This is a genomic window from Azonexus caeni (assembly GCF_048146105.1).
In the GTDB taxonomy this organism is placed as follows: Bacteria; Pseudomonadota; Gammaproteobacteria; order Burkholderiales; family Rhodocyclaceae; genus Azonexus; species Azonexus aromaticus_B.
Genome location: NZ_JBKJAD010000003.1, coordinates 1 through 55,815, shown reverse-complemented (window position 1 = coordinate 55,815; position 55,815 = coordinate 1). Strand labels below are relative to the sequence as shown.

55 protein-coding genes (1 of these 55 only partly in view) are annotated in these 55,815 nt (G+C 64.1%); 36 read left to right on the top strand and 19 right to left on the bottom strand.

The features are described from left to right. A protein-coding gene (locus tag ACLIIZ_RS05225) for an ATP-dependent helicase (RefSeq protein ID WP_023656982.1) crosses the window boundary here: on the bottom strand, positions 1–1,491 show its 5' portion. It extends 327 nt beyond the left edge of the window; 1,491 of the gene's 1,818 nt are visible here — the first part of the coding sequence; the start codon lies at positions 1,489–1,491; its stop codon lies off the left edge, out of view. Further along, on the bottom strand, positions 1,475–3,241 hold the full coding sequence (locus ACLIIZ_RS05220; protein ID WP_228480065.1) for an ATP-dependent nuclease: 1,767 nt from the start codon (positions 3,239–3,241) through the stop codon (positions 1,475–1,477). The genes ACLIIZ_RS05225 and ACLIIZ_RS05220 overlap by 17 nt, the downstream gene beginning before the upstream one ends. Positions 3,242–3,463: 222 nt before the next feature. On the opposite strand from ACLIIZ_RS05220, the gene pilL2 reads away from it, so the two are divergent. From pilL2 to ACLIIZ_RS05185, 7 genes are read left to right on the top strand one after another with little or no spacing between them, the layout of a single operon-like run. Further along, entirely contained in the window at positions 3,464–4,084 is a 621-nt protein-coding gene (gene pilL2, locus ACLIIZ_RS05215) for a PFGI-1 class ICE element type IV pilus protein PilL2 (RefSeq protein WP_003050297.1), read from the top strand. Then, positions 4,081–4,725 (top strand): hypothetical protein, encoded by a 645-nt coding sequence (locus ACLIIZ_RS05210; RefSeq protein WP_003050295.1) that lies wholly within the window; start codon positions 4,081–4,083, stop codon positions 4,723–4,725. The genes pilL2 and ACLIIZ_RS05210 overlap by 4 nt, the downstream gene beginning before the upstream one ends. Before the next feature lie 12 nt (positions 4,726–4,737). Beyond that, complete coding sequence (locus tag ACLIIZ_RS05205; protein WP_003050292.1) at positions 4,738–5,475, top strand: TIGR03759 family integrating conjugative element protein; 738 nt, start codon at positions 4,738–4,740, stop codon at positions 5,473–5,475. Between the two features lie 2 nt (positions 5,476–5,477). Further along, positions 5,478–6,047 carry a transglycosylase SLT domain-containing protein gene (locus ACLIIZ_RS05200; protein WP_003050289.1) on the top strand — a complete coding sequence of 190 codons (570 nt, stop codon included), beginning with the start codon at positions 5,478–5,480 and terminating at the stop codon, positions 6,045–6,047. Continuing rightward, positions 6,044–6,592, top strand: coding sequence for an integrating conjugative element protein (locus ACLIIZ_RS05195; RefSeq protein ID WP_003050285.1), 549 nt, complete (start codon positions 6,044–6,046; stop codon positions 6,590–6,592). Before ACLIIZ_RS05200 ends, ACLIIZ_RS05195 begins: the two co-directional genes overlap by 4 nt. Before the next feature lie 4 nt (positions 6,593–6,596). After that, the gene (gene traD / locus ACLIIZ_RS05190) at positions 6,597–8,789 is read left to right on the top strand and encodes a type IV conjugative transfer system coupling protein TraD (RefSeq protein WP_003050282.1); all 2,193 of its coding nucleotides are present in this window, start codon (positions 6,597–6,599) and stop codon (positions 8,787–8,789) included. Then, complete coding sequence (locus tag ACLIIZ_RS05185) at positions 8,786–9,535, top strand: TIGR03747 family integrating conjugative element membrane protein (RefSeq protein WP_003050279.1); 750 nt, start codon at positions 8,786–8,788, stop codon at positions 9,533–9,535. The genes traD and ACLIIZ_RS05185 overlap by 4 nt, the downstream gene beginning before the upstream one ends. Before the next feature lie 40 nt (positions 9,536–9,575). On the opposite strand, the gene ACLIIZ_RS05180 is transcribed toward ACLIIZ_RS05185, so the two are convergent. From ACLIIZ_RS05180 to ACLIIZ_RS05145, 8 genes are all read right to left on the bottom strand, one after another. Next, entirely contained in the window at positions 9,576–12,143 is a 2,568-nt protein-coding gene (locus ACLIIZ_RS05180) for an AAA family ATPase (RefSeq protein ID WP_425505367.1), read from the bottom strand. 66 nt (positions 12,144–12,209) lie between these two features. Continuing rightward, positions 12,210–12,935, bottom strand: a complete 726-nt coding sequence (gene nucC, locus ACLIIZ_RS05175; RefSeq protein WP_003050273.1) for a CBASS effector endonuclease NucC — start codon at positions 12,933–12,935, stop codon at positions 12,210–12,212. 36 nt (positions 12,936–12,971) lie between these two features. Further along, complete coding sequence (locus ACLIIZ_RS05170; protein WP_003050264.1) at positions 12,972–13,874, bottom strand: CBASS oligonucleotide cyclase; 903 nt, start codon at positions 13,872–13,874, stop codon at positions 12,972–12,974. Beyond that, entirely contained in the window at positions 13,874–14,374 is a 501-nt protein-coding gene (gene cap7, locus ACLIIZ_RS05165; RefSeq protein WP_003050262.1) for a type III CBASS phage resistance system CD-NTase-associated protein Cap7, read from the bottom strand. Before cap7 ends, ACLIIZ_RS05170 begins: the two co-directional genes overlap by 1 nt. Next, positions 14,371–14,841 carry a type III CBASS phage resistance system CD-NTase-associated protein Cap8 gene (gene cap8, locus ACLIIZ_RS05160; protein ID WP_003050260.1) on the bottom strand — a complete coding sequence of 157 codons (471 nt, stop codon included), beginning with the start codon at positions 14,839–14,841 and terminating at the stop codon, positions 14,371–14,373. Before cap8 ends, cap7 begins: the two co-directional genes overlap by 4 nt. Further along, on the bottom strand, positions 14,838–15,752 hold the full coding sequence (gene cap6, locus ACLIIZ_RS05155; RefSeq protein WP_003050256.1) for a CBASS system CD-NTase-associated protein Cap6: 915 nt from the start codon (positions 15,750–15,752) through the stop codon (positions 14,838–14,840). The genes cap8 and cap6 overlap by 4 nt, the downstream gene beginning before the upstream one ends. Before the next feature lie 17 nt (positions 15,753–15,769). Further along, on the bottom strand, positions 15,770–16,345 hold the full coding sequence (locus tag ACLIIZ_RS05150; RefSeq protein ID WP_003050248.1) for a PIN domain-containing protein: 576 nt from the start codon (positions 16,343–16,345) through the stop codon (positions 15,770–15,772). Further along, positions 16,342–16,812 (bottom strand): helix-turn-helix domain-containing protein, encoded by a 471-nt coding sequence (locus ACLIIZ_RS05145; protein WP_003050245.1) that lies wholly within the window; start codon positions 16,810–16,812, stop codon positions 16,342–16,344. Before ACLIIZ_RS05145 ends, ACLIIZ_RS05150 begins: the two co-directional genes overlap by 4 nt. A 287-nt stretch (positions 16,813–17,099) precedes the next feature. Between ACLIIZ_RS05145 and ACLIIZ_RS05140 the strand changes: the two genes are divergently transcribed. From ACLIIZ_RS05140 to ACLIIZ_RS05065, 16 genes are all read left to right on the top strand, one after another. Then, a complete protein-coding gene (locus tag ACLIIZ_RS05140) occupies positions 17,100–17,399 on the top strand; it encodes an integrative conjugative element protein, RAQPRD family (RefSeq protein ID WP_465221437.1) in 300 nt (99 codons plus the stop codon). Next, positions 17,396–17,629: a TIGR03758 family integrating conjugative element protein gene (locus ACLIIZ_RS05135; protein WP_003050225.1), complete on the top strand. Its 234-nt coding sequence runs from the start codon at positions 17,396–17,398 to the stop codon at positions 17,627–17,629. Before ACLIIZ_RS05140 ends, ACLIIZ_RS05135 begins: the two co-directional genes overlap by 4 nt. Before the next feature lie 16 nt (positions 17,630–17,645). Continuing rightward, entirely contained in the window at positions 17,646–18,005 is a 360-nt protein-coding gene (locus tag ACLIIZ_RS05130; protein ID WP_020307818.1) for a TIGR03745 family integrating conjugative element membrane protein, read from the top strand. Between the two features lie 11 nt (positions 18,006–18,016). After that, positions 18,017–18,415 (top strand): TIGR03750 family conjugal transfer protein, encoded by a 399-nt coding sequence (locus ACLIIZ_RS05125; RefSeq protein WP_003050133.1) that lies wholly within the window; start codon positions 18,017–18,019, stop codon positions 18,413–18,415. Continuing rightward, positions 18,412–19,104: a PFL_4703 family integrating conjugative element protein gene (locus ACLIIZ_RS05120; RefSeq protein WP_003050116.1), complete on the top strand. Its 693-nt coding sequence runs from the start codon at positions 18,412–18,414 to the stop codon at positions 19,102–19,104. The genes ACLIIZ_RS05125 and ACLIIZ_RS05120 overlap by 4 nt, the downstream gene beginning before the upstream one ends. After that, positions 19,101–20,012 (top strand): TIGR03749 family integrating conjugative element protein, encoded by a 912-nt coding sequence (locus tag ACLIIZ_RS05115; protein WP_003050114.1) that lies wholly within the window; start codon positions 19,101–19,103, stop codon positions 20,010–20,012. The genes ACLIIZ_RS05120 and ACLIIZ_RS05115 overlap by 4 nt, the downstream gene beginning before the upstream one ends. Beyond that, a complete protein-coding gene (locus ACLIIZ_RS05110; protein ID WP_003050111.1) occupies positions 20,002–21,420 on the top strand; it encodes a TIGR03752 family integrating conjugative element protein in 1,419 nt (472 codons plus the stop codon). Before ACLIIZ_RS05115 ends, ACLIIZ_RS05110 begins: the two co-directional genes overlap by 11 nt. Continuing rightward, positions 21,413–21,850: a TIGR03751 family conjugal transfer lipoprotein gene (locus ACLIIZ_RS05105; RefSeq protein WP_465221435.1), complete on the top strand. Its 438-nt coding sequence runs from the start codon at positions 21,413–21,415 to the stop codon at positions 21,848–21,850. Before ACLIIZ_RS05110 ends, ACLIIZ_RS05105 begins: the two co-directional genes overlap by 8 nt. Then, positions 21,850–24,732, top strand: coding sequence for a conjugative transfer ATPase (locus ACLIIZ_RS05100; protein WP_003050106.1), 2,883 nt, complete (start codon positions 21,850–21,852; stop codon positions 24,730–24,732). The genes ACLIIZ_RS05105 and ACLIIZ_RS05100 overlap by 1 nt, the downstream gene beginning before the upstream one ends. 24 nt (positions 24,733–24,756) lie before the next feature. Further along, positions 24,757–25,521 (top strand): DsbA family protein, encoded by a 765-nt coding sequence (locus ACLIIZ_RS05095; RefSeq protein ID WP_003050104.1) that lies wholly within the window; start codon positions 24,757–24,759, stop codon positions 25,519–25,521. A 176-nt stretch (positions 25,522–25,697) separates the two neighbouring features. Continuing rightward, positions 25,698–26,192, top strand: a complete 495-nt coding sequence (locus tag ACLIIZ_RS05090) for a JAB domain-containing protein (protein WP_003050103.1) — start codon at positions 25,698–25,700, stop codon at positions 26,190–26,192. 163 nt (positions 26,193–26,355) lie between these two features. After that, the gene (locus ACLIIZ_RS05085; RefSeq protein ID WP_003050101.1) at positions 26,356–26,802 is read left to right on the top strand and encodes a TIGR03757 family integrating conjugative element protein; all 447 of its coding nucleotides are present in this window, start codon (positions 26,356–26,358) and stop codon (positions 26,800–26,802) included. A 26-nt stretch (positions 26,803–26,828) separates the two neighbouring features. Next, on the top strand, positions 26,829–27,746 hold the full coding sequence (locus tag ACLIIZ_RS05080; protein WP_199917180.1) for a TIGR03756 family integrating conjugative element protein: 918 nt from the start codon (positions 26,829–26,831) through the stop codon (positions 27,744–27,746). Between the two features lie 10 nt (positions 27,747–27,756). Further along, entirely contained in the window at positions 27,757–29,151 is a 1,395-nt protein-coding gene (locus ACLIIZ_RS05075; protein ID WP_003050095.1) for an integrating conjugative element protein, read from the top strand. Further along, the gene (locus ACLIIZ_RS05070) at positions 29,148–29,495 is read left to right on the top strand and encodes a hypothetical protein (RefSeq protein ID WP_003050094.1); all 348 of its coding nucleotides are present in this window, start codon (positions 29,148–29,150) and stop codon (positions 29,493–29,495) included. Before ACLIIZ_RS05075 ends, ACLIIZ_RS05070 begins: the two co-directional genes overlap by 4 nt. A 15-nt stretch (positions 29,496–29,510) precedes the next feature. Then, entirely contained in the window at positions 29,511–31,034 is a 1,524-nt protein-coding gene (locus ACLIIZ_RS05065) for a conjugal transfer protein TraG N-terminal domain-containing protein (RefSeq protein WP_003050092.1), read from the top strand. A 6-nt stretch (positions 31,035–31,040) separates the two neighbouring features. Here ACLIIZ_RS05065 and ACLIIZ_RS05060 read toward each other — a convergent pair whose 3' ends face one another. The 3 genes from ACLIIZ_RS05060 to ACLIIZ_RS05050 form a co-directional block, all read right to left on the bottom strand. After that, a complete protein-coding gene (locus tag ACLIIZ_RS05060; RefSeq protein WP_003050090.1) occupies positions 31,041–31,400 on the bottom strand; it encodes a DUF3742 family protein in 360 nt (119 codons plus the stop codon). A gap of 84 nt (positions 31,401–31,484) precedes the next feature. Continuing rightward, positions 31,485–32,117, bottom strand: coding sequence for an RES family NAD+ phosphorylase (locus ACLIIZ_RS05055; protein WP_003050087.1), 633 nt, complete (start codon positions 32,115–32,117; stop codon positions 31,485–31,487). A gap of 12 nt (positions 32,118–32,129) precedes the next feature. Then, entirely contained in the window at positions 32,130–32,756 is a 627-nt protein-coding gene (locus ACLIIZ_RS05050; RefSeq protein ID WP_003050085.1) for a hypothetical protein, read from the bottom strand. Positions 32,757–33,071: 315 nt separating this feature from the next. Here ACLIIZ_RS05050 and mobH point away from each other — a divergent pair, with 315 nt between their 5' ends. Beyond that, a complete protein-coding gene (gene mobH, locus ACLIIZ_RS05045) occupies positions 33,072–34,934 on the top strand; it encodes a MobH family relaxase (RefSeq protein ID WP_003050081.1) in 1,863 nt (620 codons plus the stop codon). A 50-nt stretch (positions 34,935–34,984) separates the two neighbouring features. Here the strand turns inward: mobH and ACLIIZ_RS05040 are convergent, their stop codons facing one another. From ACLIIZ_RS05040 to ACLIIZ_RS05015, 6 genes are read right to left on the bottom strand one after another with little or no spacing between them, the layout of a single operon-like run. Further along, positions 34,985–35,467, bottom strand: coding sequence for an AAA family ATPase (locus tag ACLIIZ_RS05040; RefSeq protein ID WP_013520789.1), 483 nt, complete (start codon positions 35,465–35,467; stop codon positions 34,985–34,987). A 47-nt stretch (positions 35,468–35,514) separates the two neighbouring features. Further along, positions 35,515–35,754, bottom strand: a complete 240-nt coding sequence (locus ACLIIZ_RS05035) for a hypothetical protein (RefSeq protein ID WP_202626418.1) — start codon at positions 35,752–35,754, stop codon at positions 35,515–35,517. 26 nt (positions 35,755–35,780) lie between these two features. Continuing rightward, positions 35,781–35,996, bottom strand: coding sequence for an IS66 family transposase (locus ACLIIZ_RS05030; RefSeq protein ID WP_003050067.1), 216 nt, complete (start codon positions 35,994–35,996; stop codon positions 35,781–35,783). Positions 35,997–36,042: 46 nt separating this feature from the next. Beyond that, complete coding sequence (locus ACLIIZ_RS05025) at positions 36,043–37,983, bottom strand: esterase/lipase family protein (RefSeq protein WP_003050063.1); 1,941 nt, start codon at positions 37,981–37,983, stop codon at positions 36,043–36,045. Continuing rightward, positions 37,980–39,014: an Lnb N-terminal periplasmic domain-containing protein gene (locus tag ACLIIZ_RS05020; RefSeq protein WP_003050060.1), complete on the bottom strand. Its 1,035-nt coding sequence runs from the start codon at positions 39,012–39,014 to the stop codon at positions 37,980–37,982. The genes ACLIIZ_RS05025 and ACLIIZ_RS05020 overlap by 4 nt, the downstream gene beginning before the upstream one ends. An 8-nt stretch (positions 39,015–39,022) precedes the next feature. Next, positions 39,023–39,661: a TetR/AcrR family transcriptional regulator gene (locus tag ACLIIZ_RS05015; protein WP_003050058.1), complete on the bottom strand. Its 639-nt coding sequence runs from the start codon at positions 39,659–39,661 to the stop codon at positions 39,023–39,025. Positions 39,662–40,112: 451 nt separating this feature from the next. Between ACLIIZ_RS05015 and ACLIIZ_RS05010 the strand changes: the two genes are divergently transcribed. From ACLIIZ_RS05010 to ACLIIZ_RS04955, 12 genes are all read left to right on the top strand, one after another. Beyond that, positions 40,113–41,600, top strand: coding sequence for an efflux transporter outer membrane subunit (locus tag ACLIIZ_RS05010; protein ID WP_003050056.1), 1,488 nt, complete (start codon positions 40,113–40,115; stop codon positions 41,598–41,600). Between the two features lie 14 nt (positions 41,601–41,614). Beyond that, positions 41,615–42,694: an HlyD family secretion protein gene (locus tag ACLIIZ_RS05005; RefSeq protein ID WP_003050054.1), complete on the top strand. Its 1,080-nt coding sequence runs from the start codon at positions 41,615–41,617 to the stop codon at positions 42,692–42,694. A gap of 3 nt (positions 42,695–42,697) precedes the next feature. Beyond that, positions 42,698–45,463 (top strand): ribosome-associated ATPase/putative transporter RbbA, encoded by a 2,766-nt coding sequence (rbbA, locus tag ACLIIZ_RS05000; protein ID WP_003050052.1) that lies wholly within the window; start codon positions 42,698–42,700, stop codon positions 45,461–45,463. A 1-nt stretch (position 45,464) separates the two neighbouring features. Beyond that, positions 45,465–46,595, top strand: a complete 1,131-nt coding sequence (locus tag ACLIIZ_RS04995) for an ABC transporter permease (RefSeq protein WP_003050050.1) — start codon at positions 45,465–45,467, stop codon at positions 46,593–46,595. 47 nt (positions 46,596–46,642) lie between these two features. Continuing rightward, positions 46,643–47,104, top strand: a complete 462-nt coding sequence (locus ACLIIZ_RS04990) for a phasin family protein (protein ID WP_003050047.1) — start codon at positions 46,643–46,645, stop codon at positions 47,102–47,104. Further along, entirely contained in the window at positions 47,094–47,840 is a 747-nt protein-coding gene (phbB, locus tag ACLIIZ_RS04985) for an acetoacetyl-CoA reductase (protein WP_003050045.1), read from the top strand. Before ACLIIZ_RS04990 ends, phbB begins: the two co-directional genes overlap by 11 nt. An 85-nt stretch (positions 47,841–47,925) precedes the next feature. Next, positions 47,926–50,292, top strand: coding sequence for a DUF3141 domain-containing protein (locus ACLIIZ_RS04980; protein WP_023656967.1), 2,367 nt, complete (start codon positions 47,926–47,928; stop codon positions 50,290–50,292). Beyond that, positions 50,289–51,710, top strand: coding sequence for a bifunctional enoyl-CoA hydratase/phosphate acetyltransferase (locus ACLIIZ_RS04975; protein WP_003050041.1), 1,422 nt, complete (start codon positions 50,289–50,291; stop codon positions 51,708–51,710). Before ACLIIZ_RS04980 ends, ACLIIZ_RS04975 begins: the two co-directional genes overlap by 4 nt. Positions 51,711–51,753: 43 nt before the next feature. After that, positions 51,754–52,506 (top strand): SDR family NAD(P)-dependent oxidoreductase, encoded by a 753-nt coding sequence (locus tag ACLIIZ_RS04970; RefSeq protein ID WP_003050039.1) that lies wholly within the window; start codon positions 51,754–51,756, stop codon positions 52,504–52,506. Positions 52,507–52,585: 79 nt separating this feature from the next. Continuing rightward, entirely contained in the window at positions 52,586–53,824 is a 1,239-nt protein-coding gene (locus ACLIIZ_RS04965) for an acetate/propionate family kinase (protein WP_003050037.1), read from the top strand. Then, positions 53,821–55,026 carry a sodium/glutamate symporter gene (gene gltS, locus ACLIIZ_RS04960; RefSeq protein ID WP_003050035.1) on the top strand — a complete coding sequence of 402 codons (1,206 nt, stop codon included), beginning with the start codon at positions 53,821–53,823 and terminating at the stop codon, positions 55,024–55,026. The genes ACLIIZ_RS04965 and gltS overlap by 4 nt, the downstream gene beginning before the upstream one ends. A gap of 143 nt (positions 55,027–55,169) precedes the next feature. Further along, the gene (locus ACLIIZ_RS04955; protein WP_416691096.1) at positions 55,170–55,709 is read left to right on the top strand and encodes a poly-beta-hydroxybutyrate polymerase N-terminal domain-containing protein; all 540 of its coding nucleotides are present in this window, start codon (positions 55,170–55,172) and stop codon (positions 55,707–55,709) included. The last annotated feature ends 106 nt before the right edge of the window (positions 55,710–55,815 follow it).

The window sequence follows — 55,815 nt, the reverse complement described above, 5'->3', positions numbered from 1 at the left end:
TGCACCGCCTTCGGCGAGCGCTGCCGTCATGCGATCCAGTTGCTCTTTCTGATCAGCGAGCGCCAATTCAGCCGCCAGCAGATGATCCACTACACCGTTGCGCAACGAAGCAACAAATTCTCGCGCAGGTTGCTGGTCAGCGCGCAGCTCCCATAGCAAGGCGGTTAGCTCTTGCTCTTCGCGCTTGGCCTGTGAATCGTCCAAGCTCGCCCGATGAAATGCGCGATAGCGGTCGAGTAGTCCACGCAATTGTGGGCGTCCAACACGCCAGCCACCCGCGCACCACGCCGCACAATCTTCTACCCAACTTGTTAGGGCAACCTTGCGGTAAGGTGCTGCGGTATCCACACGGATGTAATCGAGACCGCCGGTTGCCACAGCTTTAGCCACGATATCGCCTGCGCGATAGTCTTTGTATAGGATCGCGATATCGCCCAGTGTTCGTCCCGGCTTGGAGGCTAAGGCCGCCGGAATGATCTGCGCGACGGCGTGCGCAGCCTGGTCCGCCGTACCACCCGGGCGCAGGACAAATTCGATGGTCGTTTGTCGCGCAGGATCGCTCGCTTGATAGCCTCGGGCTTCTCCAAGCGCCATCTCTGACGCAGTCACGATCCCTGCACCAGAACGGTAATTTAATTGAAGCTGGACAGGCTCAATGTCTCTGCGAGCCGCCAATTCCATGAGCAACGCGCCATCAGCCCCCGTAAATCCATATATCGACTGATCCGCATCCCCGACAGCGAAAAGTCGGACACCCCCGTCGAAGGCAAGGCGTTTGACGATGCGATGCAGTGCTACACCTAAATCCTGGTACTCATCCACCGCGAGCACGGGGAATTTTGCCTGAACCAGAGGTAGTACCCAGTCGTGCTCGGCGATCAAACGTTGGCCGAAGACAACCATGTCATCGTAGTCAATCAGCCCCTCGTCGCGCAGAGCGGCCTCGTAGGTCTCGGCCCAGGCAGCGAGTTCCTCCTCGCTACGCCAAGCGACGCTATTTCGATTGAGCACGGAACGGCGATGCCGTCCGAGGTCAATAACTTTGTACGGATGGTTCTGGCCGAAAAGCGCATCTCCAGTTTGCTTCAACAACCGATCACTGACTCGTTGAGTGGCCACCGAAAGTGGGAAAGATATGGGCAGGCCGGCCAGGCGTCCATACGGCATCAAGAGATGACGCAGACAGAACCCATGGACCGTACCAATGAAAAGATTAGGTGCCTGCTGAAGTCCCAAGCTTTCAATTCGGCGAGCGAGTTCGCGAGCGCACTCCTGACTATAAGTGATGCACGCAACGCCACGAGGGGCCTCGACGTCTTCGGCTAGGATGCGGGCGAGCTTTAGGACGAGTGTCTTGGTCTTACCGCTCCCGGGACCGGCGAGTACCACACAATGTCCTTGAGAGTTGTAGGCTGCCAACTGACCCGGATTCCCAGCCAGTTCGGCAGCCTGAGCCAAGTAGGCTGTGCTGACACTACGCGATGGCGTCACGGATATGCTCCAGAGCGGAACGAATGTAAGCCGGACAAACGTCCTGTGACACCGACGGTGCAAGTGCCTGCGCAAACCTCCCCTTTCCGATCCTCTCGATCAATCTGAGCAGCCAGTCTTCATCAACCTGATCAGGATCGTCCACCCACTGCTGCAAGGCATTCAGAGTTTCTCTCCTTAATCGCGGCAGTTCCTCCCGAATTACCTCCTGCATGTCCTGCGCCAGTCCACCTGCAAATAGTTCGGGCTCCAACGTGTTCTCGTTGACGAAGTATCCGTACTGCTCGGCAAGCTCGATCACTTCATCCGCATCCAAGTTTTCGTGATCGACACCGCCCTCAATCACGTCAAGGACATTGATAAGCCGCCTGCGAACCAATGGATGATTACCATTGGTTGGATCCCGGTCCGTCAGGATCACATGGGGAATGTTGAGTCCTTCAGGGCCCAGTAGCTTCACATACGGGGTGAAGTTAGTCCCCCCCACCGAGCACACAGTGATTCCAAGCATATCGAGGGGAATATCGAGTACCTCGGCAAACGCGGGAACGATGAAGCGCTCGGCGTCGCCTTCGACCAGAATCACCCCCCGAGAAAAGAAAATCTCGCCGCGAGTGACGTCAATGTAACGTTGAAGATCCTCTTCATCCCGCTGCGTGAAAGGTGCGTTTGCTGTCGAGACCGCGACAGTCTTGCCTTCCGCTGTGTCATGGCGCAGCAGAACAATAGATCTGATCGGCGCAACGCTTGCGATATGTGGCGAGTGGGTTGTGAGGATTGTCGTAAGCGGTGGCTGTTCCTCACCATCTTCCGCCCCCGTGCCAAGGAAGTAACGATAGATTAGACGCTGCACGTGCGGGTGCAGGTGCGCTTCGGGCTCCTCGACTACGAAGAAGGTGTGGTCGCGCTCTCCATCGGAAACGAGGCGGTCCAGTTCGAGACTCTTCAGCGCCAGGAAGATCAGGTTCGCGGTTCCCAAACTGGCATCGCCGACTCCGCGTACGCCGTTGTCGATCAGCAGCCGCAGGCTGCGCAGCAACGCGTCGACTCTAGTTGGTGCAAGTCCGAGCGATACCGGAACGGCATGTTGCCCCCCAGCGATGGCGATCAGCCGTTCGCTGATCCGTTCTGCTGTCGCTACCACTTCCTCGTGTCCAGCCAGCTCTCGCTGTGCTTGGTCGACCTGATCCTGAATCTCCTCACGGGCGTCATCATCCAACGACGCGGCAAGATCCTCAATGAGCGGCCTCAATGGCGAATTGCGCCAGCTCGCAAGGTCCTTCTCAGCGTCACGCAGGGCTACCTGAACATCTATTGGCAACATCCGGCGGAGTGCGCCGCCGATACGCATGTCGGGATCGTCGCCACCGAAGATCACATACTCATAGTCCTTCAACGATTCCGGAGCGCGCCCCAGGCCCGCCTTAGGCTGGAAGCGGTAGGTGAGTCGGGCCACCATGGGTGGGCCAGGATCAATCACGCAATCGTTGAGGTGAGCCATCAGTCGGGGATCGTTTGTGAAGTCCGTTAGATCCACAGAGACCTCAATGGTCGCACCAACCTTGTCTTCGCCAAGTCCGTCCCAGAAATGTTCAAGCCCCAGTTGTCGATCGCGCTCAGACAAGCCCGGATCAAGGATCAACTGCAGGCCGCGAATGAAATTGCTCTTGCCAACCTTGTTCTCTCCCACGATGACGATACTTTCCCCCGTCTCGACATCAACATCCGAGAAATTGGCGAAATTGATCAACCTGACCCGAGAAACCCTCATTTACGCCCCCGTCCACTGGTGTTTTAACAAATAGTAGCAGTCAAGCGGCCGGCCTCCATCCGCCGACCGCGACCGAGCTTTTCCGTTACGGCCCCCTCAAGGCCGCTTTTGTTCGACTAGACCGCTGCCGGTAAATCGGACGCAGCGTGGTTCGCATTGTTTGCTGCTGCCCCGGGTCTTAGCGGCGATGGTGAGGGCTCGATGTTTCAGGACGCCGAGCTTATGTGCCCCTCTCCACCTTGGTTTCACCATCCCGAACGCCGCCTGCTGGCTGGAGTCCTCGGCCTGCTCTGGTCGGTGCTGGCTGGCGGCTGCGCTACGACGACTGCGCCGCCCGCACCTGATGCCATCGAGGAAGTCTCGGCCGCGCCCGAACCCGAGGCGCCCGAGTACATCCCCGTCGTGCGCTACGGTCGCTACACGCTGGTCGAGCTGGCACCCAGAGCGGCGCAGCGCGACCTGCTGTTGCAGACCATCGACGTGTCCATGCCCGAAGATGCCCGTGCCACCGTCGGCGATGGGCTGCGGCATGTGCTCAAGCGTAGCGGTTACAGCCTGTGCCAGACGGCACACGCGGTAATCGAGCTGTACGCGCTGCCGCTGCCGGCGGCGCACCTGCACCTCGGCCCCATGACCTTGCGCGATGCGCTGCTCACGCTGGCTGGCCCGGCCTGGGAACTGCACGCGGATGACCGCGCACGGCAAATCTGCTTCGAACGGCCCGCCGACAGCGCGGTCATCGAACCCGCATCCGAGCCACCCGCCGCCGAGGCGGTGCAGACGTTCCCGCTGGAGCCTTCGGTTTCGGGAGGCCAGCCATGAGCTCCCCACAGTCTGCCCGGCGCCCGGGCGCCGTCGTGGTGGTGCAGAGCCTTCTGTGGCTCTGGTTGGTCTTCCTCAGCGTCTTGGTGGCCCTGGGCTACCAGGCCCTCAGCGACCAGGCCGACCAGGAGCGGCTGGATTCCCGCCTGCAACGCCTGGAAGTGCAGGCAACTGGCTTGGCCGAGACGATCGAGGCCATCCAGCAGCGCCCGGCCGTCGCGACGGACGCTGACCTCAAAGACACCCGCCAGATCCTGGAAGCACGCGCGGCCCAGGTCGAGAAATCTCTCAGTGGCTACGCAGCGGCCGACGACCTCCAGGCGCTTCGCGCGGAGGTCGAGCAGATCAAGGCGCGCCAAGCCGCCGCACGTGCCACCGCACCCGCCCAGCGGCGCGCATCGCGCACGTCCGCCGCCTCCAAGACCGAGCTGTCGCCGCTGTCATTCCGCGTCGTCGGCGCCGAACTGCGCGCCGGCCAGCGCAGCGTGTCCGTCGCGCCGAGCACCGGGGACTTCACGCCCGCCCAACTTCAGGTGCTGCTGCCCGGGGATGCGGTCGGCCCGTGGCGCCTGCAGGCGATCGAGGGCAACACCGCAGTGTTCCAGGCCGGCAACCACACCCGCCGCGTGGCGATTCCCTGACCGGAGCACCCCATGAAGCCGTCGATCCTCCTTTTCGCGGTCCTGGTGGCGTCGTCGCAATGGCCCGCCTGGGCGCAGCAGCCCGCAACGACCCCGGCGCGCAACGCACAGAGCCAGGAGCGCCCGCTGGCCGCCCGCGTGCTGGACGACCGGGTGGCAACCGAATGGGGCTTGCAGCCACAAGAATGGGCACGCTACCGCGAGCTGATGGATGGGCCGCTGGGTATCTACTCGCCCAACCTGGACCCGCTGTCCGCCCTGGGCATCGAAGCTCGCACGGACGAAGAACGGCGCCGCTATGCGGAACTGCAGGTGCAGGTGGAAGCGCGCCGCGTCGAGAAGCTGCTCGCCTACCAGCGCGCCTACGACGAGGCCTGGCAGCGCCTGAATCCGGGGATGCAGCGCGTGAACCTGCCCGACGACAAGCCGGGCGCCGGCACATCCAGCAGTCCCTTGCGCGGCAGCGGCCGCATGGCGGTGTTCGTCAAGGACGGCTGCGCAGCCTGCGGACAGCTCGTGCAGCGCCTGCAATCCTCGGGCGCGGAGTTCGACCTGTACATGGTGGGCAGCCGCCAGGATGACGCGCGCATCCGCGACTGGGCCAAGCGCGCGCAGATCGACCCGGCGCGCGTGCGCGCCGGCAGCATCACGCTCAACCACGACGGCGGCCGCTGGCTGTCGCTGGGCCTGCCCGGCGATCTGCCCGCCGCCGTGCGCGAAGTGAACGGCCAATGGCAGCGCCAGCCGTAGCCATGCCCCTGCGCGCACTGGTGCTCACTGCCGGCCTGTATGCCGTTGCCGCCCTGGCCCAGGAGGTTCCGCCACCGGCTTACCAGCTTGCCGCCCAGCGCGCAGGCATCCCCTCGACCGTGCTCTACGCCGTGGCCTTGCAGGAGAGCGGCATCCGGCGCAACGGGCGCCTGGTGCCGTGGCCGTGGTCCCTCAACGTCGCCGGCCAGTCGCGCCGCTTCGCCACGCGCGCCGACGCCTGCGCTGGCCTGCAGCAGGCGATGCGCGCCACGCCGCACACGCGCATTGATGCGGGCCTGGGCCAGATCAACCTCGGTTACCACAAGCACCGCTTTACCGGCGCGTGCGACCTGCTGGATCCGTATCGCAACCTGGCCGTTGCCGCCGAGATCCTGAAGGAGCAGCACACCCCCGGCGAGGACTGGCTGCTGGCGATCGGCCGCTACCACCGCCCCGCAGGCGGCGAGCCCGCCGCCCGCTATCGGCGCAGCGTGTCGCGCCACCTTGCCCGCGTGCAGGGCACGCGACCAGCCGCCGCGGTCCTCGCGGCGCGCCAGGAGACCTCCCCATGACGAAACCCCATCCCGCCCATCTCGCGTTCACGGGCCTACTCATGCTGCTGTCAGGCCTGCCGCTGGCCTCGCGTGCCGGCGAGCCACTGATCGTTGTCGAGGACCGTGGCGGCACGTCGGCATTGCCGTACTACGAAGCCCTGAATCTCCAGCCGCGCGCCAACGCACCGGCGCGGCCGTCCATCCCGACGCCCCAGCTTCCTGCCACACCGGCGGACGAAGCCGCGATGCTGCCGGTGCGCAGCGCCAAGCTCACGCCTGGCACCGTCGCGCGGCGTGTGATTGAAGCGCCCGGCCTGCGGCCGTTCGTGGTCATCGGCGACGACGAGGCTTCCCGGGCCTGGTTGCAGCGCCGCGCCGCCGCTTTGCGCGAACGTGGCGCGGTCGGCCTGGTGGTCAACGTCGAGACCGCGCAGGGCCTGGCGCGGCTGCGCGCGCTGGCGCCAGGCTTGCCGCTCGCCCCCGTTGCCAGCGACGACCTGGCCGATCGCCTGGGCCTGCGGCACTACCCGGCGCTGATCACGGCCACTGGCATCGAGCAATGAAGCCATGTCGGGGAAACAGCCGGTCGAGGTTCTGCTACGCCCAGCGGTGGAGCTATACACCATCGCGGCGTGTGCAGGCGCCGCGTTTCTGTGCCTGGTGGCCCCATGGTCGCTCGCGCTGAGCCCTTCGATGGGCGTCGGCAGCGCCTTGGCATTCGGTGCCTACGGCGCGATCCGCTACCGCGATGCCCGCGTCATTCTGCGCTACCGGCACAACATCCGCCGCCTGCCGCGGTACGTGATGACGAGCAAGGACGTGCCGGTCAGCCAGCAGCGCTTGTTCGTGGGGCGCGGGTTTCTCTGGGAGCAGAAGCACACCCATAGGCTGATGCAGACGTACCGGCCGGAGTTTCGCCGCTACGTCGAGCCGACGCCGGCCTACCGGCTGGCCAGGCGCCTGGAGGAACGGCTGGAGTTCGCGCCGTTCCCGCTGTCCCGGCTGCCCGCGCTCACGGGCTGGGACGTGCCTTTCAACCCCGTGCGCCCGTTGCCGCCTGTCGGCGGCCTGCCGCGCCTGCATGGCATCGAGCCCGACGAGGTGGACGTCAGCCTGCCGCTGGGGGAGCGCGTCGGACACTCGCTGGTGTTGGGCACCACGCGGGTGGGCAAGACGCGGCTGGCCGAGTTGTTCGTCACGCAGGACATCCGCCGCAAGAACGCCGCAGGCGAGCACGAGGTCGTGATCGTCATCGACCCCAAGGGGGACGCGGACCTGCTCAAGCGGATGTATGCCGAGGCCCAGCGCGCGGGCCGTGAAGGCGAGTTTTACGTCTTCCACTTGGGCTGGCCGGACATTTCGGCGCGCTACAACGCGGTGGGCCGCTTCGGCCGCATCAGCGAAGTGGCGACCCGGGTGGCGGGGCAGCTCTCCGGCGAAGGCAACAGCGCGGCGTTCCGCGAGTTCGCATGGCGCTTCGTGAACATCATTGCCCGCGCCCTGGTGGAGCTGGGGCAGCGCCCGGACTACATGCTGATCCAGCGGCACGTCATCAACATCGACGCGCTGTTCATCGAGTACGCCCAGCACTACTTCGCCAAGACTGAGCCCAAAGCCTGGGAGGTGATCGTCCAGATCGAGGCCAAGCTCAACGAGAAGAACATCCCGCGCAACATGATCGGGCGCGAGAAGCGCGTGGTGGCGCTGGAACAGTACCTCTCCCAGGCCCGCAACTACGACCCGGTTCTCGACGGCCTGCGCTCGGCGGTTCGCTACGACAAGACGTATTTCGACAAGATCGTCGCGTCGTTGCTGCCGCTGCTGGAGAAGCTCACCAGCGGGAAGATTTCCCAGCTTTTGGCCCCAAATTATTCCGACCTGGCCGACCCGCGCCCGATCTTCGATTGGATGCAGGTCATCCGAAAGCGCGCAGTCGTCTATGTGGGTCTGGACGCGCTATCCGACGCCGAGGTTGCCGCAGCGGTCGGCAATTCGATGTTCAGCGATCTCGTGTCGGTCGCCGGGCACATCTACAAGCACGGGATCGACGATGGCCTCCCGGGCGCAACGGCCGGTGCGCGCGTGCCCATCAACGTTCATGCCGATGAATTCAATGAATTGATGGGCGATGAATTCATCCCGCTAATCAACAAGGGCGGCGGTGCCGGCCTGCAAGTCACGGCGTACACGCAGACGCTCTCGGACATCGAGGCCCGCATCGGCAACCGCGCGAAGGCCGGTCAGGTGATCGGTAACTTCAACAACCTGTTCATGCTCAGGGTCAGGGAGACGGCCACGGCCGAACTGCTGACGAGGCAGTTGCCGAAGGTCGAGGTCTATACCACCACCATCGTCTCCGGCGCGACCGATAGCTCGGACATCCGTGGGGCGACGGATTTCACCAGCAACACGCAGGACCGCATCAGCATGTCCAGCGTGCCGATGATCGAGCCGTCGCACGTCGTTGGACTGCCCAAAGGCCAATGCTTCGCGCTGCTGCAGGGCGGCCAGCTTTGGAAGGTACGCATGCCGCTGCCGGCGCCGGACCCGGATGAAGTGATGCCGGCGGACCTGCAGCAACTGGCCGGGTACATGCGCCAGAGCTACAGCGAGGCCACGCAGTGGTGGGAGTTCACCAGCTCGCCGGCCTTGCAGGATGCGGCCTTGCCCGACGACCTGCTGGACGATGCCGCTGCGGCCGAGCCCGACGCGGTGGCCACCGGCGCCGACGATGGCGCGGGCAACGAGGCCGTGCCATGAAGGATGCCGCCTCGACCGCGCAGCGGGAGCAGAACCAACGCCAAGGCTTGATCGTCGGCACCCTCACCTTACCGTTCCGGTTACTCGGGGTGCTGATCGGCTCGCTGCTGTTCTCGATCGTGGTGGAGTGCGTCGGCATGCACCTGTTCTGGAAGGACCAGGGCTGGCGCCACTCCCAGCAGATGCTGCAGTACGAACTCGGGCACCTGTCCAGCCACTTCACGCGCAGCGTGGTCGTACAGGAGCCGGGACGGACGGCGCACGAGCTGGTGGACACCGGATACGAATGGGTGTTCGTGCGCTCGGGGCTGCTGGAGCACATGAGCCAGACCGCCGAGCGCGCCCGAGCGCCCAGCCACGGGCAGACCCACAACTTCCGCTACTGGATCAGCCAGGTCTATGTCTGGACCGAGAGCTACCTGATCGCTGCGGCCTTCACGACGCTCACCTTCCTGGTGCGCCTGCTGGTCTTGGTGCTCACGCTGCCGCTGATCCTCACGGCGGCATTCGTCGGCCTGATTGACGGCCTGGTGCGACGGGATGTGCGCCGGTTCGGCGCGGGCCGCGAATCCGGCTTCATCTACCACCGCGCGAAGGCCAGCCTGATGCCGTTGGCCGTGCTGCCTTGGGTCACCTATCTCGCTCTGCCCATATCGGTGCATCCTCTGGTCATCCTGCTGCCCAGCGCGGCGTTGCTGGGGATGGCAGTTAGCCTGACCGCAGGCAGCTTCAAGAAGTACTTATGAGGTGACACGGGCGGCACTGCTCTGCAAAGCCGTGTGCCGTTCATCGGTTCTGCAGGGTATCAAGAGCAGCATCCAACGCCGTAACCGCCTCGACGACCGTTCTTACCGTCGCCCGATCGAACTCATGATCGCGCTGAGCGTCGTGCACACCGCTATTGAGGTAACCCCATTCAATACTCGTACCGCTGACATTGAGCAGCCTGACCAACGCCCCCACGGCATCCGGCGCACCCGCGTGTTGCGCCGCGATACGCTCGACGGCCGACCGCAACTTGGTGCATTTATTGTTCAGCTCCCAAGGCGCGCGGGGCCCGCTCAGCTTGATGTCGATCCGGCCGTCCGTCCGCCGACCCAGCCACGTCCACAGGCGGTCCGTCAGACTCTCCAGCGCCGGCCGGGCCTGACGCAGTGCCTCGCGTTTCTCGTCAGCCGCCAACGCCTGCTGGGCCAGAAGAACATAGTTCTTCGCTGGCGGGTCGCTGTCGACCCGCAGTTCGTGCTCTCCCTGATGCGGGAGAAACTTGTAGCGCTTGATGGCGCCAGCGCGCCGGGCGCCCAGCTCCTGCTGGATGCGATGCAGGAATTCCTCGGCGTGCGAGGTGAGGATGACCTGCTTACCGTCGAGCAGGCCATCCTCGAAGAAGGTGCGCCAGATGCCGTCGCGGTGGTCATCGTCGATCGCATTGACGACGTCATCAAAGATGACGACGGGACAACCCTGCGCGATATTTTTGGCGAGTAGTATCGCCAGGCCGAGGCACTTGATGTGCCCCTCGCTGAACACGATTAGCGCGTCGTAACGGACACCCGGCTCCCCAGCGAACTCCACCTCGATCTTGCCGTTCTCGGCCACTGGCAGCCACAGCGCGTGCAGCAGATCGCCGGGCGGATCGGCCCGGTTGAATGCGTTGTAGAGCTGGCGCGCTTGCTCTCCCAGCCCTTGGAGCAGCACACCTGGAAGTGCGGCAAGGTAGGCCTGAATCTCGGGCAAAAAGCCGTCGTAGGCAACCTTGACCCGCTGATGGTGCGCCACCACCGCCACTTCCGCAGCAACGACCTCGATCAGTTCGCGGTTCGCCTCGTCGAACTGGGCGACGGTCTGGCGGGCAGTGGCCAGATCCTGATCGGCCGCCCCCCGCAAGGTGCGCAGTCGTTGGACCTCCAACTGGTGCTGCTGTAGGCCATCTCGCTCCTGTGCCAATGCGCCGCGCTGGGCATGCACTTCCCGCGCCTGCGCGTCGACCCCTTCAATGATCTCGGCGATCCGCAGCAGAGCGTTCCAGGCACGTCGATCTCCATCGACCCAGGCACCAAGCCAATTGCCGGCCGCAGTGGGAGGCAGCAGCGGCAGGCCAGCACCCTGTGATTCGGCCGGACAGGCAACGGCACCCGCCGTTACCACGCGGCGCATCTCCTCCCACAGAACTCGGACCGCCTCGCTCAACTGCGTGCGATGTCCGGTCTCCTGCTGTTGGAGGGCAGCCAGTTGAGCAAGCTGCTCCAGGCCCGCGCGTGCCTTCGCGAACGGATCCTGCGCCACAGCGGCCAGTGCAGTTCCACAGGCGGGGCAAGCCGTCGCCCCGTCCGCCAGCGCCAACACGGCCTCGTAGAGCTTCGCGTATGACACCTCGCCGGCGCGGGCGGCAAGCTGCCCGGAAGACGCCCGCCACAGTCCCTGGATCCGATAAGCCTCTGCCAGCAACGCCTGCAGACGGGCCTGCGTCACTTCATAAATGGCAGGCGGGTTGGCGTCCAGTTGTGCCTGGACGTACGGCAGCCGCCCTTGTTGCTGCGGTGTGCCGAGCAGCCAGTCGACGCAGGCCTGGTAGGTCGCGCCAGGCCACATGCGCTGCGCCAAGGCCTGCTCTAGGGCCTCGACCGCAGCAATCTTCTGCGGATAGGCGGCGATCGTCTGCTCGGAGTTCGCCAACTGTACGCGGCGTTGTGCCAGCTGCGCAGCTTGGACACCGGTGAGCATCAGGTCCTGATCAAGCAAAGGGTTGAAGCCCCGCACGAATTCGCTGAACTGGTCCACGCCGAACAGGGTTGCGATCAGTTGCCGCTGGTCGCCCGGCGTCCGCGCGGCGATGCGGGCGAAGTCGTCAAGGCGGTTCTTCTCGATGAAGCAGAAGCGGTATTCGGCTTCATCTGGCTGGACGGCCTGGGGCTGGTCTTCCGCCCGGGACGATAGGACAGGCGCGACATGACGGCGCAGGCGAGCGTTGTTGCAGTACGTCCGCTGGTCGACCCGCTTGGCCTGCGCTTCGCTGATCGAACCGAGCATCGCCACTTCCAAGGCTTCGCAGAAGCTGCTCTTGCCGGTGCCGTTGGCACCGTAGACCAAGGTGATGTCATGGCTGAGGTCGAACGTCTCCTGCCGCATGAATCCTCGAAACGGCCCGACTTCGAGCTGGTGCAGTCGCCCGAGCGCCGGCCCGTTTTCGGGGCCGCGCGCGTCCCCGTTGTAGGCGACAGGCATCTGCGCCAGATGCGCGATGGCCAGCGGCGCCAAGCGCGTGGAGCGCCCCCGGCGTGCAGCACCGACCTCGGCCAGTGGCTGCAGGTGATCGAGCACCAGGTGCGCCAGCCGGCGCACGTCGTCGTGCACGTGCCGCTGCGCCAAGTGCGCTAGGAACCGGTGGTACTCCGAACGTATGCTTGCCACAGCGACCCCTCACTTGGTCAACCACTGACCGTAAGCCTCCACATCGATCATGGGGACCGTTCCACTGAACTGAAGCTGCGCGATCAGCTTGAAAAGAAACGCGGTCGCCGGCTTGTTTTCGTTGGTGTAGCTGTACGCGCCGCTGGCTTGGTCATAGAAAAAGTGCCCGTGGGCGGCAACGCATCCGATGTCCAGACGCCCCTCGGTGAGGTTTGCGTTCAGCGCCTTGTCCATGGATGGGCCCAATGCTGGACTCCATTCGCTCTCGAAGGTGAGCAAGCCACCCAGAATCGGAATCAACGGCTTCGCTGGGTAGGTCCCGCCAGCGTGCGGGATCGGCAGGCTCGTGCGGTGCAGCCTGCGCACACTGGCGACCTTCTCCTGGGCATAGGCCACAAGCCCCGCGTCAGCCGTCTGCTTGGCCTCGAACACGGCGTACACGCTTTCGGCTGGGATGATCGTCTCGTTCTCGTAGGTGAAGATAAAAGGCGAATATTGCCGATCAAACACCACCACATCGATCTGCTGGCTGAAGTTCCCCAGGCTGTCCACCACATGCGCCTTGGCCGCCTGGTACCGTTTGGGCAGATAGGTATCCAGCATGTCGATCCAGACGTTCTCGCTCGCATCCCCCTTCGTGCCCGGGTGACCGAAGGTCTTGCGTACTACGGACAGGCGCTGCTGGATGTCCTCGTGCAAGGACGACAAGAGTTGGGAAAGCGACCACTGGGACATGTTGTACCTCGATTGGACGTATGGCAGCCGACGGGGTCAGGAAAGCGGGAACTTGGGGCCAAACAGCGCACGCCAGGCTCGAAGCGCTTCGAGATTGCGACCGCGACGCGCGTGGTCGATGGCGACACTTGCGTCCTGGCTCGCTTGCGACAGCAGTTGCTGCGCGCGCTGCTTGCGCGCAGCGTCCATGTCGTTGCTGATCGCCGGCCCGAGGCCGGCCGGGTCAGGCCACTCGTCATGGACACGATCAGCGAGCGTGGCAAAGAATGACTGGATCTCGCGATCGAACGATCCACCCCAGCCGCCGTAGAGACATTCCAGTGCCATCACCTCGATAAGGAATGAGGGCTTCACCGGCTTCTGATCGCCGTGCTTGGGATTGTTGTTCCAGTACTTCACCATGCGCACGAGACCTTTCCACTCATTGCCATAGGCTTGGTGCGCTGCGGTCGCCTTGTCCTTATGGATCTCCGGGTCCGTCTTGATCCACTTTCCGGACGCCGAATCGGGGATCTCATACTGGTCGCCGGTGTCGAATGCGGGCACCGCATCCACGCTGACCACCCGGTAGTCCGTGTTGTCCTCCGCGTCGATGTGAACACCGAAATCCACGTTGATCGAGCGCGCCTGTTTGCGCACGGCTGCCGAACCGTATTTCTCCACCAATGCAGAGTGGAAATCATCCAGCACTACCGATGCGGCCTTGCCGTGGTAATGCTTCTCCGAGTCCTTCAGCACGAAGAAGATGTCGATATCCTTGAGCGGCTTCGTCTTCGTGTATCGAGCATAGGAGCCGGTCAGGAAGCTGCGCGCAATACCGAATTTCGTCTGCAGGTAGTCTCGCACTTCGTTCTGGCGCTGCGAGGCATTCTTCTGCTCGCGCTCGTTGAGTTCCAGGCGCGACTTGAACTTGCGAAAAGCTTCATCGATCGACAGCATCAGCGTTGCCTCCAATATCCAGCCTGACCCGCCAGGCCGCTGTGTTCCACAGTCGAGCCCAGGCTCTGCTTGACCATCCCATCCGTCGAGCGATAGCTTCCTTTGCTCCACCCATCCACGTCAGGCCGCCCGGGCTTTGTATCAAGCATGACTTTGTACTTAGCCTGCGATGGCAACAGCCCAGCCTTCTTGATCGCGTATTTCAACTGCTCGGTATCTGTCCAGAAGCTGCCGTCGCCATCGGACCACCCATACACGATGTCGATATCCCATCGGGTCACAAGCTTGTCGGTTGCCGGGTTGTAGATCTCCAGAATCACCTTGCGCAGATCACCGGTCCCGAGCCACGTCTTGATGGCTCGGGTATTGCTCTCCCAGCGATCCGCAAAGTGCTCAGGGTCCAGCCCACTGAGCAGGATGATGTCTTTCAAGCTCTTGAGGATGTTGTCGGTCACATAGGTAACCGAGTGCGTGTACGAGTAGGTGGCGACGGTGCTCATGACTTGAGGAAACCTCCGAGGTCGAGCGACAGCGCTTGCCCAGCATCGTCCTGCGCCTGCGTGGCAATTCCTTGGCTCAAGTCCCGTGCAATGATGCGAGAACAGTGCTTTTTGAGCGCGGTTTGCACCCAGCCGAGCTGCTCCTTCGGACACGGCAGCGAGACTCCCCAGTCTCCCTTCAACGGCTCGAACCCCAAGACTTCTTCGTTGGCATCATCACCATCGATCGCGTCTTCGTCGAAGAGGCAGTAGATCCTGGTCCGTGGTCCATCGCATGTCGCAACGATGGGCGCGCTCTTGGGTGCCTGGTCGGCGATCAAGCTGGCGGCCACGCCCGCCACGGCCCTGAGTTCAGAGCGAGCCGTGCCGTCCTTGCCCTGAGTGAGCAGTTCGACAATGGCATCCCACGTCTGCAACGCATCGCGGTGCGGCGAACTGCGAAACGTCCGGCTGACAACGGTGGTCATTTTTGCTTCCCTCCTTGAAGGCGCATTTGCTTTGCCTGTCGTATCGCACTGCGCAGGTGCTCTACGGAAAGCTTGTTCGGATCGATAGCCACTTGCGGGTCGGCCGCGAGGGCGTTGGCTACGACCTTGCGAATGGCCCGACCATCCAATCCGACGCACTCGCCAGCACACGCGTCGAACTGGTGAGCCGAGGAAAGCTTGCCAATCCCCGGAAATGTCTTTGCCAGGCCATTCAGGCAGTCCACCAGGATCTGCTTGCAGGCATCCTTGCCGGGCAGTGGCACCTCCATCACCATGTCGCAACGAGACAGGAAGGCACTGTCGACGGCCTGTGGGAAGTTGCTGGTGGCCACGAACAGCAGATGCGGGTTGCGTTCGGCCAACATGTCCAACTGCACCAACACCGCATCGGTGGCCCGGTGCACATCAACCGGGTTGGCTTCCAGGCTGAGCTTGGCTCGATCAGCCGCAAGCGTTTCGACCTCGTCCAGAAGGACGATCGTCGGGCCCGCCGCTGCGGATTCTGCGATCGATTGCGAGAACAGGTCTGCCACGGCGCGTTGAGTCTTTCCCATTGCAGAGCTCGTCAGCGTGTGAGGCTCCACTTCCAGCAATCGAAACTTCGCAGAAGAAAAAGATTCGGCCACACGATGCGCCAAGCCCCGTGCCAAGGAGGTCTTCCCAGTCCCCGGTGGGCCGACCAACAAGATCACGCCGTGCAGGGGGAGTACCGTGCGCTCCACCTTGGGGCGCACCGTGAAGTTGACGATCGCTTGTGACAGCAACTGTTTTTTGATGGCTTCGTCCATCACGATCGAATCCCACAAGTCACCCAGCGACTTGTCCGGCAGCTTCCAGCTTCGATGGATGCCTTTCGGCAAAGTGGCGTCTGATGAAGGATTCTTGGTCATCCGTGGCTCTCGGCGGGTCAGAGAATGGTGCGATAGGTCGCCAGCACCTTGGTCGTTTGCACAAGGCCTTGGCGCAGCAGGATTTCGAGATAGCGGTCCACATCGATCGGCGGATGCTTGAGTTGGGCACGCTGGCGCTGCGCAGCCGACACTACGGCGGCCGCATCCAGATCCAGCAGGTTGTCCACAAACTCATCGGGGTGCTGCGATTCGATGCCGTACGGAGCCAGCAGATCGTTCGGGAAATCCCGTTCGTTGAACGTCACAATCACGCTCGCACCGCAGCGAATCGCCGCAGCCAGGACGTGCCGATCGTCCGGATCGGGCAATGTCAGGCCTGCCACGAGCGCTTCGTAGCCCTCCACCAAGCCGTCCGGAATGGCCCTGTCCATGAGATCCGACGTCCTGTCGACCTGAACCCGGGTGAGATCGGGGCGGTTGATCAACAGGTTGCGTTTCCACTCCTCATGAATGGCTTGGCTCCACCGCGCCCGGAAGCGGCCAGACAGGCCGAGCCACATCAGGAAATCCCGCAGTGGCGCGGGATATAGAACGCACGCGTCGTAGACGGCGGTGAATGGGGAATGCCTCATTCGTATCCCATTCCCAACTCTTGCGACTGCTGAGCGAGTTCGGCCATCGCCTGCTCACTGGCGCGCTCGCGCGCTTCCTTGTACTGCATCAGATCGGCGAACCTCACCCTGCGGTGCTTGCCGGTGCGATGAAATGCCAACACCCCATCTTCTAGCAGCTTGACGAAATGGGGACGGGACACGTTGAGCAAGTCCGCCGCCTCTTGGGTCGTCAGCTCTGCATGGACGGGCACCACCTTTACTGCATTGCCATCGGCCAACTCGGCCAGGATGTCGACCAGCAGGCGCAACGCCGAGGTAGGCAGTTCCACCTGATGAGCCTGTTTGTGGTCATCAAAGATCTGGATGTGCTGCGTCTCGAACTGGGTTGCGAGGTAAGCCGCCAAGGCACGTTGACCCTGGACGGCTGCCTTAACCTCTCCCGCGGCGGGAAGGGTCATCTTGGATTGGGCAGTGGCGGTGGTCATGGGTAGCTCCTAAGCGAAAACGGTTGCAGAGCCGATCATATTCGAAACACTCGAAAAACGCAATAATCGAAACGCGACCCGGGCTTTTGTAGGTTCGCTCGCGGCATGCCCAATCCGGTCGTCCGCCAGTTCCTATTGTTTGCGGCCTAAAACAGCCCTGATCTCCACGATCACCCCATTGCTGATCACACAGGAATGGCGCGATGGTGGCTTCGATCTGGCTGCGCGCCGCGCATCGCGGCGTACCCACTCTTCTCGTGACGGCCCTCCTGCTGGGTCAGTCCCCGATGGCCTTGGCCGAGTCCCCTGCGCAGCGCCAGGAGCTGGTCGCCGCACTGCGCCAGCTCGACGCGCTGGAGCGCACCGTCGCGGACAGCGCCGCGCATGCCCCCATCCAGCCGGGCGAGCGCTACCACTTCGACTACCCGCGGCTGCTGGCTGACCTGGCGCGTGTTCGCGCCGGCATCCAGTTCCATCTGACGCCATCGCGCGCCCAGCCGCGCGACCCCTCCGAACTGGCCGGCGACTACCGCACCGAGCGGGCGACCGAGCCGCTGCCGGCGACGACTGCGGAGGGCAAGCCATGAACGGCGCCCAGGTCTCAGCATTTCAAGCCAACAGCGGCATCGCGCCTTCCGCGATGGCGACCGTCCTGGTCGGCGTCGTGTTCGCGGTCCTGCTCGTGTGGGGCGTCTGGGCCATCCGAACGGCCTACGTGGGGTGGTCCGAGAGCCGCCTCAACCAGCGCCAGTTCCTCGGCGTCTGCATCCGCTTCGTCGCGATGTACCTCGTCCTGAGTTTCTTCCTCCTGTCCTGACCTGAAAGGCCCGACCATGCACAACCGCATCTTCACTTCCCGTTTTGCCCAGCGCGCCGCCGTGGCCCTGGGCGCCGCCGCGCTGCCCGCGCTGTCGTTCGCGCAAGGCTTGCCGCAGTTGGAGAACCCGACGCGCGGCACCGGCAACGGCATCATGGAGACGATCCGCAACTACGGCTACGACATCATCATGCTCGTGGCCCTGTTGGTGGTGGCGTCGATGTTCATCGGCGTGTGCTACCACGCCTACGGCACCTACGCGGAAATCCACACCGGCCGCAAGACCTGGGGCCAGTTCGGCCTCACGGTCGCCATCGGCGCCGTGCTGCTCGTGATCGGCATCTGGCTGCTCACCGAAGCCACCGGCATCCTGTAAGCGAGGCCGGTATGTCCGAGCAGCAGCACGTCCGTGCGGACGGAACGGTCACCTTCCTTCCGCACCGGCTCAACCGCCATCCCGTTGTCGTGCGCGGCCTCACCGCCGACGAGCTGTGGATCTGCTGCGGCCTGTCCGGCGCCGCCGGCCTGCTGGTCGGCGCGCCGCTGTCCTGGGTGTTCCGCACGATCGCGCTGGCGCCGACGTTCGTCGTCCTGGGCGTGGCCTTGGGCGTGTTCATCGGCGGCGGCATCCTGCGCCGCCTCAAGCGTGGGCGCCCCGACACCTGGCTGTATCGGCAACTGCAATGGCGCATCGCCACGCGCCATCCGCTGATGGCTGGCTGGGTCGGTGGCCATGTGCTGATCTCGCGCTCGGGCTTCTGGTCCACCCGCAGGAGCATGCGATGAGCCGCTTCAAAAACGAGGTTACCCACCTGCAGGCGCACATCAAGACCTTGCGGCTGGGCGCGGGCGCGCTGGTCGTCGTCGCCCTGGTCATGGGCGGCGGCTGGTGGAGCGCGCCGCGCGACCTGACCATCCACGTCCCGCCCGACCTGCGCTCTGGCAGTACCCGCAAGTGGTGGGAAGTGCCGCCCGAATCGGTCTATGCGTTCACGTTCTACGTGTTCCAGACGCTGAACCGCTGGCCGACCAATGGCGAAGAAGACTACTCGCGCAACCTCCACACGCTCTCGCCGTACCTCACCCCGTCCTGCCAGGCCTTCCTGCGGGCGGACTATGACTACCGCCGCTCCACGGGCGAGCTGCGTCAGCGCGTGCGCGGCATCTACGAGATTCCCGGCCGCGGCTATGGCGACGACCCCACGGCGCGCGTGCGCACCGTATCCGATCGCGACTGGGTGGTGACGCTGGACATCACGGCGGACGAGTACTACGGCGCCGAGCAGGTTAAACGCGCCCTGGTGCGCTATCCGATCAAGGTCACGCGGGTGGACGTCGATCCCGCCCGCAACCCGTTCGGCCTGGCGCTGGACTGCTATGAGGGCGCGCCCCAGCGCATCAGTGCACCGGAGCCGGCGCGCCCGGCGCCGAGTGGCCTTTCTCCGCAAGCGCCTCAAGGAGGAAACACCCCATGAAGCATCCTGTACTCGCGCTGCTGGGGCTACTGGCCGTGGCCGCGGCACCCGTCGCCCAGGCGGTGGAGATCCTGCGTTGGGAACGCATGCCACTGGCAGTGCCGCTGAAGGTCGGTCAGGAACGCATCGTGTTCATCAACCGGAACGTGCGCGTGGGCGTGCCCGCGGGCGTGGGCGAACGCCTGCGCGTGCAGAGTGCGGGCGGCGCGGTGTACCTGCGCGCCAGCGAGCCGATCGAGCCCACGCGGTTGCAACTGCAGGACGCCGACACGGGCGCGCTGATCCTGCTGGACATCGCAGCTGAACTGCCCAAGGACGGGGAAGCCGAGCTGGAGCCGGTGCGCATCGTCGAGGGTGACAGCGCACCGGGACGCTATGGCGAGCAAGCCGACAGTGCCGAGGCCCCGGCACGCGCCCAGGGCCAGGCAGGTGCGCGGACCGCGCGGCGCGAAACTCCGGTCCCTGTCGTGCTGACGCGCTTCGCCGCGCAGAACCTCTACGCACCGCTGCGCACCGTCGAGCCGCTTCCGGGCGTCATGCGGGCCAACCTGCCCCGCGACCTCGACCTGGACACACTGATGCCAACGCTGCCGGTGCGCGCGGTCGCGCTCGCGTCGTGGCGCCTGGAAGACCAATGGGTGACTGCCGTGCGCCTCACCAACACCGGCGCCGACTGGGTCGCGCTCGACCCGCGCGTGCTGCAAGGCGATTTCCTCACCGCCACCTTCCAGCACGAGGCGCTGGGTCCGCGCGGCACGCCCGAGGACACGACCGTCCTCTACCTGGTCACGCGCGGCCGCGGCCTCGCGCAGTCGCTGCTGCCGGCGATTCACCGCTTCGACCCTGCCGTGCATCTGCCGCAGCCGGACGGCGACGAGAACGTCGAGGAGGCCCGCCATGCGCAGTAACGGCCTGCTCAAGTGGCTGATGATCCCTGTCGCCATCCTGGTGCTGTTCGTCGGTATCCGGCTGTTCTCGGGTGGCGGCAGCACGGCGCCACCCGCGGCGGACAACGGCGCCCAGCTCACGCCCGAGGAAATGAAGGCGCTGGGCATCGAAGGCGACACCCCGCGCGACACCGTGGCGACGCTCGTTGCCCAAGTGAAGCAGTTGCGCACCGAGCTTCAGACCGCGCTCTCGGACAACAAGTCGCAGCGTGAAGAGAACCAGCGGCTGCGCCAGCGCGAGAACTCCATCGACCAGCGCATCAACTCGGCGCTCGAATCCGAGCGGTCCAACCTGCGCCGCGACCAGGAGCAGGCGGCCAGCGCGCGCCAGCAGACCGAAGGGCTGCTCGCCGACCTGCAGCGGCGCCTGGACAGCATCGGCGGGCGCGGCGGCGGCCATGCGGACCTGCCCGTGGGCCTGGGGCTGCAGGGCGGCGACGAGGCCGGCATGGAGGGCGGCGTGCGGTGGGTCGAGCCGGACGACGCAAAGCCCGCCGAGGGGCGCAACGCCGGTCGTGGCGCGAGCGGCGGAATGAGCTTCCCCACGAGCTTCGGCCCGGCGCAGAGCACGCTCGAAACCACCGCGGAAACCGTGGCGAACGCGGGCGCGCAAGTCGCGGGCGTCAAGACCGCGAAGCCCGTCTATACCGTGCCGACCAACTCCACGCTCATGGGCTCGGTCGCGATGACGGCGCTGATCGGCCGTGTGCCGATCGACGGCACGGTGAACGATCCCTATCCGTTCAAAGTCCTGGTCGGGCCGGACAACCTGACGGCGAATGGCATCGACATTCCCGATGTGGCCGGCGCCGTGTTCAGCGGCACCGCCTCGGGCGACTGGACGCTTTCGTGCGTGCGCGGCCAGGTGCGCAGCATCACGTTCGTGTTCAACGACGGCACGATCCGCACGATCCCCGAAGACCGCGAGGGCAACCAGCAGAATAACCAGCAACGCGACGGCTTGGGATGGATCAGCGACCCGCACGGCATCCCCTGCGTCAGCGGCGAGCGGCGCAGCAACGCCCAGCAGTACTTGGGCTCGCAGGCCCTGATCACGGCGGCCGGTGCCGGCGTGGCCTCGCTCATCGAGAGCGACAGCGGCCGCATGTCGTATGTCGGCTCGGACGGCTCCATCGGCACCGTGGGCATCAGCGGCCAGGAGGCGGTCGGCCAGATTCTGGCGGGCGGCGTGCGGGACATGTCGGCCTGGGTCAACAAGCTCTACGGCCAAGCGTTCGCCGCCGTCTATGTCCAGCCCGGCGCGAAGGTCGCCGTCCACCTCGAAAAGCCGCTCGCCATCGACTTCGATCCCGAAGGCCGCAAGGTCGATCACCGCACAGGAGAAAGCCATGCTCTCGAACTTGAATAGCTTGGCCCGTGGCCTGGCGCTGGTCCTCGCCGTCGCGGCGCTCGCCGGCTGCGCCACCAGCAAGGAAAAGCTGCTGACCCACGGTGACCGCACGATGATGGACATCTGGCAGCAGGAGGCCGGGGACGGCGGTGGCGCAGCCGGACGGAACGCCGGCGGCCAACTGCTCGATGCGCGCCAGAGCCTGCGTCGGCCGCTGACCGACGCCGATATGCAGGCCGCACCTGCCGAGCAGATGCGCTACACGCGCACCGCGCGCAACGAGGTCCATCGCCAGTTCCAGCGCCTGCCCAATCCCGATCTCGTGATGTACGTGTACCCGCACCTGGCCGGCACCGATCCCGTGCCGGTGCCCGGCTACACGACCGTCTTCCCGCTGTACCAGCGCATTCAGTACGCGATGCCGGGTGAGCGCGTGGAGGACTACTGATGCGCTGGAAACTTCCCTGGCCTAAGCCGGCCGCGCTGAAGCTGGCCGCATCCGGCGCTGGTGATGACGAGCAGCCGGACGGCTGGCAGCGCCACATTGAGGCCTTGCGCCAAGCCGGCATCCCCGAACCCGGCTCGGCAGTCCGGGGCCGCAAACCGGCGACGGAGGCCGACGAGCAGGCGCTGTACGAGGTCGCACCGTCCTTCGTGGAACTGCTGCCCTGGGTCGAGTTCTTGCCCGAGTCAAGGTCCATGTTGCTGGAGGACGGCCAATCGGTGGCGGCCTTCTTCGAGCTGGTGCCGCTGGGGACCGAGGGCCGGGAACCGGGCTGGCTTGCCCACGCCCGCGACGCCTTGGAGAACGCGCTGCAGGACAGCTTCGATGAGCTGGACGAGAACCCCTGGGTGCTCCAGCTCTATGCCCAGGACGAGCCGAGTTTCGACCAGTACATGCAGACCCTGCGTGACTACGTGCAGCCACGTGCCCGCGGGACAGCGTTCACCGAGTTCTACCTGCGCTTCTTCGGCCACCATCTGCGTGCGGTGGCCAAGCCCGGCGGCCTGTTCGAGGACACGGTGGTCACGCGGCTGCGCTGGCGCGGGCAGACGCGGCGCGTGCGCATGGTGGTCTATCGACGTGCCACCGGGCAGGCAAGCCGCCGCGGCCAGACGCCCGAGCAGATGCTGAACATCGTCTGCGACCGCCTGTGTGGCGGGCTGGCGAACGCCGGCATCCAGGCACGGCGCATGGTCGCAGCCGACGTCCACGACTGGCTGCTGCGGTGGCTCAATCCGCGCCCCGCGATGCTCGGGCCCAGTACAGAGGACCGGGAGCGCTTCTACGCACTGGCGCGCTACCCGGACGAGACTGAGGCCGGCGAGATCGAACTGGCGAGCGGGCGGGATTTCAGCCAGCGGCTGTTCTTCGGCCAGCCACGCTCCGACGTGGAGCACGGCACCTGGTACTTCGACGGCATGCCGCACCGTGTGCTGATCACCGACCGGCTGCGCATGCCGCCCGGCACGGGACATCTAACCGGCGAGACCCGCAAGGGCGATGCGATCAACACGCTGTTCGACCAGATGCCGGAAGACACCTTGCTTTGTCTCACGATGGTTGCCACGCCCCAGGATGTCCTGGAATCGGATCTGAACCACCTGGCGAAGAAGGCCGTGGGCGAGACGCTGGCGTCGGAGCAGACGCTCAAGGACGTGCATGAAGCCCGCTCGCTGATCGGCAGCGCGCACAAGCTCTACCGGGGCACGCTGGCGTTCTACCTGCGCGGGCGCGACGAGGCGGAACTGGATCGGCGCGGCCTGGACCTGGCGAACGTGATGCTCAACGCTGGTTTGCAGCCGGTGCGAGAGGATGATGAGGTGGCGCCGCTCAACAGCTACCTGCGCTGGCTGCCGTGCTGCTACAACCCCGGCAAGGATCGGCGCCGGTGGTACACGCAACTGATGTTCGCCCAGCACGCGGCAAACCTGTCGCCGGTGTGGGGCCGTGCCCAGGGTACGGGGCATCCAGGCATCACGATGTTCAACCGCGGCGGCGGGCCGATCACCTTCGATCCGCTCAATCGCCTGGACCGGCAGATGAACGCCCACCTGTTCCTGTTCGGCCCGACGGGTTCCGGCAAATCGGCCACGCTCAACAATCTGCTGAACCAGGTCACGGCCATTTATCGGCCGCGCCTCTTCATCGTGGAAGCCGGCAATAGCTTCGGCTTGTTCAGCGACTTCGCCAGGCGCCTGGGCCTGACCGTGAATCGGGTCAAGCTGGCCCCCGGATCGGGCATCAGCCTAGCGCCGTTCGCCGACGCGCGCCGGCTGATCGAAACGCCCAGCGATGTGCAAACGCTCGATGCCGATGCGCTGGACGAAGACCTGCCACCCGATGCCTCAGCCATGGAGGCGGACGAACAGCGCGACGTGCTGGGCGAACTGGAGATCACGGCGCGGCTGATGATCACTGGCGGCGAGGACAAGGAGGAAGCCAGGATGACGCGCGCCGACCGCTCGCTGATCCGCCAGTGCATCCTCGACGCCGCCGAGCACTGCGTGGCCGAGAAGCGCACGGTGCTCACGCGCGACGTGCGCAATGCGCTGCGCACCCGCGGCCAGGACCCGACGTTGCCCGAGATGCGGCGCGTGCGGCTGCTGGAGATGGCGGACGCGATGGACATGTTCTGCCAAGGCACGGACGGCGAGATGTTCGACCGCGACGGCACGCCGTGGCCCGAGGCCGACATCACGCTGGTGGATCTCGCGACCTATGCCCGTGAGGGCTACAACGCGCAGCTCTCGATCGCGTACATCAGCCTCATCAGCACGGTGAACAACATCGCGGAGCGTGACCAGTATCTCGGCCGCCCGATCATCAACGTGACCGACGAAGGCCACATCATCACGAAGAACCCGCTGCTCGCGCCGTATGTCGTGAAAATTACAAAAATGTGGCGCAAGTTGGGCGCCTGGTTCTGGCTGGCGACGCAAAACATCGACGATCTGCCGCGCGCCGCAGAGCCCATGCTCAACATGATCGAGTGGTGGATCTGCCTGTCGATGCCGCCGGACGAGGTGGAGAAGATCGCACGATTCCGCGAACTCTCGCCGGCGCAGAAGGCGCTGATGCTTTCGGCACGCAAGGAAGCGGGCAAGTTCACCGAGGGCGTCATCCTCTCCAAAAGCATGGAGGTGCTCTTCCGCGCCGTGCCGCCGAGCCTGTATCTCGCGCTCGCGCAGACCGAACCCGAAGAGAAGGCCGAGCGCTACCAGCTCATGCAGCAGCACGGCGTCAGCGAGTTGGATGCCGCCTTCAAGGTGGCCGAGAAGATCGACCGGGCACGCGGCATCGAGTCGCCGGCCCTGGCCCTGCCCTGAATCTGCCGTGCACCGGAGAACGCCATGGAACAGAAACGCTCATCCATTCCGATGCAGGTCCAGGCGTTCCGCCGTCGGCGCTGGCGGGCCCGCTGGCCATGGGCGTTAGGCGCAGTGCTGGTTGCGCTGCTGCTGATCTGGCTCGTGTCCCGTTCGCCAGGCGAGTCCACGCCCCAAACCTCGGCGCCTGTCAGCGAGACGCAGGTGGCCGGGCCTCCTTGGCAGATGGGCAACCCGGCAGGTCGTTTCACGCTGACGCTCTACGCGGACCTCGAATGCCCGTTCTGCCGGTCCTATTTCCCTGTCCTCAAGCGTTGGGTGGCCGGCAATGCGGACGTGGCCTTGCAATGGCACCACCTGCCGTTGGCCGCGCATGAGCCGGCCGCGTCCGCCGAAGCGCGCTTGGTGGAATGCGCGGGCGAAGCCGGCGGCCATCCCGCCTTCTGGCAGGCTGTCGAGTGGGTCTATGTCCACACACACAGCGACGGCCAGGGCTTGCCCGAAGACCTGCGCCACCCCGCCCTGACGCCAGCCATCGAACAGTGCATTGCGAGCGAGCGGCCCGACGCGGCGATTCGTACCCAAACTGCGGAAGCCACGAACAGCGGCGTGACCGCCACGCCGTCGCTGCGGCTGCACGATCGCGAAACCGGCAAGGCGATCCTGCTGCAGGGCCCGATCGAGGGCGATGCCTTGCTGTCGGCCATGGACATGCTCGCGGCCGGCGATCCCGCCGCCACACCCACATCGGAAATGCCTGCCGACGTCGTCGGCGACATGCCCAGGTAGCCCCGGTCTTCAAGGCTACGGCGCAGTCCGCTGCGCTGACCACAACCCCGTTCGCCTCGCATCCTGGCCGCGAACGATCACCGCTGCCGCGGTGATGGATGCACCTTGTTCGTTCCCCAGGAGGGCTTGCCCTCCCAGGGCGAGTGCCCTCCGATCTCACCGTCTGGAGGTTCGCCATGTCTTTCGCCGTCAATGACTCCTGCCTGGAGTCGCTTTCCGCCATCGCTGCCCAACACGAGGACTGGATCATCCAGCAAGCCATCGTGCTGCTGGAGAGACGGGTCTTCAAAGCTGGACCGTGCCTCAGCCAACCGGCCGCTGTACGGGACTACCTGCGTCTGAAACTGGTCGCTGAGCCCAATGAGATATTCGCCGCTGTGTTCCTGGACAGCCTGCACCAGGTGCTGGCCTACGAGCCGCTGTTCAGGGGCACGATCAACGCGACTTCGGTCTATCCGCGTGTCGTCGTGCAGCGTGTGCTGGAGTTGAATGCCGCCGCGGTGGTCTTCGCCCACCAGCATCCTTCGGGCGTCTCCGAGCCGTCCAGCGCGGATCGCATGCTGACCCAGCAACTGCAAGCCGCGCTGGCGCTCATCGATGTGCGGGTACTGGACCACATCATCGTCGGCCAGGGTGCCCCGTTCTCCTTTGCGGAATCCGGCCTGCTGTAGCAATGGCACCGGCTCCTTGATCCACGCGGAGGCTTCGGCCTCCGCTTTTCATTGGCGCAAGACAAGCAGGTATGCGGGCAGTCCGCGATGCGCATTGTTTGTTGGGGCCGCATGGCGTTCGGCGTTTGACTATGGCCCTTGACAACTCTTGGGGGCGCTCGACATGCCAGCATCTTCATCCAGGTTCGCATCGGGCTGGCGAACCCTTGGCCTGGCCGTTGCGCTGCCGGCTTCCCTGGCCGTGTTCAGCCCGGCCAGCTTCGCCGCCGATGTGGTGATCATCACCGACAGCCGTCACCCGGTCAGGACCATGGGTGGCGAGCAGCTGATCGAGCTGGATGAAGCGCCCCGGATCGAAGCGGAGCTTTCTGCGGCGCTGCCCGCCGATCCCGGACAGGCAACAGCCATCGTGAAGCGCCGGCTGAGCCAGGGGGGCGCTGACCTCCAGCGTCGCATCGCCACCGAATACCAGGGCGTTGCCGACGCATGGAGCCTGGGCATCACCACCATTCCGGCTGTCGTGGTGGATCAGCGCTACGTGGTCTATGGCGAGCCTGACGTGGCCCGCGCCATCGCGCGCATCGAACAGCACCGGAGGGCCGAACCGTGATCCGCTCATTCGACCTTCTGCGCCGCATGCGGGCTGCCGTCACCTCCGTGCTGCTGCTCAGCGCCACGGGCAGCTACGCCCTGAACACGGCGACCATCGTGGGTTCAGTGGCTTCGCCCGATTGCCTGGAGTACCGGGTGGTGGGTATCTGCTACTGGCTCTACTGCACCTGGACCGGCTGCACGGTGCGCACGTCCGTCAAGGTCAGGCACTACATCCCCGATGCGGTGGTTTCGTCCTACTCGAACACCGGCGAGAACCCCTGGGTCGAAGTGCGCGCCATGAGCACGCCCAACCCTTCGGCCCAGGCCGGCGGGGACGGCACCACCAATGAAGATCACGAAAACAATCTCGCGAAGTTCAAGAACGCGGACGTCATCGGCCACCCCGGCGTCGAGGTGTTCAACCAGTTCGTCTCGTCCTCGGGCTATTTCTGCGAGGGCGCAGGCACGGCCTTCATGCCGTACCTGCTCAGTACGCTGGACACGCCGGCCTGGCGCTACAACGTACCGGAGATGGTGTACCCGGAGGCATTGATCCCGGGCATGCGCGAGGTCGGCGCGCGCTCGACCCTGAACCTCTGGGGCAACGTCTATCCGCGCGGCGGCTTCCTGCACCAGACGGACGACCACAAGGCCGGTGCCGTGGTGGCCCAACGGGCCGGCGATGTGGTCACGCGCCGCGGGCAGATCCACGTCTATCAGCCGCTGCTCGCCAACTCCCGCGATGGCTACTGGCCGGCCGGCGCGCTGATGGAGGGCGATGCCTCGACCGGCAAGTGGCAGGAACTCACGCCCGTCCTGTCCTCGTCCTGCACGGTCTTCCCGCGCAACGGCTTCCTGACACAGGCCCAACAAGGCGACTACGCCTGGGCGTTGTGGCGGCCCTATGCGTGCTGCGAACGCCGGGGCCAGGTGTTCCTCGGCAGCGTCGATTTCTATTGAGGGTACGGCGATGAAGCGTCCTGAACTGATGAACCCATCCGCCAAGGTTCGCCGCCCGCTGCGCCCCACGGCGCTAGCCGGCGCGCTCGCCCTGGTCTGTGGCCTCGCGTGGGCGCAGGCCGGCTTCCAGACCAGCGGCCCCGTCATCGGCGATGAGGTCATGTACTCGATCGGCGGTGGCAGTGCGGTGTCCATGGGCCGCGCCGCTGGCATGCGTTCGATCGGGGTCGGCCTGGGTTGGAACAGCAACCTCATCTGCGGCGACATGAGCATCCAGACCACGCTGCGCAATCAGCTCAATGGGATCACGAATGGGTTCCAGCAGATCATGAGCAACGTGATCCAGAGCGCGACCAGTGCCGTGGCATCGCTGCCGGCGCTGATCATCCAGCGTGCCGATCCGGGGCTGTACAACCTGCTGACCAATGGTGTGCTGCAGGCGAGGCTGGATTTCGACCGCTCCAAGCTGACGTGTCGCGCGATGGCCGAGAAGATGGCCGAGACGGCGGGCGGCCAGCTCGGATGGAGCCAGATGGCGGAAGGCATGGCGCTGCGCGATGCGGTGTCGAGCACGGATGCCGTATCGGCGATCGAGCAGGCCGAGACGCGCCGCGGCAACGACGGCGTGCCCTGGGTGGGCGGCAGCAATGCCGGCGGCGCGGGCCAGTCGGCCATCCGGGTGGTCGGTGACGTGACGCGGGCGGGCTACAACCTGGTCAACGGGCGCAGCGTGACTGACACGTCCTCCATCGCGCCCGCCAGTTGCGCGAGCCTGTCCTGCCAGACCTGGACGTCGCCGCAGCAGGCGACCGAATGGGCGACGCGGGTTCTCGGGGAACAGGTACAGCGCACGTGTGATTCCTGCACCAAGACCGAGACCGTGCCTGGCGTCGGGCTGACGCCGCTGATCCAGGAGGAGTACGAGACCAAGCTGGAGGCCTTGCAGGAACTGGTCTCTGGGACGCGCAACACGACGTTCGAGAACCTGCATGCAGCCGGCAGCACCTCGCTGCCCATTACACGCGGCGTCATCGAGGCGCTGCGCGACGAGCCAGACCAAGACCTGCTGGCGCGACGTCTCGCGTCCGAGGTCGCGTTGTCGTCCGTGCTGGAGAAGGCATTGCTGCTCCAGCGGACCCTGCTGACCGGCAAGAAGGAACCCAACGTGGCGGCCAACCAGTTGGCGGTCGAGGCCGTGAACCACGAGAGCGACACGCTCGATCAGGAGATCCGCAACCTCAAGACCGAACTTGAACTGCGGCGCGAACTGGCGAACAACTCGCCCATGGCCATCATCCAGCGCCACGGGACGCGCGCGGCCGGCTCGCGCGGCATCTACGAAGGCGACCCGGTGCCCGACCGCCTCGATCGGTTGCAGCGGGGCAACCCGGGAGGCACGCCATGAACGCGGCCTGGCTGCGCCCGCGCTGGCTTTTCAGCCGGCGCGCGGCAAAGGCGCTGCTCCTGGCGGTGGTCATCATCGCCGCGGCCGTGGGCGCCAATCTCGTCGGCATCTACCTCGTCGGCAGCGTTGCCGGCTGGGAGCGGTGGCTGGCTGCCAGCGCGGGCTACTTCCTGGTGTGGCGGCTGTGCCTGTACGGCGCGACGGTCTATGGCTGGGTCTGGATGCGCCGCCGGCTGCTGGCCCGCGAGGAAGACGCGCAAGCGCGGCGACGCCTGGTGCGCAGCGAGATCGCCGGCGTCGTCGCCATCGTGGCGCTGGAAGCCAGCCTGCTGATGCAGAGCTGAAGAGGGAGCCGCGCCATGACGCTTTTTACGACCGACTACCTGGAGTACTACCTGACGCTGGTGTCCTGGATCGTCAACAACGGCATCTGGGCGGTGCTGGTGTCGAGCGGAGTATTCGCGCTGCCGTTCGTCGCCATCATCGTGCAGGAGTGGTTGAAGGCCCGTGCGGAAGGTGCCGACGAAGGCAACAAGGGCGTGCTCTCGGCTGCGCGCATCGAGAACCGGGTCTTCGTCGCCATCGTGGTGGTGATGTTCGCTGGCATCCCGTTCATCGACGTGGACCTCAACACCATCCAGTACGACAGCTCGCGCTCGGCCCAGTGCCAGGTCAGCGTGCCGCAGCCCACGGATACCGGCTGGTCGCAGTCCTTCAGCACCATCAACAACCAGTCGGCGAAGGTGCCGGTCTGGTGGGCTTTCATGCACGCGCTCTCGCGCGCCGTCACGAGCGCCTCGGTGGCGGCGATCCCATGCGGCACGGACCTGCGGCAGATGCGCATGGAGATCGACGCGACCCGCATTGACGACCCGGTACTGGCTCAGGAAGTAGCGGATTTCTCGCGGGATTGCTATGGGCCTGCGCGGGCCAAATTGTTCATGCAGCGCCCTCAGCTTGATGAGCAGCAGATGCACGACGTGACCTGGATAGGGTCGAGGTTTTTCACGGACACGGGCGGCTACTACGACACCTACCGCTCAAGCACGCCGCGCGACGACTGGCCCTACGACAGCACCCGCGATGCGGGGCTTGCACAGGTGGGCAGCGGTGGCGGCTACCCGACCTGCAGGCAGTGGTGGGCCGATGGCGGCAATGGCCTGCGGGCACGCCTGCTGGGACAGGTGGACCCGAACCTGTTGAATCGCCTGGCAGGCTGGGCCGGGTTCCTGAGCAGGGCCGAGGTGGACGACTCGGTGATCCGCGCCATCGCGTCACCGCGGCAACAGAAATTGAACCAGGGTAGCGTCTATACGGACTATGGCGGCCAGATCGACAAGACCTTGCCGAACATCGTGACGCGGGCCACGGGAGACGTTGGGATGGCCGTCGGCGCGATTGCCGCGTTTCCCGCCATGGACGTCGTGAGACAGTCTCTGCCCATGGTCCTCGCCTTGCTCAAGATGGCGCTGGTCATCTGCATCCCGCTTGTGCTGGTCGTAGGCACCTACGATCTGAAGACGGTCGTTACCGTCAGCGTCGTGCAGTTCGCGCTCTTCTTCACGGACTTCTGGTTTCAGCTTGCGCGCTGGATCGATTCGACGATCCTGGATGCGCTCTATGGCTGGGGGTTCGGCTGGAATCGGCCGCACACCAACTTCGACCCGCTGGTGGGGCTGAACAACGCCTTCGGAGACATGCTCCTGATGTTTGTCACGGGCACGATGTTCATCGTACTGCCTACGTTCTGGATCATGGCCTTGGCTTGGGCGGGCGTTCGTGCCGGCAACGTGTTGCAAGGCCTCGCAGGAGCCACCGGAGATGCCAAGGCTGCTGGCGGAAGGGGAGGAAGCATTGCGATCAATGCAGTGTCGAAGAAGTGATCGCTGCTAGTCGTCCTCGACATGAGGATCAATGCGGAAACCGTCGTAGGTGTATAGGCCGAATCCTGCTGGTCCGTTTCGCCACTCTGGCTCGGGCAACTCCTCGCCCAAGTCGGTGTTGCGGGCCATCCAGGCAACCACCATGACGCACACCATCACCAGGGCCAGCCAGAAGGTGGTGTACAGCAGCACCCCGAGCGCAGCCAGCTTAACCATCCACACGAGCGCGGTGGCTCCAGCCGTCGGCATGCCCTTGGAAACCAACCAGTTCGACGCCCGCCGTTCACAGCGCGCGTAGGCACGCCATCCGCGGCCAAAGGCGCGGCCGAGGCGTTCTGCGGTGCTGGTGCGAGTCGTGGTGTTCATGGTCGTCTCCTACTGCTGAGGGATGCCTATTTCAGTTTGGTCCATTTCATTCTGTTTAGGGCTTCAATGTGTTCTCTTGCTGCTTCAGGACGCTTCGTCATCCGGTTCCAACGGGCCAGGGTCGGGCTCCACGCCGATGCGGTATGTAGCAACGAAACGCGGCCAGTCCACATGGTCAACGAGATCGATGTCCTCGATGACACTGACCTTCGCGCTGGCACGCTCGAACAGCGCGATGCTCTTGGCGGGATAGTTGTTGCGCGACGGATAGAGCACCCCGTCGAACAGCACCTGGCCGTCATCTCCAAGCATCGCATGCACCTGGGCCGACACCTGCTGCGTGTGCGTGTAGTCGCGGCTGGCCAACTGCTCCAGGTTCAGGCCGAAGTAGCCCGCCATGACGCCCGGCGCCGTGAGGTCGGCCAGAAGCACGTCGTCCATCACGCCCACTGCGCGCACCATCCGGCTCTGGACTTCTTTCAGCGCGATCGAGCGCTTCGTGTCCGCAAGCCACTGGTGCTTATGAAACACCGACTCCATCAGCGCCGTGGGCAGGTCGCGCCCCAGGTAGAGCACCCCGTAGGCCTGGGCCGGGTCATCGTAGCGATTGGTGCTGCTGCGGCCATAGTACAGCGGGCTGCCCCGATAGACGACGCGGCTCACATGCTGGAGCAGCTCACCGGCATCGATCAGGAACGAAGGCAGCTCGTGGCTCATGGCGATCTCGCTTCAATGCACCTGAACGCCCAGCACGTTGAACACGGCCTCGGCCACGTCGTCGATCGTGCCATGCGTCACCGCATCCACTGGCGAGCGGCCGCCCAAGCCTTCGAGCGGTTCGGACAGTGCGCGGTAGATCGTCCAAGGGTCGATGCCCTCGACCTCCTGAAGCACGGTTTGGGTCAACTGCTGCTTCACCGGGTCGAGCTGCCAGTCGGGCAGTTTCTGGCCTCGCGGCCCCACGTTCAGCGCCAGCAGCCGACGGGCGAGGATGTCCTTGTAGATCTGCTGGCGCGACTTGTCCGCCAGCTTGGCGTACTCCGCGGGCGGCAGGTTGTGCGGCTGGTTGAAGGTTTCCAGCAGCACGGCGCGGCCTCGCTGGACGTCGGTTTCAGTCGGCGCCCAGCGCGTCTCAGCGCGCAGCGCAGCCGTCTTACGCTTCAAGGCGTGCTCCACCGTTTCACCTTCGAGGTTGGCTGGCAGCTTTACCGCCTCCACGCGCTCGTGAATGAACGCCTGCAACTCGGCCGCGAAAGCCGGCGCATCCCGGATTTCGACGGTATCCGCGAAGCGGCGCACATCCTCCACGGTGACACGCGGCAGACGGTCGGCAATGAATTCAATGGCGGTGGGCATGGTCATCTCCCAGGTAGGTTTGAGACAGGACTTACTCTAGTCGCCTTTGTCGCATTTGTCAACTTTGACGCCTAGAGAGCAACCTACCTGGCGAAAACAGCGTCTCCGCAGCATAGGCCGAGGCCAGCGGCTGGTCGCCGCGCAATCCATTCGTGCGGGTTCCACATTGACGCTGGAACCGCAACCCAGGCCCCGCTATACCGAAACGGTTAAAGGCCAAAGGGCCGAAACGGCAAGGGAATGGGGTGCAAGGGGAAAGGCCCTACCTCGAAAAGGCAAAAAGGCCTCCCGGTCGGCCCGCCACAGGACACCCGCATGCTCTCCCTGTTCCAGCGAAAACGGCCCCCGGTCGCCGGCGCGCCACCGCCAGCACCCGCCACCGTCCTCCCGAAAGGGTTGATGCGGCCCGAGTCGGCCGCATCGCTGCTGGCCACCCCGCGCCGGCAGAAGCTGCTGGAGCACATTTGGCAGCGCACCTCGCTGTCGCGCAGGCAATTCGCCACGCTGTACCGAGCGCCCCTGGAACGCTACGCCGAGCTGGTCCAGGCCTTCCCGGCCTCCGAGGCGCATCACCATGCCTATCTGGGCGGCATGCTCGACCACGGCCTCGAAATCGTCGCCTACAGTCTGAAACTGCGGCAGTCCCATCTGCTGCCCATCGGCGCCAGCCCCGAAGACCAAGCGGCACAGTCCGAAGCCTGGACCGCCGCCGTCGCCTACGCCGCGCTGCTGCACGACATCGGCAAGATCGCCGTCGATCTGCACGTCGAGCTGGCCGACGGCAGCATCTGGCACCCTTGGCACGGCCCGCTGCGCCAGCCATACCGATTCCGCTACCGCGACGATCGCGAGTACCGCCTGCACAGCGCCGCGACAGGTTTGCTCTACCACCAACTGCTCGACCGTGAGGCCCTGGACTGGCTCAGCGGCTATCCGTCCCTGTGGGCACCACTGCTCTACGTCCTGGCCGGGCAGTACGAGCACGCCGGCGTACTGGGCGAACTTGTCGTGCAGGCAGACCGGGCCTCGGTGGCCCAGGAGCTGGGCGGCGATCCGGCCCGCGCCATGGCTGCGCCCAAGCACGCGCTGCAGCGCAAGCTGCTCGACGGGTTGCGCTACCTGCTCAAGGAACAGTTGAAACTGAACCAGCCGGAAGCCTCCGATGGCTGGCTCACCGACGATGCCCTGTGGCTGGTGAGCAAAACGGTCTCGGACAAACTGCGTGCGCACCTGCTGTCCCAAGGCGTCGATGGCATCCCTGCGAACAACACCGCGGTGTTCAACGTCCTCCAGGATCACGGCATGTTGCAGCCGGCGCCCGACGGCAAGGCTATTTGGCGCGCGACCATAACCAGTTCCACCGGCTGGTCCCACTCGTTCACCCTGTTGCGCCTCGCTCCTGCGCTGATCTGGGAATCTGGCGAGCGACCGACGCCTTTTGCAGGCACGGTAGCGATCGACGCGGCAGTCGCCGAAAACGACGCCGAGGCGCCGAAAATGCCGCCTGCGGCCATGGCGAAGGCAGCCCCGAACGGTCAGAAACTTCCATCTTGGGAAGGCAGTAGTACCGTCACCGCCTCACCGCCTAAGGCCCAGCCCGTGTCCGATGTCATGGAGGACATGCTGGCAATGGTGAGCACGAGCGGCTCGCCTGGTGCCGAGCAGGATGTGGAGCCGGTTGCACAGAGAAGCTACCCCGCAGACCCCAGCACTCCTATGCCAGCGACTGCCGCAGTGCTTCCTTCGCCACCACCATCTACTGCTAAACCACCCCTAACAGCAGCGCCCCCGTCAGGCGAACATTTCATGATGTGGCTGAAACAGGGAATTGCTTCGCGCCGGCTCATCATCAACGACGCAAAAGCGCTCGTGCATTCCGTGAATGACACGGCCTACTTGGTCAGCCCAGGTGTGTTCCAGCGCTACGTCCAGGAGCACCCTCATGTCGGCACGCTGGCACGGCAGGACAAGATGCCGGATTGGCAGTGGGTGCAGAAGCGCTTTGAGAAACTGGGGTTGCATCGAAAGCACGACAGCGGCTTGAACATCTGGATCTGTGAAGTCACCGGGCCGCGCAAGTCCCGGAAGCTGCATGGGTATTTGCTGATCGATGCGAATTGGTTGTTCGATGCAGTACCACCCAACAATCCTTATCTCAGAGTTACGCAAGAGATTTGAGCATGGAGTCCTACGTGGCGGTGAGATACGGTAGAGTTCGCCTTGGTAGGTTAGCGGCTAGCCAAGGTGTCCAGCACAAAGTCAGCGCGTTGCGCCACTCTGATCTTGGGCAACCGCGATACCGCATAGCCCAGCGCTGGATAGGTGCGCTGAAGCCGCTCGAATTCAGCCCGCGCTTCATCCATGCTGTGACGGCGTTCTTCGTCCTGCACATAGATTTCAGGCCACGGCGGGGCCAGAAAGATGCGCGAGTGGTAGCGATGCGACTGGGCAATCGTGTCCAGAATAGTAGTGCCGTCCAGTGCCTGGGGTGCTGCCGCCGCGTCGATCAGGCCACGGTCGAAGAACACCCATTGCGTATTGCTGCGTGGCGCATTGGCATGGTTGTCTAGCGCAAGGTCGATGGCCCCGCGCAGGAAGGCCGTCATGTCGAGCCACGGCAGGGCCTGGCCGCCCGTGCGTGTTTGTTCCTGAACGATACGCCGTCCAGGCTCCTCAATTACGGCATCCCTGGATTTCCATTCAACCCCCACAAACGAGAACGACGATCAACTATCTCCTGAAAGGCCATCAGCATCCATCAAGGCCAGCATGCCAACAATGAGTGCGTGCATGCCCTGTTGAGTTCGGCCTCCATCTCGGCTTCCTCCGTCGCACGGTCTGCATCCACGACGGGTTCCCGTTCGGCGACCGAGTACACCGTGTCGGCCACGGCAAGGCAGTGGAACGCCACGGTGGTCAACAGCCAGCGCGCATGCTCCATCGATATGCCGTAGGCCTGAGCGATGTGGCGTTGGTGGCCGACGATCTTGTCGAGCATGGGCTGGGTCGCCGCCAGACGGCGGATCACGTTGGGTACGCCTTGCCGTCGCCAAGATGCTTGGGCTTGAGCATCGGCGTCTCGTGGGCGTGCAGCACCACGTGGCGACGCAGTTCGTCATCCAGCGCCTTTACCATCGGCTGCAGTTGCGCGCCGCACGCACCGACCCACTGTGCCAGCGTCGAGCGGGCAACAGTAAGTCTGATGCTCTTTGCGCATTCAGATGAATGCATTACGCCCATACGAAATCCGAAATCAGCTCGGCCGCGCACAGCAGATGGCAGTTGTCTATGGCTGTAAATGCGCTTCCCGCAGAGCCATGTCCTCTCTCAGAATACGCTGGATCTCCAGTATCGCGGCCGCGCTCTGTTGCACGCTGTGCCCCGAAATAATGACTTTCTCGGACTGTGCGCCGGGAAGATGTGCGCTGCGATAAGGCACAAGACCGTCATCGGAATCATCGAGGGCCACTTCGGAATTGGCTTGGGCCACGATCGAGTGATAGCGCACCTGGGATGAGATGGGAAAGCCCGCCGCCGTACGCACGAACGGATCGTTTTCGTCGAGATTGTTCACGCTATTGGGAATGGTTGCCAGGCTTTCACGGCTGCTGGCGGCCGCATTGGGTGTCAGTGTATGGGCGAGTTCTTCGAGCACCGTAATGGGAAAGCGGATAAATCCCGCCATCCAGCGCCCCAGGCGTCCACCCGCGACCGATGTGCCCCGATGAGGCGCCGCGATGAAGATGGCACTGCTGACATTCGGGAAGGGCTCGAAGCGCAACATGGGATCAATGCGCCTGATCTGCTGCGGCGTCAACCGACTGTGATCCGCAGCCAATTGCACCAGCGATTGATCGGTTGACGACACCATCAACCGCGCGATGACCCCGCCCATGCTATGCCCCACCAGCACGAGGTCGGACGACGCCGGCGCTTGGCCGGATGGGTCGAAATGCGTCAGCGTATCCCCGAGCGCCCTGCGAATCATGGCGTGGTTCAACGCGACTGGCATGTTGGTCGGGTAGTAGACCTGCCAGATCTGGTAATGCTGGCGCAGGGCCTCATCGCCCAGGATTTCGTTGGCGAGTTCCACCCAGGCTTCAGGGCTGCTGGCCAGTCCGTGCAGCATGACGATGATCCGCCTGTTCGGATCGTAGGGCTGCATCAAGTAGACGTGCGGGCGGTCGATGCCACCCTCGCGCCCGAGCAGGCTGCGCAGCGACTGGCGGTTGAAATTGGCACGGGCCAGCCATACGCCATAGCCGGCCGTGAAATTGGCCGCCAGCGGCACACGTTGGCCGCGCAGCATAATGGCCGATTCCACATAGGGGTCATGCACCGTCAGACGGGCTGTACGAGCATGCAGCACGCTGTCCAAGTTGTCTCCGTCGGGATGCAGCAGAACCGTCATGGACGGCGCGGGCATCTCGCTCCAGGGCAGCGGTTGCTGATCATGTTTTGCCGCTGGGCGACCACCCCGAGTTGGGGCGGCGCTCAGGGACTCGTCCGGAATGACCGCCACAAGCTCGGCGCCAAAGCCGTCGCGCCGGTAGAGGCTACGCAATCCACGGAAAGACAGGGACGAGGCTGGCAGGAGTTCGGCTGGCACCGCCGTACTGCCCGGTAAGCGCGCGCCGCGCATATCCAGCTTCAGTTCCCAGCCTGCAATGTTCCAACTGGTCTGGTCGGACAACTGCGTCGGCATTTGTTGCCGAACTTCGAACATGCCGGTGGCCGCATGCTCGACGGCATAGTTATACCAATCCCGCACTTGGGTCTGGCGATCCTCGAAGGCCCGCTCTCCCGGAGTATGGTCACCAAGGAACAGATAAGCATAGGCATAGCGAATCGTCTCAAGCCAGGCGGCTTGCTGCGCTGAACCGGGCTTCATGGCCTGAGCCTGCGCCAGCCATAGTTCGGACAGTGCAGCCAGGCGTCTATCCGTGGCAACCCCCGTCACGGTAGCCAAGGCCTCCGCGCACTCCGAGGAGATCGGCTTTGCGCATGCCTGCTCATCCAATGCCGCCACCCTGATGGTCTGGACAGTCGCATCGCTGAGCTTGCCACGTGTCAGGATGTCGCCGCGCTTGAGTTCGATGGCCTCCCTGGTAGGTAGCGTATGAACTTCAACCACTGGGCCGAACTCGCGCAGGATCGAGCAGCCCCCCAGCAGCAGCGGAGCAAGAGCGGCGCATGTAATGAGAAGGCAGGCCTGCGGGAACCTCATGGATTCACCTCGTTGGCAGGGATGCCTGGCACGCCTTGTCGAATCGACATCGAGAAGTCATCCTCTGACACATCGGAAGCAAGGGCACGTTCGTTGATATGCCCCAGTGCCTGCAATTCATCGTAACGATAGCCAGGCGTCAATCCATGCATGTCGTAGACGTACCGCGCAAAATATCCAGACAGCAGCAGGCGATAGTCCATTGGCAATGCGGGCGCAATGACCCGGGCCAGCTCGAATACGATGGTCGTGCAGTTACTGGTTAACGTGTTGTAAAAGCGCGGTTTCTGCCGCAGTTCATTGGCCGCGTTCAGAAACTCCAGAAACAACGCGCGGGCACTCGCCTGATTCATCTGCAAGCGATAGAGATAAACATCTTCGCCTCGCGCGTTGCTGCGCGTACGCACAATGTCTCGCTCATCGGCGGCTACCAGGATCTGCTCGAACTGACGGAAGAATCCTCCTACCGCCGAGAAGGACTCATGGCGTTCCTTGCGAATTTCCAGCGAGAACACCACGCGATCACCGCCATCGAAGCCGAACGACACCAGGGTGTGGGCGATGTGCGGCCCCATCCAGTAGGAAAGCACCAAGTCGGCGCTGCGCAGACGATCCAGGTCGTATGTGCGGCTCTCCCACTGCGGGGTGTAGTCGGTTTCGCTGCGCCACTGGAAGTTGCGCACATTATTCAGGTGAACATGGTTGCCGTCGATCCTGGCCTCCAGCAACTGGGCGACATCGTCAGCCCATACACGCTGGTGTGACGGCTGCAGCGTCCCCCACCACATGAGCAGGGAGGCGGCTGCGATCACAAATGCGAATCCGGCGATGTTGCGATTGCGCCGCCCAAGCAAGCCCGCCCGCGACAAGACAACGGTCACACCCAACGTAGACCACATGGCAATGACGAACCATCGCACCACCGAAGGTCCCGGCATCTGATGCCACAGAGCCAGCGCACCCCACACAGTCAGCAGCAGTACCACAAAGCCGATCGCCAAGCCTGCAAGGGCGCGCAGGACTCTGTGCATCACTCCGCTCATTGAGGCTGCAAAAGCTCAAGCAACAGTTGCCGGTGCGCATCCCGTAACTGCACCAGCGAGATGGAAGGACTGCCCTTGGACAGCATCGAGGAACTCAGCCACAGCACTGCGGGCGCGAGCGCCAACGGGAAGAAGTGTTCGGTCAAGACGCCTGGGCGAATGACGCCTCGGCGTATGTTGCGGTGGATGATGGTCTGCGCCCGCTCTTTCAGCCCGAGCGCAACTTCGTTGTGCCAACGCTGCACCAGCTCTGGAGTTCGGGCGCTTTCGGCCAGAAGCAGCCGGTAGATCGACATCGTGGCAGGGGAGCTGAAGGTCGCGTACAGGCGATCCAGGTAGACATCTACCAGCTCTGGCAACGTCAGATCCTCATCCGGGAGCCAGCCCTGGAAATCACAAATCTGCTTCGTCGTACGTTCGAGCAAGGCGTGAAAAATTTCTTCCTTGCTTTTGAAGTGGGCATAGATGCCAGCCTTGGACAAGCCCGCGCATTCCGCCAGGCGCTCCATCGACACTGCGTTGTATGTCCGATCCGCGAATTCGACCAGGGCCGCGTCGAGTATTTCCTCTTTCCTGGCGGCAGAGGACAGGTAGGGGCGCTTGTTGTCTGGCGCGTCATCTTTATTGGGTGGCATTCAAAGGCTCTGTTCAAAGATCTGAGGGGTGTTCCCATGGGCCTGTCACCGGCTCTACCAAGAATCAGGGCCTTCCTTGAACCCAAGCCGGCAGCTCGAATTGACCTGCGTCAATGACCGACGAGCCCGCTGATTGCGGTTCTTGGATTGTAACGTATAATTGAAAGCAACCGTCCAGTCGTTTGTTTTCAGATTTCACAATGCAGATCAACACAGGGCGCGAGTGAACCCGGCACATCGGGTTACGACACAGGAAGAGCGCCCTATCAACCAGCCGGGGAACACGGGGATGCACATATCAACAAGGAGATGAAGTGGGCTTGACAGCACTTGCAAGCAAGAAAGTAGGGCCTGCGGACACCAGCCACGAACCCCGCATTGCGGGGGTGGCAGCCATTCCCTCCTCTGCGACCAGACCCTCTTCAGCCCGATACCTGTACGGAACGTGACCATGCTCCCAACTTCCCCGTTGTTTCCCGCGTTCAGATTGCGCGCTGCCTCGTTGGCCCTGAGCGCCGTCGTCTTGACCGGCTGCATGTCGCTCGCTCCGGCGCCAGACACCCCGCCATTGCCCGTGCCCGAAGCCTGGCCCGCGCATCTTGGATCAGGCACCGACGGCGCCCACGCGGGAGAGCTTGCCTGGCAGGCGTACTTCACCGACCCCCTGCTGCAACGCCTCATCGAGACTGCGCTGGAAAACAACCGCGACCTGCGCGTGGCCGCGCTGCGCGTCGAGGAAGCCAGCGCCACATTCCGCATTCAGCGCTCGGATCGTTTTCCTGCCATGGGCGTGGGCGCCCAAGGTGGACGCGCGCGGGTCCCTGGCGACCTGAACATGTCGGGCCGATCGCAGGTGGGCGGCGAGTACCGGGCCGAGGTGGGTTTGACCACCTGGGAACTGGATCTGTGGGGTCGGATCCGCAACCTGGAAGACGCCGCCCTGCAAACTTGGCTGGCTTCCGACGCGGCTCGCCAGGCCGTCCATTTGGCGCTGATCGCCCAGGTGGCAGACGGCTATCTTGGCCTGCGCGAGATCGACGAACGCGTGGCGATCGCACGGCAAACCGTGACCACCCGCGAGGAGTCCTATCGCATTTTCCGGCGCCGCGTCGAAGTCGGCTCGACCTCGAAGCTGGATCTCACACAGGTCCAGACCCTGCTGAACCAAGCTCAGGCGCTGCTGACGCAGCTTGAGCAGGCTCGCACCACGCAACTGCACGCCCTGGCACTGCTGGTAGGCGCTGATCCCGGCCCGCTGCCCGCCAAGGCACCCTTCGATGAAACGACGGTTCTGGCTGAGCTGCGGGCCGGTCTGCCTTCGGAGCTGCTGGTCAGTCGCCCGGACATCATTTCCGCCGAACACCAATTGCGTGCCAGCAATGCCCACATCGGCGCGGCCCGCGCGGCGTTTTTGCCGCGCATTGCGCTGACCGGCAGCTTCGGCACGGCCAGCTCCGACTTGAATGGCTTGTTCGATTCCGGCAGTCGTGCCTGGACCTTCATGCCCACCCTGTCGCTGCCCATCTTCGATGGCGGGCGCCGCCGCGCCAATCTGGAGCTGAGCGAAGTGCGCCGCGACATCGCCGTCGCCGGATACGAAAAAACCATTCAAACGGCCTTCCGCGAGGTGGCCGATGCGCTGAGCGCAAAGCACTGGCTGGCTGAGCAGTTGACGATCCAGAGAGCCAACCTGGAAGCGCAAAGCGAACGCGCACGCCTGGCCAAGTTGCGCTACGACAACGGCTCGGCCGCCTTCTTGGAAGTGCTGGATGCCCAACGCGATCTGCTGGGAGCCCAGCAACAACTGGTACAGGCGCGCCGCGCGCTGCTGTCCAGCCAGGTGGCGCTGTATGCCGCGCTCGGCGGCGGCACCCTCGCCGCAGCCGGCGAGGCACAGGGTGCGGCCTCGACTCCCGCTTCCACCCCATCAACCCGTTAAGGCACGCCGAACCCATGACTGTCTCCCCCTCTCTCAAGAAAAAACTCCTGGTCGCTTTCGCTGCAGCGGTTGTTGCCGCGCTGGCCTGGTGGAGCTGGACGAGGTTTACCGACAGCGGCCCGGGCGAAGGATTCGTCAACGGCAATGGCCGCATCGAAGCCACCGAGATCGACGTGGCCACCAAACTTCCCGGCCGCATCGAAGACATCCTGGTGCGTGAAGGCGATTTCGTCACAGCCGGCCAGCCACTGGCCAAGATGCGGCTGGAAACGCTGGAAGCGCAGCGCGACGAGGCCCTGGCCATGCGTCAGCAGGCTGAGCATTCGGTGACCGCGGCGCAGGCACAGGTGGCGCTGCGTGAAGCCGACGTGACTGCCGCCTTGGCTCTGGTTGGTCAGCGCGAGTCCGAACTGGACGCCGCGCAACGGCGCCTGACACGCTCCAGCACGCTGTCGAGTGAGGGAGCCGCCTCGATCCAGGAACTGGACGATGACCGGGCGCGCGTACGGGGCGCCCAAGCGACCCTCGCGGCCAGCAAGGCACAGGCCGCCGCTGCCCGCGCCGCGGTCGAAGCCGCCAGGGCGCAGTTTGTCGGCGCGCAGTCCAGCGTGTCCGCCGCTACGGCCAGTATCAGCCGCATCGAAGCCGACATCCGCGACAGCGAACTGCGGTCTCCGCGCGACGGACGGGTTCAGGTGCGTGTCGCGCAACCCGGCGAGGTGCTTGGAGCGGGCGGACGTGTCTTGAACCTCCTTGATCTGTCGGACGTGTACATCACCTTCTTCCTGCCCGAAACCGTGGCCGGCCGCGTTGCGCTGGGCTCGGAGGTTCGCATCATTCTGGATGCCGCGCCCGAGTATGTGATTCCAGCCACCGTTTCCTTCGTCGCCAGCGCAGCGCAGTTCACCCCCAAGACGGTGGAAACCGCCAGCGAGCGACAAAAGCTGATGTTTCGCGTGCGCGCGCAGATTTCGCAGGAGCTGCTGCGTGAGCACCTGAACCAGGTCAAGACCGGTCTGCCCGGCGTAGCCTGGGTCAAGCTCGACGCCAAGGCCGAGTGGCCTCAGAACCTCTCCGTTCGTGTGCCGGAGTAAGATATGAGCCACAGCGCGCAGCTCGCGACCGTTGCAAGTGTCCGCCAGGTAAGACTGCGCTACCGCGACGTCATTGCCTTGGATGGCATTGACCTGGACATCCCCGCTGGACGGATGGTCGGTCTGATCGGCCCCGACGGCGTGGGCAAATCCAGTCTGCTCTCATTGCTGGCGGGTGTGCGCATCATCCAGGAGGGCACGGTCGAGGTGCTGGGTGGCGACATGGCCAGCAAGGCCCATCGCAAGCAGGTATGCCCGCGCATCGCCTACATGCCGCAGGGACTGGGCAAAAACCTGTATCCGACGCTCTCGGTCGAGGAGAATCTGCAATTCTTCGCGCGCCTGTTCGGTCATGGCGCCGCAGAGCGCCGCCAGCGGATCGACGAACTGACTCAGGCCACTGGCCTGTTCAAATTCCTGGAGCGCCCGGCAGGCAAGCTGTCCGGGGGCATGAAGCAAAAACTCGGCCTGTGCTGCGCGCTGATTCATGACCCGGATTTTCTGATTCTCGATGAGCCGACGACTGGCGTGGACCCGCTGGCGCGCGCGCAGTTCTGGGATCTGATTGACCGTATCCGCGCCGATCGCCCCGGCATGAGCGTGATTGTGGCCACGGCCTACATGGATGAGGCCCAGCGCTTCGACTGGCTGGCCGCCATCGACGACGGCAAGGTCCTCGCCACCGGTACGCCGAAGGAATTGCTGGAGACAACAAACAGCCCGAACCTGGAAGAGGCATTCATCCGCCTGCTCCCGGAAGAGAAAAAGCGCGGACACCAAGCGGTTGTCATTCCGCCTCTGCCTGAGGACGGCGCGGACGATATCGCCATCGAAGCCGAGGGGCTGACCATGCGCTTTGGCGACTTCGTTGCTGTCGACAGTGTCTCCTTCCGTATCCGGCGCGGTGAGATCTTCGGCTTCCTCGGTTCCAACGGGTGCGGCAAGTCCACGACGATGAAGATGCTCACCGGCCTGCTGCCGGCGAGCGAGGGCCGGGCCTGGCTGTTCGGCCACGAAGTGAACCCGCATGATCTGGGCACCCGCCGCCGCGTCGGCTACATGTCCCAAGCGTTCTCGCTCTACAGCGAAATCACGGTACGCCAGAACCTGGAGTTGCACGCCAAGCTGTTCAGCGTGCCCCCGAAGGACATTCCGGGCCGCGTCGAAGAGATGGTGGAGCGCTTCGGCCTGGTGGACGTCATCGACAGTCTGCCGGCCAGTCTGCCTCTGGGCATACGCCAGCGCCTGTCGCTGGCCGTTGCCATGGTGCACAAGCCAGAGTTGCTGATTCTGGACGAACCGACCTCCGGCGTCGATCCGGTGGCACGCGACGCGTTCTGGCGGCTGCTCATCGAGCTGTCGCGGCGCGACCGGGTGACGGTCTTCATTTCCACCCACTTCATGAACGAGGCCGAACGCTGCGACCGCATGTCGATGATGCATGCGGGCAAGGTGCTCGACAGCGACGTGCCCGCCAGACTGGTTGAGAAGCGTGGTGCCAAAACCCTGGAAGAGGCCTTCATCGGCTACCTCGTCGAAGCGGAGGGCGGCACGGCCGCCCCGGCCAGCCAGCCTCCGGCTGCCGACCAGGCGGATCAGCCACCCGCGGTGCCCGCCGAACACGGCGGCGGTCACTCCGCTGGCGGTTTCAGTCTGCAGCGCATGTTCAGCTATCTATGGCGCGAAACGCTGGAACTGCAGCGCGACCCGGTGCGCGCCACGCTGGCGCTGGGCGGTTCGCTGCTGCTGATGTTCGTGATCGGCTTCGGCATCACCATGGACGTCGAGGACCTGAGCTATGCGGTGCTCGATCGCGACCAGACCACGCTTAGCCAGAACTACACGCTGAACTTGGCCGGATCGCGCTACTTCACCGAGCACGCGCCGATCATCGACTACGAGGACCTTGATCGACGCATGCGCAACGGCGAACTGTCGCTGGCCATCGAAATCCCCGCTGGCTTTGCCCGCGACGTGTTGCGGGGCCAGAACGTGCAGATCGGCGCCTGGCTCGACGGCGCCATGCCGCAGCGCGCGGAAACCGTCCAGGGCTACGTTCAGGGCATGCACCAGCACTGGCTGCAGATACAGGCCAGCGAGCGCGGCGGCGCCAGCATGGCTGGCAACACCAACGTCGAGACGCGCTTTCGCTACAACCCCGATGTCAAGAGCCTGCCGGCCATGGTGCCTGCGGTGATCCCTCTGCTGCTGCTCATGCTGCCGGCCATGCTGACCGCGCTGGCGGTGGTGCGCGAGAAAGAGACGGGATCGATCACCAATCTCTACGTGACGCCGGTCACGCGCATCGAGTTCCTGCTTGGCAAGCAGTTGCCCTATGTCGGCCTGGCCATGGTGAACTTCCTGCTGATGAGCCTGCTCGCAGTGACCATCTTCGGTGTGCCGGTCAAGGGCAGCTTCTTCACCCTGGCGCTGGCCGCGCTGATCTTCTCCTTCGCCGCGACAGGCATGGGGCTGCTGGCCTCGGCCGTTACACGCAGCCAGATCGCGGCCATGTTCTTCGCCATGATCGGCACCCTCATACCGGCCACCCAGTTCGCCGGCCTGATCGATCCCGTGTCCTCGCTCGAAGGCTCCAGCAAGTTCATCGGCGAGATCTACCCCGCCACGCACATGATTTCCATCAGCCGTGGCGTATTCAGCAAAGCGCTTGGCCTGGCCGACCTGACAGGGCCGCTGTGGTCGATGCTCATTTCGGTTCCGGTCATTCTCGGCGTGGCTGTTTTGCTACTCAAGAAGCAGGAGCGTTGAGATGCGCAGAAGAAACCTGGCCAACATCTACGACCTTGGTGTCAAGGAGCTGTGGAGTCTTTGGCGCGATCCGATGATGCTTGTGCTCATCGTCTACGTGTTCACCGCGTCGGTCTACACCAAGGCCACGTCCATGCCGGAGACGCTGCACAACGCGCCCATCGCCATCGTCGACGAGGATAATTCGGCGCTGTCCCAGCGGGTTGCCTCGGCCTTCTACCCCCCGCAGTTCACGCCACCGGCCATGATCGACTATGGGGACGTGGACCCGGGCATGGACGCGGGGCTGTACACCTTCGCTCTGGTCATTCCGCCCAACTTCCAGCGCGACGTGCTGGCGGGGCGATCGCCTGCCGTGCAGCTCAATGTCGACGCCACCCGCATGAGCCAGGCCTTCACCGGCAGTGGCCATGTTCAACAAATTTTCACCGGTGAAGTCAACGAGTTCGTCAAGCGTTATCGCAGCACCACCGCGCCACCCGTGGATCTGGCCTTGCGCGCGCGCTTCAACCCCGCCCTCGACAAGGCCTGGTTCGGCTCGGTGGTGCAGATCATCAACCACATCACACTGCTGTCCATCATCCTGACCGGCGCAGCGCTGATCCGCGAGCGCGAGCACGGCACCATCGAGCACCTGCTGGTGATGCCGGTCACGCCCGCGCAGATCATGCTTTCCAAGGTCTGGTCGATGGCTCTGGTCGTGCTGATCGCCTCCTTCCTGTCCCTCAACCTCATGGTGCGCGGCGTCCTGGGCGTGCCCATCGAGGGCTCCCTTGCGCTGTTTTTCGCCGGCGCGGCGCTGAGTCTCTTCGCCACCACGTCGATGGGCATCTTCATCGCCACGCTGGCGCGCAACATGCCGCAGTTCGGCATGTTGATGATGCTCACCATCATGCCGCTGCAGATGCTCTCGGGTGGCACCACGCCGCGCGAAAGCATGCCCGAGATCGTGCAGAACATCATGCTGATCGCGCCCACCACCCATTTCGTGGAATTGAGCCAGGCCATTCTCTACCGGGGTGCGGGCCTGGAGACGGTGTGGCAGCCCTTTCTGGCGCTGGCCTTGATCGGCACGGTGCTGTTTTCCCTGTCGTTGGCGCGTTTTCGCAAAACCATCGGCCAGATGGCCTGATCGGTTCACCGCCCACTTGGGCATTTCAACCAGTAAGGAGCTTGACCATGAGCAACGAAACTATCCCCCTGAACCTGTTCAAGGCGAACGTGGAACTGCAGTTACGCCTACAGCGCTTGATGCAGGAAAACGGCCAGCAATGGCTGGAGAACGCCACGCGCGCGGGCAGCGAGAGCATTGCCGAGTCCGGCGCCGAAATCGAAAGCCTGCTCAAGGCCCAGAATTGGCAGGAACTGGCCACGCTGCCCGCACAAGCCTTCTGGCGTCAGTTCCAGTACCACGTGGGCGGCGCGCAGGCGCTGACACAAGTCGCGATCAAAAACCAGACAACCTTCACCCAAGGCCTGCAAATAGCTATTCAAGACTGGCAGAAATCGGTTACGCAGGCCGTAGGCCAGGGCGATGCGGTACTCCCGTTCCAGGATATCTTCAAACAGTGGGGAGCCGTGTGGGCCTCGGCGCAGGATAAGGAGGCACCGGGCAAGACCGGTGGCCGCAATGCCGGCTGAACAACGTACCGCCCTGGTCACGGGCGGCACTGGCGGCCTGGGCGAAGCCATCGCCCGGGCCTTGCACGATGTTGGCCATACCGTGCTCGTCGTCCACTCGCCAGGCAATGCCAGCATCGGCGCGTGGTTGGAAGCCCAGACGGACGAAGGCTACAACTTCATCGCCTACGGCGCGGATGTGGCCGACCATGCCTCCTGCCAGGAGTTGGCCGGCCTCATTCAAGCAGACGGTTACCACATCGACATTCTGGTCAACAACGCGGGCATCACGCGCGATGCTACGTTCCGCAAGCTGAGCTACGCCGATTGGGATGCGGTCCTGCGCGTCAATCTCGACTCCGTTTTCAACGTCACCCGGCCATTCATCGACGGCATGCTCGAACGCGGCTGGGGCAGGATCGTCAACATCGCCTCCATCAACGGCTCCAAGGGGCAGTTCGGCCAGACCAACTACTCCGCCGCAAAGGCCGGCATGCATGGCTTCACTAAAGCCCTTGCGCAGGAGGTGGCGCGCAAGGGCGTGACGGTCAACACCGTCTCGCCGGGGTATCTGGATACGAAGATGGTGACGAGCATGTCGGAAGAAGTGGTCAAGCAAGTGATTGCCGGTATTCCCGTGGGTCGTCTGGGACGGCCTGAGGAAATCGCTGCACTGGTTGCATTCATCGTCAGTGAATCTGCGGGGTTCATGACCGGCAGCAATGTATCGATGAACGGTGGCCAGCATATGTACTGAGTGAGGAAGGGCCAGCAAGACGATGTGCCTGCGGCCCCTTGCCATTCAATTTTTCAGTTTCATCACAGAAGGAGTGCCCATCGCCATGAATCGAGACACCACGACATCACCAGCGGCCGATTGGGGGCAGTTGCTGTGGGACCCGTTGCGACTATCGGCGATGGCAACCGAGTATGCAGTGGATGCCTGGCAGCGATCCATTCTGTATGCCGACGTTCGCCGCCAACGCGGCAACCAGTACCTGGAGCATTTGCAGGAGCAGACGCCGAACGTACTCGACTTCGCCTCCGAGGTCATCATGTCCGGGCTGGATCTTCCGCGGCCAGTCAACTATGGCCTCGTGCGCATCCTGCCGCCAGCCGACACGCCGAGCGATCCCCGCAAGCGACCGTTCGTGGTGGTCGATCCACGCGCGGGCCACGGCCCGGGCATCGGCGGCTTCAAACCCGACAGCGAGGTCGGGGCAGCCCTCAAGGCAGGGCATCCCTGCTACTTCGTTGGCTTTCTGCCCGATCCCGTTCCCGGCCAGACCGTCGAGGACGTCATGCGCGCCGAAGCGGCCTTCGTGCGCAAGGTCGGCGAGCTGCACCCCGGCAGCCGCGGCAAGCCCGCTGTCATCGGCAATTGCCAGGCGGGCTGGCAGATCCTGATGGCAGCTGCCGTCTGGCCCGAACTGTTCGGACCGATCATCGTCGCCGGCGCGCCGCTGTCGTACTGGGCGGGCGACATGCCGATGCGCTATGCAGGCGGCCTGACCGGCGGTAGTTGGTTGACGGCATTGACCGGCGATCTGGGCGCCGGTCGGTTCGACGGCGCCTGGCTGGTACAGAACTTCGAGAACCTGGACCCGGCCAATACGCTGTGGAGCAAACAGTACAACCTGTACGCCAAGGTCGACACGGAAGGCCCGCGCCACTTGCAATTCGAGAAGTACTGGGGCGGCCACGTGTTCCTGAACGATGTGGAAATACAGTACATCGTCGATAACCTGTTCATCGGCAACAAGCTGAGCACCGCCCAACTGATGACATCCGATGGCGTGCGCATCGACCTGCGCAATATTCGCTCGCCGATCCTGGTGTTCTGCTCCTATGGGGACAACATCACGCCACCGCCCCAGGCCCTGGGCTGGATCACCGACCTGTACCGCAACGACCTGGACGTGCTGGGACATGACCAGACCATCGTCTACGCTACCCATGACAGCATCGGACATCTGGGAATCTTCGTCTCCGGCAGCGTCGGGCGTAAAGAGCACCAGGAGTTCGCTGAGAACATCGACATCATCGACGTGCTGCCGGCAGGCATTCACCACATGCAGATCGACGAGCATCACGACGAGGCGCAGGAACACGAGCCAGCCAGTGACGCCTATCTGACCCGGATTCGCCGCAGCAACATCGATGAAATCCGTGAGATCGTTCGCCCCGATCCCGAGAGCGATCGCCGTTTTGCCGCCGCTGCGCGGATCTCCGAGATCAACTTGGCCTGCTACCGCAGCTTCGTGCAGCCGTGTGTACGCGCCTGGGTCACGACCGAGGGCGCACGGTCGCTGGAGCCCCTGCATCCCCTGCGCGTCGGCTACGAACTGTGGTCCGACCGCCAGCCGCTGGCAGCCGCTGTGCAAGAGGCTGCGCAACATGTGCGCGAGCACCGCCAGCCCGTCGCCGAGGCCAATCCTTTCCTGCAACTGCAGGCACAGTTTTCCACCGCTCTCGAACAGACGCTGGATCAATTCCGCGATTGCCGCGACCGGATCTACGCGCAAGCCTTTGACACGCTGTACAGCCTGCCGCTGGTGCAGGCCATGACAGGGCAGAGCCTGCACGATGAGGCACCGCCGCGGGCCCATCCCAGCGAGACGCCCGAGCACCGCCAGTATCTGGCGCAAGAGTTGACCCGCCTCGAAGGAGCCGTTCACAGCGGTGGGCTGGTGGAAGCAGCCATACGGGCACTGTTCTTCGTGCTGGCCGAGCGTGGCGAGGCCGATGAACGGCATTTTCGCCACGCAGAAGAGCTGGTGCGCCCCCAACTGGGCAACGACTTCGACATGCAGGCCTTCCGCCACCTCGTGCGTCGCCAGGCTTTGCTCATGAGGCTCCACGAGGACGCCGCGGTGTCCGCCATCCCCGGGCTGCTGAACAACGTAGCGCCTGATGACATCCGACAGGTTGCGGGGATGATCGCGCAGGTGCTCGGCAGCGGCGATGCGCTGTCCGCACCAGAGCAAGCCAAGTTGAAGCAGGTGTCTACCCTGTTCGAGCAGGCGATCCGCCGGGCGCAGGCGGCTTCGGCGCCCGCTATGCCCTCTGCCCATGACGCACCCTCTGCGGTCGCGGACACGAAACCCAAGACCTCCTCGCCAAAGCCGAAGGCGCCTCAAAAGACAACCGCGTCCAAGACACCCGCCGCGCCGCAGACAAGACAAACACGGCGAGGAAAAAGCACATGACGACTTCGCCCAAACCGGTCGATGCCACTGCCGATGCATGGCATGTCCTGCGCAACCGCACCTTCGACGAGATCGCCATCGGCGACAGCGCCAGCCTCGAACGCGCGTTTTCGTCGCAAGACATCCACATGTTCGCGCTGCAATCGGGCGATGTGGATCCAGAACCTGCTGTGTCCTCAAGCGCTCGGGGCACCACGGAGGCCATTTGTGCAAACGCCCTGATCTCGGCTGTGCTGAGCACACGCCTGCCGGGGCCTGGAACCCGCTATGTCAACCAGAATCTGTGCTTCCTCGGGGCCGTTCGACCCGGCGACAGGCTGACCGTGCGGATGCAGGTGACCAGCAAGGACACGGCCAACCACCATGTCACGCTGGCCTGCACCTGCACCAACCAGGAGGGGGTAGCGGTTTTCCAAGGCCAGGTAGAGGTCGTGGCGCCCACCGAACGCTTGGAACGAACGCGCACCGTGTTGCCGGAAATCCACCCGAATGCGCAGGGCCGCACAGGCCTGCAAAGCCTGCTGGCGCACGTCGCGCACTTGCAACCGATTCGGGTGGCCGTCGCCCATCCCTGCGATGCCCCCAGTCTGTCCGCTGCGCTCGAAGCACGCCACGCGGGGTTGATCGAACCGGTGCTGGTCGGATCACGGGCGCGGCTGGAAGCAGTCGCCACAGAGGCCGGGCTGGATCTGGCCGACGTCACCATTGTGGACACACCCCACAGCCACGCCGCCGCGCAGCAAGCCGTAGCCTTGGCGGCCAATGGCGAAGTCGAAGCCCTGATGAAAGGGAGTCTGCACACCGACGAACTGATGTCCGCGCTGGTTTCGGCAGCAGCGGGGTTGCGCACCAAGCGCCGGGTCAGCCATTGCTTTTTGCTACAGACACCGGCCTATCCGCGCCCGTTCATCGTCACCGATGCAGCGATCAATATCGCCCCGACTCTGGAACAGAAGGCAGACATCATCCGCAACGCCATCGAGCTGGCGCAGGTGATCGGCGTGCGCGAACCCAAGGTCGCAATCCTGGCCGCAGTCGAGACGGTCAGCCCGACGATGACGGCCACGCTGGACGCTGCGGCGCTGTGCAAGATGGCCGATCGCGGCCAGATCACTGGCGGCCTGCTCGACGGGCCGCTGGCCTTCGACAACGCCGTCTCCATCGCCGCTGCGCGTATCAAGGGGATCGTTTCCGAGGTCGCCGGGCAAGCTGACATCCTCGTCGTGCCTGACCTGGAGAGCGGCAACATGCTTGCCAAGCAGTTGATCTTCATGGGCGGCGCAGCCAGCGCCGGGATCGTTCTTGGAGCCAAGGTGCCAGTCATTCTGACCAGCCGCGCCGACTCGCGTGATACACGCATCGCCTCATGCGCGATCGCACTGATGCTGGCCCACCACTATCGGCTGTCACCCCCTTGAGCGGACTTGTTAGCAACTTAACCACCCCTTTGGAGGAAACACCATGCAGTACTCATTCTCTGGCCGCGTAGCCCTGGTCACCGGTGCAGGGTCTGGCATTGGCGAGGCCATTGCCCGGCTGCTTGCAAGCAACGGCCTGAATGTCGTCGTCTCCGATGTCAGCGCCGACAATGCGCAGCGCGTCACCAGCCTCATCAACGCCGAGGGCGGCCACGCCGTGGCCAACGTGGCCGACGTGGCATGCATCGATGAGGTCCAGGCTGCCGTGGCCTGCGCGGTCGATACGTTCGGCGACCTTCATTTTGCCGTCAACAACGCCGGTATCGGTGGCGACCAGAGCCCGGCGGGAGAACTGGACCCTGCCGCCTGGCGCCGGGTGATCGATGTCAACCTGAACGGCGTGTTCTATGGCCTGCGCCATCAGATTCCCGCCATCCTGCGCTCGGGAGGCGGCGCCATCGTCAACGTCTCCTCCATCCTGGGGGTGGTGGGCGACGCAGCGAACCCTGCGTACGTCGCAGCCAAACATGGCGTGACCGGGCTGACCCGCTCGGCAGGACTGGCCTATGCGTCCAAGGGAATCCGGATCAATTCGATTCATCCCGGTTACGTGCGTACGCCCATCCTGGATTTCCTGGATGAATCGGCCCTCCAAGAGGCCGTTGGCCTGCATCCGATCGGTCGCCTGGGTACACCGGACGAAATCGCCCATGCCGTGGCGTTTTTGCTGTCGGAAGGAAGCAGCTTCCTTGTGGGCACCCAGCTCATCGCCGATGGCGGCTACACGGCGCGCTGAGTCTGAAGACGATGAGACAGCAGACACCCCCGCACACCTCGGCGAAGTCGCGCGGACGGCGCGCAGAGAGGACGACCTGATGGACGTCACCATGGCCCGCTCCGGGCGCCGTGAACACGGACTGATCCTTGTGCTGAACTGCGGTTCATCCAGCATCAAGTTTGCGGTGTTCGATTCCTCGGCCGCGCCACTGCCGCGTCAGGCATTGTGGAATGGCAAGGTGCAGGGAATCGGCGGCGCCAACCCGGATTTCGGAGAGACCGGAGTTGCGCCGTTCTCGATCGAACTGGACACGGCACATCCGTATCGCGCCGCACTGCGCCTCATCCGCGATCGTGTCAGCCGGCGGCTCGACGGCCGCCGGATCGGTGCGGTCGCCCATCGTATCGTCCACGGCGGCAGTAAATACTTCATGCCCGTGCGCGTGGACGCGAATGTCCTGGCCGACCTCAAGGGCTACATTCCTCTGGCCCCGCTGCACCAGCCATTCGCGCTCGAAGCCGTGGAGATCCTGCTGCGGGAGCAGCCAGATCTGCCACAGATGGCCTGCTTCGACACGGCCTTCCACCACACTTTGCCCCAGGTCGAGAAGGTCCTGCCGTTGCCCTATGCCGCATGGGAGCGCGGTCTGCGTCGGTACGGGTTTCACGGCCTGTCGTATGAGTACATGGCAGTGGCCTTGCCCGAACGCCATGGCGACGCCGCGCGCGGTCGCACCGTCGTTGCCCATCTGGGCAGTGGCGCCAGTCTGTGCGCCATGCGTGGACTCAAAAGCGCGGCCACCACCATGGGCTTCTCCGCGCTTGACGGCCTGATGATGGGCACCCGCACCGGCGCGCTCGATCCGGGTGCGGTGCTCTACCTGATGGAAATCGAGAAGCTCTCACTGGAGCAAGTGGGGCGCGTCCTCTATCACGAGTCCGGCCTGCTCGGCGTTTCGGGAATCTCGGCCGAGCCGCGCGTCATTGTCGGACACGAGAACGATGCAGGCGAAACGGGGGAGCGAGCGCGCTTGGCACTGGCCCTTTACGTGCGCCGCATCGTACGCGAGATCGGGGCCTTGGTCGCCGTGCTGGGTGGCCTGGACATGCTGGTGTTCACGGCGGGTGTCGGTGAACACAATGCGTTCATTCGCGAGCGCATCTGTGCGGCGCTGGGCTTTTTGGGCATTGCCTTGGATACCGATGCCAACGCCAGCCACGCGGCGAAGATTTCCAGCGATCACAGTCAGGTCACCGTGGCGGTCGAGCCCACCAACGAAGAGTGGATAGCCGCCAGCCATGCGCTGTCCTGCCTGGACAGGGAGAAGGCGCGATGACGATCGATGCCTTCCATGGATTCACGCTCGCCATCCTGCTGTTGTTCGTGGGCAAGGGCTTGGTTGCGCGTTGGGGCATCTTGCGTCGATACAGCATCCCGGAATCCCTGGTGGGCGGCTTGGCCTGCGCCCTGGTTGTCTTCGCCCTGTACTACGGTGCGGGGATCGTCATCAGTTTCGATCTCGAAGCGCGTGACGCGCTGCTGCTGTACTTCTTTGCGGCCATTGGCCTGGGTACCGACGCCCGCACGCTGCGCCATGGTGGACGGCCCTTGCTGATCCTGTCGGGGTTGGCCATCGGGTTCATGGTGCTGCAGAACCTGGCCGGGATGGAGATGGCACGCGCCTTCGGCCTGGATCCGCGCACCGGGCTGATGGTGGGATCGATTTCCCTGACAGGAGGCGTGGGCACCACCTTGGCCTGGTCCGATCACTTCGTTCACAACCTCGGCATTGCGCAAGCGCAGGAACTGGGATTGGCAGCGAACATGATCGGCCTGATCGCGGCCTGCACCATCGGGGGCCCAGTCGCAAGCTTGCTCATGCGTAGGCATCGGCTTCAAGCCTCTGGGGACAGCGCCCTGGAAATTGGCACGCTGCACAGGGATGAGCAGCATGCCCGCCTGGACTACTACGGCCTGCTGCTGGCATTGCTCTGGCTCAACTTCGCCTTGATGTTGGGATACGGAATCAATGCCTTGGTCGCGCGTACCGCCGTCACGCTGCCCGCCTTTGTGGGCTGCCTGCTGGCCGGAATTCTCCTGCGCATGGCGGCCGACTGGATGAGGCCAAGTGGGCGCGGACGTTTATGGAACTGGCCGAGCATGCAGCCAGGCATCGCCCTGGTTTCCGACATGTCATTGGGCCTGTTTCTGACCATGGCGCTGATGGGACTCAGGCTCTGGGAACTGCAGCCCGTGCTCGCCTTCATCACGGCGGCGATGCTGGTGCAGATTGCCTTGGTCATCGCATTCGTTTTGCTGATTGTTTTTCGGGCAATGGGCAAGGATTACCAAGCCGCCGTGGTGTGCGCGGGTTTCGGCGGTATTGCGCTGGGATCTACCGCCACTGCCATCGCCAACATGACGGCGGTGACTCGGGAGCATGGTGCGGCACGCGAGGCGTTCATTGTGGTGCCCTTGGTATGTGGGTTCGTCATCGATATTGCGAACGCACTGGTAATCAGCCTGATGGCCGGTTAGGCGAAGCGAAACAGCGGAGCGAGCTGGCAGATGGATACATCGCTGACGCGCTGGCGAGGCGTCGTCGCCCAGGAAATCGCAATCGACTCCCGTTTTCAAGCAAGGGGCTCTTTCTACTTGTGCAGAAATAGAGGTAATACGCTTTGACGAATAAAAAGAACGGCAATATCGACTCAGCCATCAATCCGAAGTTGGATGGGGATGCCCATGTCGCTTGGGCACAGGCTTGGTCGTCTATTTCGCCGGAGACATCGTTGCTCGCGTGGGTGGACTGGGCGAGCCATTTAGCAAACAGTCCTGGCAAGCAAGCCGAGCTTTTGGCGTTTGCAGCCTCCCTGTCCGAGCAATGGATGGCCGTATTGAAGAAGAATCCGGCCAACCCGGACCGGGGAGCCACCGCTCCTGACCGGTCACCTGTCAATGACCGCCGCTTCAACGATCCTGCATGGGATCAATGGCCCTACGACCTTTTCCGCAGTTCATTCGTCAATCAGACCAAATGGTGGGAGCAGGCCACGCAGGGGGTGTGGGGAGTGGATCCGAAACACCAACGCCTGCTGGCGTTTGGCGCCAAACAGTGGCTGGAAATGCTTTCGCCCGCCAACGCTGCGGTTTTCAACCCCGTTGTCCTGAAAAGAACCATCGCAGAGCAAGGCGCCAATCTAGCAGCCTGTCGGACTTGAGGCGACCTGGCTGCTGAAATTGAGCTTGGATGGCCGAGATTTGGTGATTTTTATCTGGAAGCGCACGATTTTCCCTTGTTTTTGCTACTGCGGACGCAATACGGCC

Bases quoted from the DNA above. Each gene is read 5' to 3' on its own strand.
- pilL2 (WP_003050297.1), top strand. From the start codon at position 3,464: ATGTTTCAGGACGCCGAGCTTATGTGCCCCTCTCCACCTTGGTTTCAC.
- ACLIIZ_RS05210 (WP_003050295.1), top strand. From the start codon at position 4,081: ATGAGCTCCCCACAGTCTGCCCGGCGCCCGGGCGCCGTCGTGGTGGTG.
- ACLIIZ_RS05205 (WP_003050292.1), top strand. From the start codon at position 4,738: ATGAAGCCGTCGATCCTCCTTTTCGCGGTCCTGGTGGCGTCGTCGCAA.
- ACLIIZ_RS05200 (WP_003050289.1), top strand. From the start codon at position 5,478: ATGCCCCTGCGCGCACTGGTGCTCACTGCCGGCCTGTATGCCGTTGCC.
- ACLIIZ_RS05195 (WP_003050285.1), top strand. From the start codon at position 6,044: ATGACGAAACCCCATCCCGCCCATCTCGCGTTCACGGGCCTACTCATG.
- traD (WP_003050282.1), top strand. From the start codon at position 6,597: ATGTCGGGGAAACAGCCGGTCGAGGTTCTGCTACGCCCAGCGGTGGAG.
- ACLIIZ_RS05185 (WP_003050279.1), top strand. From the start codon at position 8,786: ATGAAGGATGCCGCCTCGACCGCGCAGCGGGAGCAGAACCAACGCCAA.
- nucC (WP_003050273.1), bottom strand. From the start codon at position 12,935: ATGTCCCAGTGGTCGCTTTCCCAACTCTTGTCGTCCTTGCACGAGGAC.
- ACLIIZ_RS05170 (WP_003050264.1), bottom strand. From the start codon at position 13,874: ATGCTGTCGATCGATGAAGCTTTTCGCAAGTTCAAGTCGCGCCTGGAA.
- cap7 (WP_003050262.1), bottom strand. From the start codon at position 14,374: ATGAGCACCGTCGCCACCTACTCGTACACGCACTCGGTTACCTATGTG.
- cap8 (WP_003050260.1), bottom strand. From the start codon at position 14,841: ATGACCACCGTTGTCAGCCGGACGTTTCGCAGTTCGCCGCACCGCGAT.
- cap6 (WP_003050256.1), bottom strand. From the start codon at position 15,752: ATGACCAAGAATCCTTCATCAGACGCCACTTTGCCGAAAGGCATCCAT.
- ACLIIZ_RS05150 (WP_003050248.1), bottom strand. From the start codon at position 16,345: ATGAGGCATTCCCCATTCACCGCCGTCTACGACGCGTGCGTTCTATAT.
- ACLIIZ_RS05145 (WP_003050245.1), bottom strand. From the start codon at position 16,812: ATGACCACCGCCACTGCCCAATCCAAGATGACCCTTCCCGCCGCGGGA.
- ACLIIZ_RS05140 (WP_465221437.1), top strand. From the start codon at position 17,100: ATGGCCTTGGCCGAGTCCCCTGCGCAGCGCCAGGAGCTGGTCGCCGCA.
- ACLIIZ_RS05135 (WP_003050225.1), top strand. From the start codon at position 17,396: ATGAACGGCGCCCAGGTCTCAGCATTTCAAGCCAACAGCGGCATCGCG.
- ACLIIZ_RS05130 (WP_020307818.1), top strand. From the start codon at position 17,646: ATGCACAACCGCATCTTCACTTCCCGTTTTGCCCAGCGCGCCGCCGTG.
- ACLIIZ_RS05125 (WP_003050133.1), top strand. From the start codon at position 18,017: ATGTCCGAGCAGCAGCACGTCCGTGCGGACGGAACGGTCACCTTCCTT.
- ACLIIZ_RS05120 (WP_003050116.1), top strand. From the start codon at position 18,412: ATGAGCCGCTTCAAAAACGAGGTTACCCACCTGCAGGCGCACATCAAG.
- ACLIIZ_RS05115 (WP_003050114.1), top strand. From the start codon at position 19,101: ATGAAGCATCCTGTACTCGCGCTGCTGGGGCTACTGGCCGTGGCCGCG.
- ACLIIZ_RS05110 (WP_003050111.1), top strand. From the start codon at position 20,002: ATGCGCAGTAACGGCCTGCTCAAGTGGCTGATGATCCCTGTCGCCATC.
- ACLIIZ_RS05100 (WP_003050106.1), top strand. From the start codon at position 21,850: ATGCGCTGGAAACTTCCCTGGCCTAAGCCGGCCGCGCTGAAGCTGGCC.
- ACLIIZ_RS05095 (WP_003050104.1), top strand. From the start codon at position 24,757: ATGGAACAGAAACGCTCATCCATTCCGATGCAGGTCCAGGCGTTCCGC.
- ACLIIZ_RS05090 (WP_003050103.1), top strand. From the start codon at position 25,698: ATGTCTTTCGCCGTCAATGACTCCTGCCTGGAGTCGCTTTCCGCCATC.
- ACLIIZ_RS05085 (WP_003050101.1), top strand. From the start codon at position 26,356: ATGCCAGCATCTTCATCCAGGTTCGCATCGGGCTGGCGAACCCTTGGC.
- ACLIIZ_RS05080 (WP_199917180.1), top strand. From the start codon at position 26,829: ATGCGGGCTGCCGTCACCTCCGTGCTGCTGCTCAGCGCCACGGGCAGC.
- ACLIIZ_RS05075 (WP_003050095.1), top strand. From the start codon at position 27,757: ATGAAGCGTCCTGAACTGATGAACCCATCCGCCAAGGTTCGCCGCCCG.
- ACLIIZ_RS05070 (WP_003050094.1), top strand. From the start codon at position 29,148: ATGAACGCGGCCTGGCTGCGCCCGCGCTGGCTTTTCAGCCGGCGCGCG.
- ACLIIZ_RS05065 (WP_003050092.1), top strand. From the start codon at position 29,511: ATGACGCTTTTTACGACCGACTACCTGGAGTACTACCTGACGCTGGTG.
- ACLIIZ_RS05060 (WP_003050090.1), bottom strand. From the start codon at position 31,400: ATGAACACCACGACTCGCACCAGCACCGCAGAACGCCTCGGCCGCGCC.
- ACLIIZ_RS05055 (WP_003050087.1), bottom strand. From the start codon at position 32,117: ATGAGCCACGAGCTGCCTTCGTTCCTGATCGATGCCGGTGAGCTGCTC.
- ACLIIZ_RS05050 (WP_003050085.1), bottom strand. From the start codon at position 32,756: ATGCCCACCGCCATTGAATTCATTGCCGACCGTCTGCCGCGTGTCACC.
- mobH (WP_003050081.1), top strand. From the start codon at position 33,072: ATGCTCTCCCTGTTCCAGCGAAAACGGCCCCCGGTCGCCGGCGCGCCA.
- ACLIIZ_RS05035 (WP_202626418.1), bottom strand. From the start codon at position 35,754: ATGCTCGACAAGATCGTCGGCCACCAACGCCACATCGCTCAGGCCTAC.
- ACLIIZ_RS05030 (WP_003050067.1), bottom strand. From the start codon at position 35,996: ATGGGCGTAATGCATTCATCTGAATGCGCAAAGAGCATCAGACTTACT.
- ACLIIZ_RS05025 (WP_003050063.1), bottom strand. From the start codon at position 37,983: ATGAGGTTCCCGCAGGCCTGCCTTCTCATTACATGCGCCGCTCTTGCT.
- ACLIIZ_RS05020 (WP_003050060.1), bottom strand. From the start codon at position 39,014: ATGCACAGAGTCCTGCGCGCCCTTGCAGGCTTGGCGATCGGCTTTGTG.
- ACLIIZ_RS05015 (WP_003050058.1), bottom strand. From the start codon at position 39,661: ATGCCACCCAATAAAGATGACGCGCCAGACAACAAGCGCCCCTACCTG.
- ACLIIZ_RS05010 (WP_003050056.1), top strand. From the start codon at position 40,113: ATGCTCCCAACTTCCCCGTTGTTTCCCGCGTTCAGATTGCGCGCTGCC.
- ACLIIZ_RS05005 (WP_003050054.1), top strand. From the start codon at position 41,615: ATGACTGTCTCCCCCTCTCTCAAGAAAAAACTCCTGGTCGCTTTCGCT.
- rbbA (WP_003050052.1), top strand. From the start codon at position 42,698: ATGAGCCACAGCGCGCAGCTCGCGACCGTTGCAAGTGTCCGCCAGGTA.
- ACLIIZ_RS04995 (WP_003050050.1), top strand. From the start codon at position 45,465: ATGCGCAGAAGAAACCTGGCCAACATCTACGACCTTGGTGTCAAGGAG.
- ACLIIZ_RS04990 (WP_003050047.1), top strand. From the start codon at position 46,643: ATGAGCAACGAAACTATCCCCCTGAACCTGTTCAAGGCGAACGTGGAA.
- phbB (WP_003050045.1), top strand. From the start codon at position 47,094: ATGCCGGCTGAACAACGTACCGCCCTGGTCACGGGCGGCACTGGCGGC.
- ACLIIZ_RS04980 (WP_023656967.1), top strand. From the start codon at position 47,926: ATGAATCGAGACACCACGACATCACCAGCGGCCGATTGGGGGCAGTTG.
- ACLIIZ_RS04975 (WP_003050041.1), top strand. From the start codon at position 50,289: ATGACGACTTCGCCCAAACCGGTCGATGCCACTGCCGATGCATGGCAT.
- ACLIIZ_RS04970 (WP_003050039.1), top strand. From the start codon at position 51,754: ATGCAGTACTCATTCTCTGGCCGCGTAGCCCTGGTCACCGGTGCAGGG.
- ACLIIZ_RS04965 (WP_003050037.1), top strand. From the start codon at position 52,586: ATGGACGTCACCATGGCCCGCTCCGGGCGCCGTGAACACGGACTGATC.
- gltS (WP_003050035.1), top strand. From the start codon at position 53,821: ATGACGATCGATGCCTTCCATGGATTCACGCTCGCCATCCTGCTGTTG.